General features: G+C 37.1%; 45 protein-coding genes (1 of these 45 running past the window's edge). 23 read left to right on the top strand and 22 right to left on the bottom strand.

Annotated features, from left to right (window positions below; all coding sequences use genetic code 11):
• The 9 genes from ACFO3O_RS04265 to ACFO3O_RS04225 form a co-directional block, all read left to right on the top strand.
• Positions 1-573 carry the 3' portion of an OmpA/MotB family protein gene (locus tag ACFO3O_RS04265; RefSeq protein ID WP_379977295.1) on the top strand. The gene continues 297 nt to the left of window position 1, outside the view, so the window shows 573 of its 870 coding nt (coding positions 298-870); the start codon falls outside the window, past its left edge; it ends in the stop codon at positions 571-573.
• Positions 574-917: 344 nt separating this feature from the next.
• The gene (locus tag ACFO3O_RS04260) at positions 918-5,948 is read left to right on the top strand and encodes a M14 family zinc carboxypeptidase (protein ID WP_379977293.1); all 5,031 of its coding nucleotides are present in this window, start codon (positions 918-920) and stop codon (positions 5,946-5,948) included.
• A gap of 8 nt (positions 5,949-5,956) precedes the next feature.
• Complete coding sequence (locus tag ACFO3O_RS04255; protein WP_379977291.1) at positions 5,957-6,163, top strand: PID-CTERM protein-sorting domain-containing protein; 207 nt, start codon at positions 5,957-5,959, stop codon at positions 6,161-6,163.
• Between the two features lie 268 nt (positions 6,164-6,431).
• Positions 6,432-13,619 carry a choice-of-anchor D domain-containing protein gene (locus ACFO3O_RS04250; RefSeq protein WP_379977289.1) on the top strand — a complete coding sequence of 2,396 codons (7,188 nt, stop codon included), beginning with the start codon at positions 6,432-6,434 and terminating at the stop codon, positions 13,617-13,619.
• 458 nt (positions 13,620-14,077) lie between these two features.
• Positions 14,078-15,952, top strand: coding sequence for a tetratricopeptide repeat-containing sensor histidine kinase (locus tag ACFO3O_RS04245; RefSeq protein WP_379977288.1), 1,875 nt, complete (start codon positions 14,078-14,080; stop codon positions 15,950-15,952).
• Positions 15,945-16,685, top strand: coding sequence for a LytR/AlgR family response regulator transcription factor (locus tag ACFO3O_RS04240; RefSeq protein ID WP_379977287.1), 741 nt, complete (start codon positions 15,945-15,947; stop codon positions 16,683-16,685). The genes ACFO3O_RS04245 and ACFO3O_RS04240 overlap by 8 nt, the downstream gene beginning before the upstream one ends.
• Before the next feature lie 118 nt (positions 16,686-16,803).
• Complete coding sequence (locus ACFO3O_RS04235; RefSeq protein ID WP_379977286.1) at positions 16,804-17,682, top strand: hypothetical protein; 879 nt, start codon at positions 16,804-16,806, stop codon at positions 17,680-17,682.
• A gap of 237 nt (positions 17,683-17,919) precedes the next feature.
• Positions 17,920-18,123, top strand: a complete 204-nt coding sequence (locus tag ACFO3O_RS04230) for a hypothetical protein (RefSeq protein ID WP_379977285.1) — start codon at positions 17,920-17,922, stop codon at positions 18,121-18,123.
• Between the two features lie 389 nt (positions 18,124-18,512).
• Positions 18,513-18,725 carry a hypothetical protein gene (locus tag ACFO3O_RS04225; protein ID WP_379977284.1) on the top strand — a complete coding sequence of 71 codons (213 nt, stop codon included), beginning with the start codon at positions 18,513-18,515 and terminating at the stop codon, positions 18,723-18,725.
• Between the two features lie 54 nt (positions 18,726-18,779).
• On the opposite strand, the gene ACFO3O_RS04220 is transcribed toward ACFO3O_RS04225, so the two are convergent.
• On the bottom strand, positions 18,780-20,939 hold the full coding sequence (locus ACFO3O_RS04220; protein ID WP_379977283.1) for a TonB-dependent receptor: 2,160 nt from the start codon (positions 20,937-20,939) through the stop codon (positions 18,780-18,782).
• Positions 20,940-20,977: 38 nt separating this feature from the next.
• Positions 20,978-21,553 carry a DUF7010 family protein gene (locus ACFO3O_RS04215; protein ID WP_379977282.1) on the bottom strand — a complete coding sequence of 192 codons (576 nt, stop codon included), beginning with the start codon at positions 21,551-21,553 and terminating at the stop codon, positions 20,978-20,980.
• A gap of 198 nt (positions 21,554-21,751) precedes the next feature.
• On the opposite strand from ACFO3O_RS04215, the gene ACFO3O_RS04210 reads away from it, so the two are divergent.
• The 9 genes from ACFO3O_RS04210 to ACFO3O_RS04170 all read left to right on the top strand — a co-directional run bounded on the left by ACFO3O_RS04210 (position 21,752) and on the right by ACFO3O_RS04170 (position 27,997).
• Positions 21,752-22,765 carry a DUF1028 domain-containing protein gene (locus ACFO3O_RS04210; protein WP_379977281.1) on the top strand — a complete coding sequence of 338 codons (1,014 nt, stop codon included), beginning with the start codon at positions 21,752-21,754 and terminating at the stop codon, positions 22,763-22,765.
• Between the two features lie 27 nt (positions 22,766-22,792).
• On the top strand, positions 22,793-23,392 hold the full coding sequence (locus ACFO3O_RS04205) for a YdeI/OmpD-associated family protein (RefSeq protein ID WP_379977280.1): 600 nt from the start codon (positions 22,793-22,795) through the stop codon (positions 23,390-23,392).
• 74 nt (positions 23,393-23,466) lie between these two features.
• On the top strand, positions 23,467-23,886 hold the full coding sequence (locus ACFO3O_RS04200) for a DUF1801 domain-containing protein (protein ID WP_379977279.1): 420 nt from the start codon (positions 23,467-23,469) through the stop codon (positions 23,884-23,886).
• Between the two features lie 89 nt (positions 23,887-23,975).
• Positions 23,976-24,473 (top strand): RNA polymerase sigma factor, encoded by a 498-nt coding sequence (locus ACFO3O_RS04195; RefSeq protein WP_379977278.1) that lies wholly within the window; start codon positions 23,976-23,978, stop codon positions 24,471-24,473.
• Between the two features lie 2 nt (positions 24,474-24,475).
• The gene (locus ACFO3O_RS04190; RefSeq protein WP_379977277.1) at positions 24,476-25,087 is read left to right on the top strand and encodes a hypothetical protein; all 612 of its coding nucleotides are present in this window, start codon (positions 24,476-24,478) and stop codon (positions 25,085-25,087) included.
• A 330-nt stretch (positions 25,088-25,417) separates the two neighbouring features.
• On the top strand, positions 25,418-25,714 hold the full coding sequence (locus ACFO3O_RS04185) for a hypothetical protein (protein WP_379977276.1): 297 nt from the start codon (positions 25,418-25,420) through the stop codon (positions 25,712-25,714).
• Complete coding sequence (locus ACFO3O_RS04180; RefSeq protein WP_379977275.1) at positions 25,707-26,420, top strand: TauD/TfdA family dioxygenase; 714 nt, start codon at positions 25,707-25,709, stop codon at positions 26,418-26,420. Before ACFO3O_RS04185 ends, ACFO3O_RS04180 begins: the two co-directional genes overlap by 8 nt.
• 83 nt (positions 26,421-26,503) lie before the next feature.
• Entirely contained in the window at positions 26,504-27,106 is a 603-nt protein-coding gene (locus ACFO3O_RS04175; RefSeq protein ID WP_379977274.1) for an aspartyl/asparaginyl beta-hydroxylase domain-containing protein, read from the top strand.
• A gap of 123 nt (positions 27,107-27,229) precedes the next feature.
• Positions 27,230-27,997, top strand: a complete 768-nt coding sequence (locus ACFO3O_RS04170) for a dienelactone hydrolase family protein (protein WP_379977273.1) — start codon at positions 27,230-27,232, stop codon at positions 27,995-27,997.
• A 3-nt stretch (positions 27,998-28,000) separates the two neighbouring features.
• On the opposite strand, the gene ACFO3O_RS04165 is transcribed toward ACFO3O_RS04170, so the two are convergent.
• Entirely contained in the window at positions 28,001-28,492 is a 492-nt protein-coding gene (locus ACFO3O_RS04165) for a YkgJ family cysteine cluster protein (protein ID WP_379977272.1), read from the bottom strand.
• A 21-nt stretch (positions 28,493-28,513) separates the two neighbouring features.
• On the opposite strand from ACFO3O_RS04165, the gene ACFO3O_RS04160 reads away from it, so the two are divergent.
• Positions 28,514-29,218, top strand: coding sequence for a class I SAM-dependent methyltransferase (locus tag ACFO3O_RS04160; protein WP_379977271.1), 705 nt, complete (start codon positions 28,514-28,516; stop codon positions 29,216-29,218).
• Here ACFO3O_RS04160 and ACFO3O_RS04155 read toward each other — a convergent pair.
• Positions 29,205-29,738 carry a DUF2059 domain-containing protein gene (locus tag ACFO3O_RS04155; protein ID WP_379977270.1) on the bottom strand — a complete coding sequence of 178 codons (534 nt, stop codon included), beginning with the start codon at positions 29,736-29,738 and terminating at the stop codon, positions 29,205-29,207. The genes ACFO3O_RS04160 and ACFO3O_RS04155 overlap by 14 nt on opposite strands.
• A gap of 38 nt (positions 29,739-29,776) precedes the next feature.
• On the opposite strand from ACFO3O_RS04155, the gene ACFO3O_RS04150 reads away from it, so the two are divergent.
• The gene (locus ACFO3O_RS04150; RefSeq protein WP_379977269.1) at positions 29,777-30,562 is read left to right on the top strand and encodes a zinc metalloprotease; all 786 of its coding nucleotides are present in this window, start codon (positions 29,777-29,779) and stop codon (positions 30,560-30,562) included.
• 81 nt (positions 30,563-30,643) lie between these two features.
• Here ACFO3O_RS04150 and ACFO3O_RS04145 read toward each other — a convergent pair whose 3' ends face one another.
• On the bottom strand, positions 30,644-32,719 hold the full coding sequence (locus ACFO3O_RS04145) for a LysM peptidoglycan-binding domain-containing protein (protein ID WP_379977267.1): 2,076 nt from the start codon (positions 32,717-32,719) through the stop codon (positions 30,644-30,646).
• Between the two features lie 9 nt (positions 32,720-32,728).
• Complete coding sequence (guaA, locus tag ACFO3O_RS04140; RefSeq protein WP_379977266.1) at positions 32,729-34,261, bottom strand: glutamine-hydrolyzing GMP synthase; 1,533 nt, start codon at positions 34,259-34,261, stop codon at positions 32,729-32,731.
• Positions 34,262-34,415: 154 nt separating this feature from the next.
• Between guaA and ACFO3O_RS04135 the strand changes: the two genes are divergently transcribed.
• Positions 34,416-35,012, top strand: a complete 597-nt coding sequence (locus ACFO3O_RS04135; protein ID WP_379977264.1) for an RDD family protein — start codon at positions 34,416-34,418, stop codon at positions 35,010-35,012.
• Positions 35,013-35,104: 92 nt separating this feature from the next.
• Here ACFO3O_RS04135 and ACFO3O_RS04130 read toward each other — a convergent pair whose 3' ends face one another.
• On the bottom strand, positions 35,105-35,494 hold the full coding sequence (locus ACFO3O_RS04130; protein ID WP_379977262.1) for a carboxypeptidase-like regulatory domain-containing protein: 390 nt from the start codon (positions 35,492-35,494) through the stop codon (positions 35,105-35,107).
• A 110-nt stretch (positions 35,495-35,604) separates the two neighbouring features.
• On the opposite strand from ACFO3O_RS04130, the gene ACFO3O_RS04125 reads away from it, so the two are divergent.
• Positions 35,605-36,060: a hypothetical protein gene (locus ACFO3O_RS04125; RefSeq protein WP_379977261.1), complete on the top strand. Its 456-nt coding sequence runs from the start codon at positions 35,605-35,607 to the stop codon at positions 36,058-36,060.
• A 124-nt stretch (positions 36,061-36,184) separates the two neighbouring features.
• Complete coding sequence (gene pulA / locus ACFO3O_RS04120; protein ID WP_379977260.1) at positions 36,185-38,194, top strand: type I pullulanase; 2,010 nt, start codon at positions 36,185-36,187, stop codon at positions 38,192-38,194.
• Between the two features lie 12 nt (positions 38,195-38,206).
• On the opposite strand, the gene ACFO3O_RS04115 is transcribed toward pulA, so the two are convergent.
• The 15 genes from ACFO3O_RS04115 to ACFO3O_RS04045 all read right to left on the bottom strand — a co-directional run.
• Positions 38,207-41,740, bottom strand: coding sequence for a TraB/GumN family protein (locus ACFO3O_RS04115; protein WP_379977259.1), 3,534 nt, complete (start codon positions 41,738-41,740; stop codon positions 38,207-38,209).
• Between the two features lie 165 nt (positions 41,741-41,905).
• Complete coding sequence (locus ACFO3O_RS04110) at positions 41,906-43,063, bottom strand: flavohemoglobin expression-modulating QEGLA motif protein (protein WP_379977258.1); 1,158 nt, start codon at positions 43,061-43,063, stop codon at positions 41,906-41,908.
• Between the two features lie 39 nt (positions 43,064-43,102).
• The gene (locus ACFO3O_RS04105; RefSeq protein WP_379977257.1) at positions 43,103-43,954 is read right to left on the bottom strand and encodes an N-formylglutamate amidohydrolase; all 852 of its coding nucleotides are present in this window, start codon (positions 43,952-43,954) and stop codon (positions 43,103-43,105) included.
• Complete coding sequence (gene gshB, locus ACFO3O_RS04100) at positions 43,947-44,978, bottom strand: glutathione synthase (protein ID WP_379977256.1); 1,032 nt, start codon at positions 44,976-44,978, stop codon at positions 43,947-43,949. The genes ACFO3O_RS04105 and gshB overlap by 8 nt, the downstream gene beginning before the upstream one ends.
• A gap of 86 nt (positions 44,979-45,064) precedes the next feature.
• Positions 45,065-45,862, bottom strand: a complete 798-nt coding sequence (locus ACFO3O_RS04095; RefSeq protein ID WP_379977255.1) for a hypothetical protein — start codon at positions 45,860-45,862, stop codon at positions 45,065-45,067.
• A gap of 277 nt (positions 45,863-46,139) precedes the next feature.
• Positions 46,140-47,585 carry a dicarboxylate/amino acid:cation symporter gene (locus ACFO3O_RS04090; protein ID WP_379977254.1) on the bottom strand — a complete coding sequence of 482 codons (1,446 nt, stop codon included), beginning with the start codon at positions 47,583-47,585 and terminating at the stop codon, positions 46,140-46,142.
• Between the two features lie 163 nt (positions 47,586-47,748).
• Positions 47,749-48,246, bottom strand: coding sequence for a hypothetical protein (locus ACFO3O_RS04085; RefSeq protein ID WP_379977253.1), 498 nt, complete (start codon positions 48,244-48,246; stop codon positions 47,749-47,751).
• A 1-nt stretch (position 48,247) separates the two neighbouring features.
• On the bottom strand, positions 48,248-49,312 hold the full coding sequence (aroC, locus tag ACFO3O_RS04080; RefSeq protein ID WP_379977252.1) for a chorismate synthase: 1,065 nt from the start codon (positions 49,310-49,312) through the stop codon (positions 48,248-48,250).
• A gap of 113 nt (positions 49,313-49,425) precedes the next feature.
• A complete protein-coding gene (locus ACFO3O_RS04075) occupies positions 49,426-49,878 on the bottom strand; it encodes a phage tail protein (protein ID WP_379977251.1) in 453 nt (150 codons plus the stop codon).
• Complete coding sequence (locus ACFO3O_RS04070) at positions 49,878-50,339, bottom strand: phage tail protein (RefSeq protein WP_379977250.1); 462 nt, start codon at positions 50,337-50,339, stop codon at positions 49,878-49,880. The genes ACFO3O_RS04075 and ACFO3O_RS04070 overlap by 1 nt, the downstream gene beginning before the upstream one ends.
• Positions 50,340-50,386: 47 nt before the next feature.
• Positions 50,387-51,967, bottom strand: a complete 1,581-nt coding sequence (locus tag ACFO3O_RS04065; RefSeq protein WP_379977249.1) for a phage tail sheath family protein — start codon at positions 51,965-51,967, stop codon at positions 50,387-50,389.
• Between the two features lie 30 nt (positions 51,968-51,997).
• Positions 51,998-52,144: a hypothetical protein gene (locus ACFO3O_RS04060; RefSeq protein WP_379977248.1), complete on the bottom strand. Its 147-nt coding sequence runs from the start codon at positions 52,142-52,144 to the stop codon at positions 51,998-52,000.
• A 27-nt stretch (positions 52,145-52,171) separates the two neighbouring features.
• The gene (locus ACFO3O_RS04055; protein ID WP_379977247.1) at positions 52,172-52,705 is read right to left on the bottom strand and encodes a contractile injection system tape measure protein; all 534 of its coding nucleotides are present in this window, start codon (positions 52,703-52,705) and stop codon (positions 52,172-52,174) included.
• A 166-nt stretch (positions 52,706-52,871) separates the two neighbouring features.
• Positions 52,872-57,143, bottom strand: coding sequence for a T9SS type A sorting domain-containing protein (locus ACFO3O_RS04050; protein WP_379977246.1), 4,272 nt, complete (start codon positions 57,141-57,143; stop codon positions 52,872-52,874).
• A 157-nt stretch (positions 57,144-57,300) separates the two neighbouring features.
• Positions 57,301-57,671 (bottom strand): transposase (locus ACFO3O_RS04045; protein ID WP_379977245.1); only part of this gene is annotated, 371 nt, incomplete at its 5' end.

Here is a 57,671-nt window from a genome sequence, read left to right as displayed (position 1 = left end):
AGCCTTAAAGAAAAAGATTTAAAAATAAACCGCTTACAAGATGCGCTTACAAAAAAAGATAGTGTAACTCTTGCGCTTGTCACTAGCCTTAAGAAAGAAGTAGGCCTTGATGACCAGGACATTGAAATCAATGTGGAGAAAGGAGTGGTCTTTATCTCACTTTCTGATAAAGTACTTTTCAAGAGTGGAAGCTATAATATTACAGATAGAGCTAGAGAAATCTTAGGAAAAGTAGCTACTGTTATCAATGGTAAACCTGACTTTGAAGCTCTTGTTGAAGGGCATACTGATAATGTACCTTATCAAAAAGGCGTTTTATTAGACAATTGGGATCTTAGTGCGAAGCGTGCAACCGCTATTGTTCGTGCCCTTGTAGAACTTGGAGCGAATCCTGCACAACTTATTGCAGCTGGTAGAAGTGAATATGTACCATTGGTACCTAATGATTCTCCAGAAAACAAATCGACAAACAGACGTACTAAAATATATGTACTTCCAAAAATCGATCAGTTTTATACGATGATCGAAGAAGAAATGAAAAATCTAGAAACTGGAGAAGACGAAGGAAACTAAGAAATTTCTTCATAAACTATAAAGAAAACGGCTACCCTTGAGTAGCCGTTTTTTCGTTTATACATAGTATGAATATACACACATACTGCGGATTATGGCGACAATTAGCTTCCTCTTAAATGTTAATTTAGCATCCTGCTTATTGAGCGAATACGTTAAAAACATCGATAAAATGCATAAAAAATAAGCTGAAATACGCAATTTTAACATTCCAATCCTTTTTTATTTGTAATTTTTATCTAGTTTAGCACAAAATATAATTTAGTATACCCAAATCATATTACCTATATATTAATACAGTAACCCCAAATTACGTTGACTTACAATAATTACCTACTTAAACTATGAAGAAAACTACTTTAAGACGCACAGCGCTTGCTTGTGCGTTATCGTTATGTGCTTTTACAGGGCTTTTTGCACAAGATGTAAATACCTCTGAAATAGGAACTGCAAAGCGAATCTTACTTACGGCTCCTAGTATGGATCAATTACATACGATCCAAGACGCAGGACTAGATTTACATTGTGGTGCCAAATTTGAAGGCGATGATTTACGTCTTGATTTACAATTCCCTGAAGTACAAATATTAGATGAGCTTGGTGTATCATACCAAGTAATTGAAGATAATCTAACGCAATTTTATGTGGATCGCTATGAGTCTACACGTGAAGAAGGTGAGGCATTTTTGCGTGAAATAAAAGAGCGCTCTCTTGCAGAAAGAGCACATCGTGCTTCTTTAAGTACAGGAGATACAACCATAGAAAGTTTTATACAGCGTGAAGAATGTCAAGAGATTGATTGGGTTTCACAGAACTTCAGACTTGGTGGGTTTCTAGATCCTTCCGGAACTCCTTTTGGAGGATGTCTTACGGTAGATGAAATGATTATTGAATTAGATAGAATGCGTACGCTATATCCTAATCTAATCTCTATGCGTCAAGATGCTTCTCCAACGGGGCAACAGACCAATGGAAATACCACGGGACCAACTTCTGCCGATTTTGATCCTCAAACAATATGGTATGTGCGTATTTCAGACAATCCAGATATGGATGAATTAAATGAACCTGAAACACTCATTACAGGAATGACACACGCACGTGAGGTTAATAGTATGATGAATGTGATTTATTATATGTGGTGGGTGTTAGAAAATTATGAACTAGATCCTACTATCAAAAATATGGTTGATAACCAAGAGTTGTACTTTATTCCAGTTGTAAATCCAGATGGTGTAAAATGGAATGAAGTAATTGCTCCTCAAGGAGGTGGTTTACAACGTAAAAATTTACGCCCTGGTGTAAATGATACTGGATCAACCACATGTACAAATCCAAATAACCAATCCGCTTGTAACGCATTAAGAGGGGTAGACTTAAATAGAAATTCTAGCTACTACTGGGGTTTTGATAATTCAGGTTCAAGTCCAACACAATCAAGTGATGTGTACAGAGGACCTTTCCCTGCATCTGAGCCAGAAACTCAAATTCTTGCAGACTTTATTGAAACTAGAGAATTTAAATATGCCATTAATCATCATTCAGGAATTAACTCTATTGTTACTTCTTCTTACAATGGAAATCCAAATGCAGCCCCATCTAATAGAGAAGACGAATATCAAAAATTGATGCATGATGCTACACGATTTAATAGATACATCCATGGATCTGCACCGAATACATTAACAGCTGCCAATGGGGATACTAACGATTATATGTTAGGAGGACCTGATGTCACATACACTACATTTATAGATGCAGATGGAGATAATCAAGGAAGTGCAGGTAGTAATCAATCATATACCTCTAGTGGCTCTGGGAAAAATATCATTACATTTTCGCCTGAAAATGGAGATGATTTCTGGCCTACAACAACAGATATTATTAAAATATCAAAGAGAGCTGTTAGAATGAACTTATTAACCTGTCTTTATGCAGGAAAATATGCGAGACTCCATGATTTTACAACTACAAATGTAACATCTACAACCCCTCAAATAGATTTTGAAGTAGAATACCTTGGACAAACCGCTAGTGACTTAACCCTAACAGTTACACCCATATCAAGTAACATTACAGGAGTTACACAACCGACAGTAGGAGCTCTGAACGGAATGAATATTCTTGAACAACGCGCCACAAGTGCTACACTAACGTTAGATGCTGGTATCGCAGCAAATGATCCTATAGAATACCAAGTTACTTTAAGCAATGACACGTATATTATTTACCAAGTAAATTACATAAAATATTACACCCCATCTATCGCTGTAAACGCAGACGGCTTTAGTAATTGGACCGCTAGTGGTACCGCTAATACCTGGGCAGGAACGACCGATGGGTATAATGGGAGTACCAATGCCATTACCTCTACCCCTTCTCCTCCTTATGGAAATAATGTCCTGAGTTTTGTGACATTAGACACACCTGTAGATTTATCTACGGCTAATAGTGCCGTAGTTCATTTTAATGCAAAATGGGATATTGAACGTAATTTTGACTTAGCACAATTTGAAGCGAGTATTGATGGCGGGAGTACTTGGATAGCATTATGCGGTAAGTACACAAAGGTACCTTCTGGAGAACAAGGAAATTTTCACCTTAATAAAAGTAGCGCTAATCAAATACATCAAGAAACAAACGGAACACTCATCTATGATGGAGATCTTGTCTTAGATCCAAATGTAGTAAATACAGCAACCGCTGCAGATGATGTTGACAAATGGGTACTTGAAGAATTTTTATTAGACGCAACTAATAATGATGGAATTGTAGGAAATAGTAATGTCCTATTTCGCTTTAGATTTGATACGGATTCCACCAACCGAGCAGATGGATATGATACTAATTTTGAAGGATTTACTTTTGACAACTTTCAAATATCAACACTAGATCAAACGGATAGATGTGTAGGTGAGGTAGTAAATGTATTTCCTAATACACAAGATTTTGAAGGAGTATTAGGTTACTTTATGCAATCTAATGCAGATGACGGTGATTGGCTTCTAGACACAGGTGGAACTCCTACAGGCGGAACGGGTCCTACTGCTGGAACCAATGGAGATACCTATTTATATATCGAGGCATCTGCACCAGGAACCACGGCTGGAGGAATTAACCAAGGTAACACCGCTATATTAAATTCATCTTGTATTGATTTGTCTGCAAGTTCTAGTGCATCATTAGACTTTGATTACCATATGCAAATTACGGGAGGGTTTACAACGGTTCCTACATTAAATGTTCAAGTAAGTCAAGACAATGGTAATTCATGGGTTAATGCAACAGCAGAAATCTCTGGAACTGCATCGTCAGCCTGGATGTCTAGATCTGTTGATCTATCTACGTATACAGGTGGTATTATTAGAATTCGTTTTGTTGGAATGACAGGAGTAGGAAGTTTCCAAGGAGACATTGCTATTGATAATGTTGTCCTTAATGCATCAACAACAGATTATATTTTTGATGCAGGTTCATGGACTCCTGCTGATCCTAGTGGTATTGCTAAAAATGTTGACAATATACAAGTGCTATCTGGAGCTCCAATTTTGACTGCAGATACAGATATTAACAATATATCAATAGATGCTGGCGCCACGTTAGGGCTAGGTACTACAAGCATAGAGCTCTCTGGAGATATTACAAATTTAGGAACTCTCGATGCAGATCAAGCAGAAATCATTGCTTTCAAGAAAGATGGAACAGATCAATCTCTATCTGGTAATACTTTTGAAGTTGCAAGACTTACAATTAATAACAGTGCCGCTATTTCGGTAGACACTGGAGTACGTATTAATGAACTTTTAACGCTTACTGATGGAGAACTTATCACCAATAATAATCTCACATTGGCTAGTAATGCAACTCAATCAGCTATGATTGATCAAGTAGTTGCTGGCTCGATCACTGGTAATGTAACTATAGAGCGTTTTGTTCCTGCACGAAGAGCCTTCCGTTTTGTAACAAGTCCAGTAACAACGACAACAACGATACGTGAGAACTGGCAAGAAAATGGAGCAACTACTGCTGGATTTGGTACCCATATTACAGGATCTACCACAGGAGCTAACGGTTTTGACACCACGCCTTCTGGAAATCCTTCTTTATTTACCTATGATAATAGCGCAGCAACTCCTGCCCTTACACCTATAGATAATACAGACGTAAATACACTCACAGCTGGGGATGCTTACCTCCTATTTGTTCGTGGAGATCGTACGATTGATGTGACATCAAATAGTGCTACACCTACAGATACTAGACTAAGAGCTACCGGAACCATCGTGACAGGTACCACAACTATTACAGGTGCAGATATCAATCACAATGCAGGTAATTTTAACCTTATAGGAAACCCATATCAAGCCACGGTAGAAATGAATACGATCCTTGGAGATGCAACAAACCTAAATACAAACCAGTATTACGTTTGGGATGCCACATTAGGAGCCAGAGGTGCCTATGTCACTGTTCTTCTAGACGGAACAGGATCTACCAATGGAGCGGGATCTGATGCCAACCACTTTTTACAACCATGGCAGTCTGCTTTTGTAACGACAGCATCAACTGTAGGGGATAACTCTACATCAGTAAGCTTTCGCGAAAGCGATAAAACAGTAGGAGAAGATACGATGATCTTCCTCACTGAAAATGATCCTATCGCAAACAATGCACATATTGTAGGACAGCTTTTCAGAACTGAAGCTTTCAATGCAGGTGAAAAGCTACAAGATAATTTTGTGCTCTTATTCTCCCCTACGTTTAGTAATCAAATCACATTAGAAGATGCGCAAAAATTCTTTAACATAGATGAGAATATGGCCATCTCAAATGGAGATAACACACTTAGTGTAGAACGTAGAGCAATGCCTACTACTACTGATGAAATTTCTTTATTTAACAACACCTACAGAACAGATGCCTATACGTTACGTATAGAACAATCGGGACTTGAAGAAGTAACGGCTTACCTAGAAGATACATTTACAGGAGAGTTTCACGAACTAGAAGATGGTGAAAACTTTATAGCTTTTACAGTAGATACTGCTAATGAAGCTAGTAGTGCAAGTAATCGATTTAAGATTGTATTTGAAGAGAGTGCTTTAAACGTTGACGAAGCATTTATAGATGATGTAACTATGTTTCCTAACCCAGTTGAAGGAGATCAACTCTTGATCACCTCAAGCGTATTAAGAGGACAAGATGTTACTTTAAAAATCAATAATTTATTAGGCCAAAGCATCTATAACCAAGAGCGTAGTTTTAATGGAGATACACTAGAAGTATCATCATTATCAACTCTTTCAAACGGTATCTACTTTGTGACTATTACTACAACATCTGGTAGTATAACCAAACGCCTAATCAAAAAATAAAAGCACTCATGAAAAATAAATATAGTATCAAATATCTTTGCTTTCTTGTATTTCTTATAAGTACGTTTAGCATTACGACCGCAAATGCTCAAATTACCTTCCCTGACGATGTAGATGATGAGACACCAGCCGCTCCGATCGATGGATTTGTTGGTTTAGGAATCGCAGCAGGTATTTATTTTGGTGTCCGAAAAAGAGCCAAGCACAAAGACTAGAGATTATACATTTCTATACATAGTTAAAAGGGGATTCAAAAATGGATTCCCTTTTTTTATGCTTTCGCGAAAGCGAATACTGAATTTTTAGAAATTTTACATTAACTTTTTTCTTACAAAACTCAAAAAACATCGACGAAATACACAAATCATAGGTAAAAAACACGATTTTAACACTTTTTCTATGGTGGAATTAAGAAATTTAGTAATTTAGTGGTCCCAATTCACTATAAAGACTCCAAATCTTTGTAGCAACAAAACCTACAGAATGAAAAAAATTACTTTTAATAGTACTTTGTGTGCTTTTTTTGTTTTAGTTACATTATTTTCTATTCAACCTATTTTTGCTGTAAATAACCCTACTCCTATCATTACTGAAGGAGAAGAAGAGGTATTTGCTTGTACAGGTACAACCGTAACACTTCCCTATTTAGAAAGTTTTGAAAGTGGCCTAGGTAACTGGACTCAGCCTGGTGGAGATGACGGTAACTGGACCTTGGATTCTTTTAACACACCTTCTGGCTCAACAGGACCTATTCAAGCAAGTAATGGTACCTTTTTCTATTATACAGAAGCATCAACTGGAGGGGGACGTCTAGGCCCCAATGCAACAGCAATTTTAAGAAGCCCTTGTATAGACCTTACCGCAGAATCTAGTGCGTATTTTTCTTTTGATTACCATATGTATGGTCTTGACATGGGAACATTAACTCTAGAAGTTAGTGATGATGCTGGTACCACTTGGACACCCGTATTTACGAGAACAGGAATACAACAAACCGACGACCAAGCACCTTGGCGTAAAGAGATTATTGATCTCTCTACGTATACAGGAAATACGATCAATCTCCGATTTGTAGGGGATACTGGACCAAACTTTAGAAGTGATATGGCGGTAGATAATATTGTTGTCACTGCAGAACCTCAATATTGTGGATCTATGTCATTTGTTGGCTTTGCATCGGGTATTACAAGAGTTAATGTAAACACCATAGACAATACAACAGGAACTGCGACGAGTGGCTATGCTGATTTCACATCGTTATCTACAGATTTAACAGCGGGTGATACGTATACGATAACAACAGAAGTAAGTACCGCAGGGAATAATGAATTTACTACTAATGTATGGATAGATTGGAATCAAAATCAAGATTTTAATGATCCAGGAGAATCCTATAATTTAGGAAACGCTACCAATGTAACAGGGGCTCCTACATCAAACTCTCCTCTTAGTTTTACAGTACCAGTTGCGGCAACTGTAGGAACCACTAGAATGCGTGTGTCTCACCGATTAGGAAATACATCACCAGGTTCTTGTGATGAAGACAATAACTTTTTTGGAGAAGTAGAGGATTATTCTATTAATGTACTTGCGGGTACGCCTCAACCAGAAATGGATGTTACAGGCTTAGGAAATTCTATTCCTGATGGAGATGTTACCCCTGACATCGCTGATGATACAGATTTTGGAAGTGTTCTTGTTGGAAATACCAATGAAAATGCCTTTACGATACTTAACCTAGGAACGTTAGATCTTAACTTAACAGGACCATCTCCCTATTTTACGATTACAGGTGCAGATGCTGGTGAGTTTTCTATAACAGGAATCCCTTCTAACTCCATAGCTCCTTTGACGGGTAGTACTACCTTTGCCATTACCTATACCCCTTCGACTATTGGAATACATAATGCTACGGTTACGATTGCAAACGATGATCCTAATGAAGATCCATATACGTTTACTATAAGAGGTACAGGAACAGGTCCAGAACCCGAAATGACTATTACTGGAATGGGTAATATTATCGCTGATGGGGATACAACACCCACATTTGTAGATGGAACAGATTTTGGATTTTTACTAACTGGTGGCTCATCTTTTAGGGATTTTATAATTAGCAACTCGGGAAGTGCTGATTTACTGTTAACAGGACCTTCTCCGTATGTAACTATTACAGGCCTTGGAGCTGCACAATACACACTAACAACGATTCCTTCTATATCTACCATACCAAGTAGTGGAGGGTCTACCACATTTAGAATTACCTATAATCCTGGATTGCTTGGAACACACAATGCTACGGTAACGATCGCAAACAATGATAGTGATGAAAACCCATATTCATTTGATATCACAGGGCAGGCATCTGTTATATTATCTCCCGAAATAGATATCACAGGGTTATCAAACCCTATCACAGATGGAGATACTACACCAGATGTTGCAGATGGAACTGATTTTGGAACCATAGATGTAGGACTTACAAATATTAATGATTTCACGATTACAAATAATGGGTCAGGCCTTCTTACATTAACAGGAGCTTCTCCCTATGTGACGATCACAGGAGCAGATGCTGCACAGTTTTCAGTAAATACAATCCCTGATAATACGATTGACCCCTCAGAAAATACCGTTTTTCAAATAAGCTACTCCCCAAATGCTGCGGGTACTCACAATGCTGCCGTGACGATTGCAAATGATGATAGTAATGAAGGAACATATACTTTTAATATTCAAGGAACTGCTGTTGTCAATACAGATCCAGGGTATACCATTTATTATGAAAATTTTGACACTAATGATGGTGGATGGGTCGCTACAAATCCAGGAGGTAATACTGTGTGGACATATGGTACAAACCCTGTAGAAACAGGGACAGAAGGGGGTTATTGGTATACGAGTAATTATAATGACTATGCAGACAACTCTCTGACTCGTGTAACAAGCCCTATCATTGATTTTACTAATTATACAAACCTCAGTGTTCAAATAGATATCCGTCACGACACCTCTAATGATACACAAGATGGATTTAACATGGAGTATTCAGCCGATGGAGGTGCTACCTGGAACATACTTGGAGCTTATTCAGCTACACCAACAAACTTCTGGTATAACGTAGATGATGTAACAGCATTGGGATCAGGTGTCGATGGTTGGGCAGGACGTAATAGTGATACTGGCTCATCCCCTACACAATCTTCTTTTGTGATTGCTGTTACTGACTTACCCAGTGCCTTAAATAATAATCCACAAGCGAGATTTAGACTAACATTTGCATCAGATGGTGATGGCGTTAGAGATGACGGTGTTAACTTTGATAATGTCTTTATTTTAGGAGATCCTATTACTTCATTTCCAAATCCTGCATTAGGACCAGGAGATGTGACTACGAACTTAAAACTATGGCTTAAATCTAATGTTGGGATAGGAGAAACCGATGGAAATGCAGTAACTAACTGGAGTGATGAAGCATTTGATAATGATGCAAGAGTTGCAAATAGTAACGCACCAACGTATTACGATAATAGCACAGAAAATATTAACCATAATCCTGTACTTAATTTTAGTACAACAAACGATACTCAACTTAAAGGAAAAGGAGGTTTTTATACAGATGAATATTGGCTTGTTGTTCAGCCTGATGGTGTTGTAAGTAGTGCGCCTTCTCAAGAGAATATTGTATCAGGAAGAATTACTCCTGAAGATTTTGCTGAGGATGGAACAGGATTTTGGATTCGCCCTGGTTCTATACGTTTTATAGCCGTAGATAATATCATAAGTCATATGGTAGGATCTACCCCGTCAAACCTAGCCAACTTTAGTGGTCAAAGCTATGGTAGAGCGTATGAGAGTAGCACAGATAGCTATGACAATGAAGTGATGATATTTAATGTAAAGTATGATCCTGTAGCAGATCAGTCTGAAATCTATAAAAATGGAATCAGAATAGATAATTATGCGGGACGCACCTATAATCAAAGCACAGGTTTTTCTGACGGAGATCTCCCCTATAGCACAGTTGATAACTCTATGTATACGTTAGGCGTGGGTCGTGTTACCGTCATGGGTACTCCTTTTGACTCTCATTATAATGGAAAAATAACAGAGATGATTAGTTATGCTTCTCCTAATTCTACTACAGATCAATTAAGAATACAATCCTATCTAGCCATTAAAAATGGAATTACCCTACATGATATTAATAGTACCACAGCCACAGCGCTCGGGGATGAAAACTATGTAGATTCTAGTAACAATGTGATTTGGAATACGGTTTCCAACTCAGGATTTAATTATGATATTGCAGGTATTGGTAGAGATGACAACTCTGGTCTTAACCAAAAGCAATCTACCTCCGTAAATCCAGGAGCCATTGTGACGATGGGACTTACTGATATCTATGCTACAAACAATGAAAATATAGCAACTAACCCAGATGTAATTCCAGATAGAAACTTCTTAATGTGGGGTAATGATGATGCACCTCTCGCAGCGGCAACTCCCATTGTTGTTGATATGAGTGCTGGTATTGCAGGACTAAATACCATTGTAGACTTTAGTTCTATAGAACGTACATGGAAAGTGGTAGAGACTGGATCTGTAGGTACTGTAAAAGTATCAATTCCAGAAGTTTCTTTATCGGCTACTCTTACACCTCCGGGAGACTACTTGATGTTTGTATCTGACACACCTACCTTTAGTCCTACTTCAGAATATCGTATCATGAGTCTTAATGGGACAAACCTAGAGGCTTCTTATGATTTTGATGGCGTGAAGTATATTACTTTTGGTTATGCTCCAGAATATGTGTATCCTCGTTCTATTACGTTTGATGGTGTTCAAGATTATATGGATGCTGAGAATTCTTTGGATCTGACTGGACCTTTTACCATTTCAGCCTGGATTAACCATAGTGACAGAAATTATACGGTAGTATCAAAGAGAGATGCTGCTTTTACAGAAGGATACGATATAGATGTTATAAATACTAGACAAGTTCGAGTACGATGGAGAAATGCAGGAGGAATTATACAATCAATACAAACGACTGTTCCTATTCCTAATGATGAATGGCATCAATTTGCGATCTCTTATGACGGAACAACCGCTAGCATCTATATAGATGGGGTTTTAGACAATACTGCTCCATTGGATCCTCCTGTAGCAAATGATCGTCATTTCTTAATTGGAGCAGCAGATGAAAGAGCGCCTACTGATTTCTACGAAGGAACGATTGATGAGTTACGTGTATGGGATATTGCGCTGAGTCAAGATCAGATTCGTTTTATTATGAATCAAGAAATAGAAGAAAATGGAGATCTTACCGTAAGAGGACGAATCGTCCCTCCTACGATTTCTAAAAATGAATTTGCAACCACAGATTGGAATGATGTAGCCGCCTACTTCCCTATGAATATCTATACGTTTACAAACGTAAAGGATGAGTCTAACAACAATCTGATCGCTGCGATTAAAAACTTAGATACCGTAGATTTCCAAACAGCACCCCTTCCCTATGTTTCACAAGCAGCTGGTGATTGGGCAAACCCTTCTACTTGGGAAAACGGTACTGGTTTTGACCCGCCTAATTCAGTGTCTATATCTGATGGAACTGTAAATGTAGCGTGGAATATCGTTCAGATTGTGCATGATATAGATACCTTTGCCAATAATACAGTACTAGCATTGGATGTGCAGTCTAATGAACTCTCTATAGAAAATGATAGTAAGATAGAAGTATCTCACTACCTTAAATTAGACGGGGTGTTAGACCTAGTAGGCGAGTCACAACTTGTACAAACAGAAAACAGTGACCTAGACCTTACAAGTAGTGGCTTCCTAGAAAAAGATCAGCAAGGAACGGCAGATACCTATTCTTACAATATATGGTCGTCTCCCGTGAGTGTCATTAATGGTTCTCAAATTAACCTACCTTTTGGTGTAGGAAACGTGATGAATGATGGTACAGATCCTAATAACCCATCTATTATGAACTTTAGTGGAGGGCTTAATGGAGCACCATCCTCCCCTATTACCATTAGTTCTTACTGGATGTTTAAATATGGAAACGGAATTGAGCAATTCCAATTCATAGGACCTTTTGGAAGCGTAAATGTAGGAGAAGGATATACTATGAAAGGACCTGGATCTGGAGCAATCACAGACCCACAAAACTATGTGTTTATAGGAAAGCCAAATAACAGTACAGATGCACAAACTGTAGTTGTTCCTGCCATTGCAAACTCAAACTACATGGTAGGAAATCCATTTCCATCTGCCTTAGATGCAAATGATTTTATAAATGACAATCCACATCTTGATGGTACCCTATACCTTTGGGAGCATTACGGTGGAGGAAACCATATACAAGCAGATTATCAAGCTGGGTATGCCCTATACACCCTCGCTGGAGGAACTCCAGCAGTGAGTCATCCTGATGTTGCGCAAATTGGAGGGGGTACAAAAACTCCAGATCGCTATGTTGCTGTAGGACAAGGATTTTTTGTGGTAGCAGATAGCGATGGTGATATTGTATTTAGTAATAGTCAGCGTAATTTTGTGAGAGAAACAGGAGCCTCTATCTTCTTATTTGGAGATGGACAAGAAGGAGAAAGCGACCAACAAAATGCACCTGGAGATCCGTCTGCAGCACAACTAGACGATTCTGATCTAGATGCACCAGATATGAGACCAAAATTTAGAATTGGTTTTGACTCTCCAAGTTTATATCACAGACAACTTCTTATTACAGTAGATCCAAATACGACGTTTGGACATGACAGAACGTATGATGGACAGATAGAATTTGGCCCGTCTGAAGATATGACATGGGATATGGAAGACAAGAAGTTTGTGATCCAAGGAGTTCCTAATATTACAGACGTAACAGAGTTTCCTCTTGTGGTTACATTACCACAAGCTGGTCAAATTACTATTGGCATCGATGCTCTTGAAAACGTAGATACACAAACAACGACGGTGTATTTAAAGGATCGTGTCCAAAATACAGTAACCAATCTTTATGAAGAGGACTATGAAATCACACTTGACGCCGGAGAACATTACAACCGTTATCTGATTGTATTCAGAACAGATGCAAACGAAGACCAAACTGAAGAGGAGGAAGAAGAAACTGAAGAAGAACAAACAGATTGGGAAGAAGATGATGCTGAATGGGAAGAGGAGACAGATTGGGAAGAAGAAATAGAAGATGAAGATGAAACATCTGGTACAGGGGACACAGTAGGTACCAATGGTGAGACTGAGCAAGAAGAGACAAATGAAGATACTTCTAGCGAAGAACAAGAACAAGGTGAAGGTACTTCTGGAACGACTAATGAAGATACAAACAATGATGAGCAGGAAGAAAACGCTGATATGGTCATACAAGAAGAGAATGTTTCTCTAGAAGAAGAAACCACCATCGAAAATGTGACGGTTAGTTTTAACAATCAAGAAAAGTATATTCTCGTAACTAAGAATGAGCGTAATAATATCAAAAACGCTACCCTATTCTCTATGCTTGGTCAAGTGATCCAAGAGTGGAAACCAGAAACAGGAACAACAGCCGTACAATTACCGGTATCAAACATAAGTAAAGGTCCCTATATACTCCGCCTAGAAACGGACAAAGGGCTTATTACTGAAAAATTAATTATTCACTAGCGCATTTTATGCATACATTGACAAAAGAAGCCTCTTCATAGAGGCTTTTTTGTTTTTATGGTTAAACCCGCATTTATGCATTAGAAAATCTATTACAACTTAAATAAGCTTCAAAATATACCGTTACACTACCTTTTTAAGTTTAACTATAGCCCTTCGGCTGAGCTCAGGATAAACTTAGCTATGCTAAAACTCAGAAAACGCCATATTTTATTGCTTCTTTAAACCTCATTACGAAGTTCTAATGCATAATGCGGGTTAAATGGGTATTATACGCTTTCGCGAAAGCGTACCCAGAATGAATCACCTATACCAAAAAACCTATACCCTACTCCATCTATCCGGATAAGAAATCTGGAAAAAAACCATCCGTAATTCCCCTAATAGCTTTTCACCTCTTGTAAGTAATACTTTATAAAGAATTACTTATAATATAACATTTTGTGTAAGTTTGATACATGACAAAAAATACGCCCCTATTCTGTATTTTAATAGTTTTCCTTGTGCTTTCTTGCACTACTGATCAAACATTGGATCGTAAAAACACAAAAAATCGTATTGTAGAGTTACAGGAAAAATCACGTCAAACCACAGCAGACTCTACATTATTCTATCTAAAAAAAGCAGCAACACTTATACAATCAACACTTCCTGTTTCTGATTCTCTCAACCTTGAAAACAATTACTTAATTGGGCTCTATTATTCTAAATTAGGCAACATAGATAGTGCGTCTGCCTATCACTACAAAGCCATAGACCGCATTAAGGATTCTATAAAAACGAAGAGGGAATATACATACATATACAATGCATGGATTACCCACAAACAACTTCAAGAATATGGAGAATGTATTGCTATCGCCAAAAGATTTGAATCACTCATTACAGAGAAAGACTATACAAACAAGCTTCGTCTTTACTATCTGTATTTACAAACATATATAGCTACTCAACAATATGAAGAAGCTTTGAAGTATGCTGATTTAAGGATCAAGATGTACACCGACAATAAGGATGCTGAGAACGTAACCACAGCAACAATCACCAGAACAGAAATACAATACCTATATCAAAATGATAAAAAAGGAGCGTATCAAACACTTGATGAATTGCTTTCAAAAAAAGATAGCTTAGATAACGACCAGAAAAGACATCTCTATATTCAGTATGGGTACTACTTGCATTTAGACCAGAAATTTAATGAAGCAAGAGATTATTATCACAAAGGTTTATATGCGATTAAGCAACTAGATAAAACCCCCTTCTACACAAAAGAATATGCGCGAATTTATGCTAACTTAGGCGAGGTATATCTAGATTTAAAAAAATATGATTCGGCAAAAATATATTTAGATAAAGCACTACAAGAAGATATCTTAAATACTTCTGAAATAACAAGAAGCGATATTTTAAGTTATAAATTACGATACGCGCAAGAAATAAATGCAAGCTACAAGGAAACACAAAAATACCTAGACACCATTACCAAATATCAAAATGCAAGGTACGAAGAAAGGTATACAAAAGATTTAAAGTCCTTAGAATCCTCTTACAAGGAAAGAGAAAAATTACAATCCCAAAAACAACAAGCAGAAATAGAAAAATTAAAAGTACGCGCCCAACTCCTACTTGTGGCTATTATTTCGTTAATCCTAATTGGCCTTGGTGGGTACTTCTATAAAAAACGCCAACGTACATTTGACACGATGAGTTTACAAATGCAACAACGCTTATTGCGTTCACAAATGAATCCCCACTTTACCTTTAATACCTTATATGCTATTCAGAATACCATAAAAAAAGATCCACAAGGTGCCGTTGACTATTTGTTGAAATTTTCAAGACTGCTAAGACTCATTCTAGAAAACTCCACAAACAACTACGTACTTCTAGAAAAAGAACTAGAATCCTTACGTAAATACATGGATTTACAACTGCTACGGTTTCCAGATACATTTGAATATGAAATTAAATTGCATACCTTAGAAGAAGATGAATTGATATTTATTCCCCCTATGCTCATCCAACCCTTTATTGAAAATTGTATAGAACACGCTTTTAAAGGAATTGATTATAAAGGAAAAATCACCCTTACCCTATCCCTATCTGAGAAAAAAAGGTTTTTAGAATGTAGGATAGAAGATAATGGAGTGGGTATACAAAAAAATAAAAACAACCACAAAGCCTCGGTATCTACAGATTTGATAAAAGAATTTATTGAGAAAGCAACTAAACAGAAAATTACCGACGTAAATAAAAAGGATCTTGATGCTTCTACAAGTGGAGTTATTACTACCTTTTTAATACCCTATAAACTAACAGAGCATGATTAAAGCCGTAATTATTGATGATGAATCTTCTGTAAGAGCAGACATCAGAGACAAAGTAGACGTACACTTTAAATATGAAATTTCTATTATTGGCGAGGCCGATAGTGTCTCATCAGGAGTAAAAATCATTGAGCAGCTTAAACCTCAACTCTTATTATTAGATATACACTTAGGAGATGGGACTAGCTTTGACATCTTACAGCAAACTACCTATAAAGATTTTGACATCATTTTTATCACGGGCTACGATACACATGCCATTAAAGCAATCAAAGTTGGTGCATTGGATTATATCCTCAAACCTGTAGAAACAGATGAATTCAAAGATGCTTTACAAAAAGTAACTACAAAAGAAAAGAGAGAAAACCATCTAGAAAAACTAATTGAAATTTCTAGTGAGTATTTTAACGGTGTAAAAAATAAAAGAGTCATTCTTAAAACCAGTGACAATGTATATGCAATTTATGAAGACGACATCATTTATTGTAGATCAGAAGGGAATTACACAACATTTTACACCCAACAACTAGAGAAGATTATGGTATCTAAATCTATTAAAAAAGTAGAAGAAATTCTTTCTGAAGATACCTTTATACGATGTCATCAATCCTATATTGTCAATAAAAAGCACGTGCTTAAATACAACAAACAAGGAGTCCTTGTGGTACACCTTGATATTAAAGTACCTGTATCTAGTAGGCGAAAAGAGTATGTATTAAAAAGAATTTTTGATTAAAATCAAAAATGAAAAAAACGCTTGCAAATTTGAAAAAAAGACAAGCATATATATAATGACACCTACATTTTGTTTCAAAATACTGTACTATTATACTGTAATTTAAAAAAACAGCAATATGAAAAAACAAATTCCCTATGTAGTTGCATTCTTTTTAACCCTTTTTATAGGTTGCCAGACAGATGATGCTATACTTGAAAGTGATGCTTTACATCTAAGCATCCAGCAAGATCAAAAAGAAATACGATTAGAAGATACTTTACAGAATAGAGGTTTTAGCTCTGCTCCTTTTTTGACACCAGAAGCCATAGAATTGGAACGTATAATGCAATGGGTTAGCTATATTACTGCAGATGTACTATTTAATGATGAAGTCGCTAGAAATGCATTCATAAACGAATTATATAGCGCCAGTAGCTCTATGAAACCTTTTATACTTCTTAATGACGTATTAGGAAACGAGGTTCATGACCAAGACCCTTTTAAAGCTGCTTTTAGAAATAGCTATAAAAACATCTTACTAGAAATATACCAAATTACTAATATAGAGTGCCCAGGAGGCGCTACCGAAAGACCCCCCACTGGAAGTAATGGAGGAAACGGAAGTCCCGTTTTTATTGATACTTTCAACCAAAGATCAATATCTATTCAAGATATAAATGCGCTCGTAGAAGAATTTATGAACTATATTATTACTGAAGAATGTTTAGAAATTTATTTCCCTAAGGGAATTACGAATAGTTCTGAATATGCAAGTATTACATCTACAGCCCACCCCCTTATAGCTAGAGCCACTGAAAGCCTTGGATACAAAAGGTATATAACTCAAATTATATGTGGAGATGTCAATGAAATAGTATATCAAGATGTAAATCGAGCATATATTAATAGTACGGATGGTCCAGTTGTACTAGTAAGACCCACACGATTTTCACCAAATCAGACTTCCTGTGAATACACAGCATATAATTTTGACTTTACAACCTTCATGAACTAACTTTTTTAGTCATATACATAATCCTTAGACCCACGTCTAAGGATTTTTTTTATACTACATTCAATCTTTGATCATAGACTACGTATTTGAAATAACTACGGGCACTTATGAAATACCTATTGCCTTCCTGAAATAAAAAAACCACTTTTAGATCTTATTATTTTTTCGCGAAAAGCAGACACAAAAAGTGAGTGTCTTTAAATGATCACATGTATTTACTATTTAAAATTTAAAGTCATGCTAAAAAACATTTCAAGTTTAGGAAATTCATTATCAAAAAAACAACAACAAAACATCCAAGGAGGCGATGCCTTTTGTAAGGGTGGTTGTGTAGGAAAAAATGGAGGTGATTCCTGTTATACAAATTCAGGAAGTTGCCGTTTAGCAAAACCAGGGATTTGTGGAAACTCTGGTGGGTCATTAACATGTATCCCTCTTTAGTATACAAGCTAACTATCCATTGTCAAATTCCTCGATATATATCGAGGAATTTGTGTTTATAGAGCACCCTATTGATTGCTATTCTTATCGTCACTAATGGTCCAAAAGAACCCTACAAAAAAGAATTGATCTATCACGGGGATAATGATCTTCTAATAAAAGCACCCCTTCTAGATACCCCCTATTGTATTGGAAAACAATTGTTCATGTAAACTACAATCAGTACCAGCTTACGAATTTGAAATAAGTACTCACACTTATGAAACGCCTATTGCCTCCTCGAACTAAAAAAACCAACTTTAGACAGTATTATTTATTTCAAAAAGTAGACACAAAGAGTGAGTGTCTTTAAATTATCACATTTTTTTACTATTTAAAATTTCAAAAATATGTTAAAAAACATTTCAAATTTAGGCGACGCATTATCAAAAAAACAACAACAAAACATTCAAGGTGGAGGTGCTTATTGTTTTGGAGGATGTGCAGGAAAAAATGAAGGGGATTTCTGTTACACAGCATCTGGAGGTTGTAATAGTCATAATGTATTACCAGGAATTTGCACAGATTTTAGTGCGGGGGTTTTAGGTTGCAAACCTTCTTAAACGTAGTTACCTGTGTGTATTCAAATTCCTCGACATACATCGAGGAATTTGTGTTTATAGATTATCCAATTGATTACTATTATTATCATCACTAATTGTCCAGAAAAAACCAACAAAAAAGAACTGATCTGCTGCTGGGGTTAAGGCTCTTCTATCAAAAGTCCCGTTGGCATTTGGCGTATCACTGTATTGGAACCCGTTTACATTTTTAAATGCTAGCACATTATTTACAGATAGATATAAAATCTTTTGCTGTGAGATCAAATAGGCCCAGTTAAGACTCATACTATTAAATGATTTGGTTTCCTCTTGTAAAAAACCAGGGGTATTAGGATTGGTATACGTACGCCCAGAACCATATTGATAACTAAATCCAACTTGTGATTTCCAATCAGTAATAAAGTATTTTACAACGGCTGAAAAATTATGCGTATTGGCAAAAGAAGGTCGTGCCTGCTCGGGAAAATTAAGATACTGTCGCTCAGTATCTAAAAAAGAATAACTTACCCAATAGTCCATATTTTTAATACTCGTATTATCTCTCCAAAAGACATCTAGTCCTTGTGCATACCCATCGCCTGTATTGGCAAACGTACTCTGTGTGGTTGCAAATGCTGTATCAAACGTCACTAGACGATCATATGACTTTCTATACGCTTCTGCTCTGAAAATACGGCCGTTGTTATTATACTGATAATTCAATATGTAATGCTGTGTTTTTTGAGCTTCTAAAGCTTGGCTGAACTTCAAAAAATCATTGGTAGGGTTTTGATAAAAATCCCCATACGCAAGAGACAACTGACTTTTAGCACCTGTTTTATAGGCCAAGGATATACGTGGTGAAACCGTCATCTGACTCGCAAGATCACTATATGAGCCTCTCAAACCCGCTTTTAAAGCTAATTTCTTAGAAAAAATAACATCTGCTTCTGTAAAAAGTGCACTGATAGCACTGTCATAGCCATACGTATCTTCAAAAGTTTCTGTATCAAAAACACCCGTAAAATCTTCATTAAAATCAGTAATGAATTGCTCTGCTCCCATCGATAGCTTCAAACGATTTGAAAAACGTTTCTTCAACTTGACCTTAAAATGGGCTGAGTTTTCTGTGCTTTTTATATCATTTGTAATGACTCCTACATTGGTATTTGCAAACGTATAGCTTCCCCCAGTTTGGATGCTCCACGTATCAGACAATACTCCTGTATATGATGTATTCACGTATAAATTACTATTCTTTAAAGCAAAATCAACCCCTTCACCTAGGTTAATATCCTCTTGATTTAATTCAAAGTTGGAGGTATCAAATGCGGTATATAATTTAAACAATCCATCTCTGGTTCGGTATCGATACACTGCCTCTCCAGAAAGCGCCTCAAAAGGTTTTGACCAATCATTACGATCAGGATACGCAGCAATGTAGGGAGCTAAATTAATATAAGATGTGCTTACACTTAGAGAAGACTTCTCCCATTTTCGCGTCAGCCCTACCCCACCGCCAACAGACATCACAGAAATATCTGTTTTATTCTGATCAGGTTCATCTATTGTATTTAATAACAATACACTGGAAAGTGCTTCTCCATACTCTGCGGAATATCCTCCTGTAGAAAATGTAATCCCATCAAATAAAAACGGACTGTATCGCCCGCGAGTAGGAATATTGTTGGTGGTAGGTGTATACGGTGTAAATACGCGAATTCCATCAATGAATATTTGTGTTTCCCCAGCATCTCCCCCACGTACAAAAAGACGTCCGTCTTCTGCCACCGTGGTTGTTCCTGGAAGCGTTTGTAAAGCCCCAACAAAATCGCCTAAAGCACTTGCCGTAGTAACTACATCCAATGGTTTTAACACCGAAATCTTACTATTATCACTCGCCTCAAAACTCCCCGCAGAAATCACCACCGTATTCAAAGAATTCACATCCTCTTTCATTTTTATAGGCAAATCCTTCATACTCGAAACAGGTCCAAAATAAGAATACGATTCGTACGAAAGAAAAGTAACAATTAATACCTGATCTCCTGTTTCACTGGTCGTAAAACTAAACGTTCCATCTACTCCACTAGAAGCACCATCATAAGTGCCGTCTAGATACACATTAGCCCCTTCAATAGGAATTCCTTTACTGTCTGTGACCGTTCCCGTTACCGTGGTTTGTCCATAACTACTGATGCAAAAAAGTAAAAGTAAGGCATATATATAGTTCATACTAATTGATTTTGATTGATGATTGATGATTTGTTGCTTTAGGCTACGCTATGGATAGCGGTCGACGATAGTCGTTTGTTAGATAGGTACAAGAACACAGTAAATACACCTAGCACAATGACCATGGAAAGTGGCGCTAGTAAAGGTGATGAAGTTTGTACAGTTAAACTTAAAATGAGTGCTCCTACAGAGATGACTCCCGCCATGATAGCAAACATAGGTTGCTTGTAAAACCATGCATATGGAAAAAAATGAGCGCCCGTAATAATCATATATACAGTAACAAAATAATCAGGTATGAATTTAATCACCAGTACAAGAATAGGAAAATAGAAGAGTTGTGCAATGTTCAACAACAACCCTAACGGATGTAACGCATTATCCTTAATCTTCCATTGTGACTTGTAGATTTTTGAAAATAATAACGCCAGTGGCATCATGACACCACTAACTGCAAGTGTCATGGTATTTTTAGTTCCAACTACCATATCTGTACTCCAAATAATGGTAATAAACAGCCAAATAATCGTTGCTGAAGTAATAAAATCAATCCCTTGTTTAGCTCTTTGTGCCAAATCTAATCGGGATTTGTCTAATTGTATTTTAGATATCATAATGAGTGGTTTAAAATATTGATGAAACAAAAATGTGGATTCGTACGCTTTCGCGAAAGCATAACCTACCCAACCGTCATTTTTTAATCCTCAATTGTAGCGTACCACCAAAAATGCTTACCCAATCATGGCTAAATCTGTTTGTGAAAGCCTAAATACATTCCTCAGAATTTAGTAACTTTAGCTTTAAAAAGTACCATGAAAAAAAACTACACATTTCTTATCGCCTTACTCTTAAGTTTTCATCTGTATGCGCAAGACACCTTTTCCATCATTGCGGTAGATCCTGCCACTGGTGAAGTCGGCTCTGCAGGAGCTTCCTGTGTAGACGGAATTGGCGCTTTTGGTGGTCTTATCGATATTATTACCGATATTATCCCCGGACGTGGAGGCGTTAACTCTCAAGCCTATGTGTGTATTCCTAACTCAAACCTAGCAAGTGCTATTGAGCAAATGGAAGCAGGCCTTTCTCCCGATGAGATTATTGATTTTTTAGTAAATAATGATAATTGTAATTCTCAGAATTTTAATCCAGCCTTTAGACAATATGGGATCGCCGATCTAGATCCACAAGGAAACCCAAGAACCGCAGGTTTTACAGGCAACCTCGCAGACGATTTTAAAGATGATATTCAGGGAGCCACCTATAGTGTACAAGGAAATATCTTGCTAAACGAAACCGTGCTTACCAATATGGAAAACAACTTCAATAATACGGATGGAAATCTTGCAGACAAATTAATGGCAGCAATGCAAGGCGCAAATTTTGCAGGAGCTGATGCAAGATGCCTAGATCGAGGTACCTCTTCTACAGCCGCATACCTTGTGGTCTATCAAGCGACAGATGCGCCCGGAGATCCTACATTACGATTAAATATAGAAGAAATGCCTTTTGGTGAAGAACCCATAGATTCACTCCAGATATTATATGATGATTTTGTGCTTTCGCTACCAGACAACTCCCTTGAAAATAACGTACGTATTTTCCCTAACCCTGTGTCAGATCAGTTTCAAGTACTCCTCCCCCCTGCTACATTTATCTCTAAAATAGAAGTATTTGATATGAGTGGAAAACAAGTATACCTACAAACTCAATTTACGGGTCTTGATACTGGAGAAGTCATTGATAGCCGTTCCTTTACCAAAGGCGTCTATTTTGTACGTATTACGAGTCCTCAAAAAACACATACATTAAAAATTATTAAGAACTAATAGCAGTTGTGAAATCAATGATAGAACATGCAGAAGTCAGAGAAACTAGAACACTACTTTACAAAACCTTCTCCTTGGCGAAAAGGCATTCAGCAACTGCGTGCTATTATTAAAGACACCCCACTAGAAGAAGATTGGAAATGGAACATCCCTTGTTATACAATTAACGGACGGAATGTTGTGGGTATTGCACAGTTTAAAAACCATTTTGGCCTTTGGTTTTTTCAGGGGGTATTCTTAAAGGATAAAAAAAATCTTTTACGCAATGCACAAGACGGAAAAACCAAGGCCATGCGTTCCTTGCACTATGAATCACTAGAAGCTATTGATGCGAGTATTCTCGGCCAATATCTTATAGAAGCGATTCAAAACGCAAAAGACGGGAAAGAGGTCAAACCTGACCGTAGTAAGAAAAAGATTACTATTCCTACTGAATTGGAGTCCGCTTTCGCGAAAGCGCAACCCTTAAAAACCGCTTTTGAAGCCTTATCCTCTGGCAAACAACGAGAATACACAGAACATATAGGAGGTGCTAAACAAGAAGCTACCCGAGTACGGAGACTTGAAAAATGCATCCCTATGATCCTAAAAGGGATTGGGCTCAATGATAAATACAAGAACGGTTAACATATACATTTTCAAATACTTAAACAATAGACACCTCAACTCTCAACCATATAAATTTCTAAACGTAAATTTCCATGAGTGATGTAAAAACCAAAGCAACTAATGCCTCTGTCGAAGACTTTTTAAATGCTGTTGAGCATCCTGTAAAACGAGCAGATAGTTTTGTTCTCTTAGAAATAATGACTGAGATCACAGGCATGGCTCCAAAAATGTGGGGCGAAAGTATCGTCGGGTTTGATACTTACCATTATGTATATGCCAGTGGTCATGAAGGAGACTGGCCTATCGTAGGCTTTTCACCCCGTAAACAAAATATAAGTGTTTATATCATGCCGGGATTTACCAATTTTGAATCCCTTCTTGAGAAATTGGGAAAGCATAAAACCAGTAAATCCTGTTTATACATCAACAAACTCGCTGATGTAAACCTAACTATCCTTAAAAAAATCATTGCACAATCGGTAGCGTATATGAAGAAGAAATATCCTCGTTAAGCTAAAACATTTTTTTTTGCAATAAAAGCATATTTGTTTTGTAACATTACATCAACATACGCTACCAATAGGTAACTAACGATCAATCCTTGGACAAACACTTACAAGAACAATTTGTGACACTTCTGGAAGAAAACCAGAATATTGTGCATAAAGTCTGCCGATTATACACCAATAATCGAGACCAGCATAATGACCTTTTTCAAGAAGTCACAATACAATTATGGCGCGCATTTCCAAAATTTAGAGGAGATGCAAAATTTAGTACTTGGATGTATCGTGTGGCGCTGAACACAGCGATTACACTTTACAGAAAGTCAAAACGTACTGTACAAACACAAGACTTTGACAATGTGATGTTCCGTATCTCATCAGAAGACTATGACGATACTATTGAACAACAATTGAAGGTGATGTACACTGCCATCAAAGACTTAAATGACATAGAAAAAGCTCTGGTTTTTCTGTATCTAGAAGATAAAAATTATAAAGAGATTTCTGAAACGATGGGAATTACTGAGGTAAATGCCCGAGTAAAAATGAATCGTGTCAAAGGAAAACTCAAGAAACTAGTAAACCCATCGTAGTTATGGTAGATGAATTAGAATTATTAAAAAAAGAGTGGCAAAAGCAGGAAGGAACTCTTCCTAAGCTTAGCAAGCAAGAGATTTACCCCATGCTCTTGAAAAAATCCTCCTCTATTGTCAAGTGGATTTTTATTATCAGTATGCTGGAATTTTTATTTTGGGTGGTGCTCACCTTTTCCTTTGGCGGAGAAGATACCAAGCAATTTGAAAAAGAACACGGCCTCCAAACATTTGATACGATCTTACCCATACTACATATTGCAGCCTTGGTCTTCTTTGTATTTTGGTTTTATAGAAATTACAAACGCATAGAAACCACCGATTCTTCTAAAGTATTATTAGAAAATATCATTAAAACACGTAAAACAGTCAAATACTACATCTGGTTCAGTATGGCATTTCTTGCGGTGAGCGCCATGATAGCTTTTGTTATCTCGATGCAAAATGACCCAGGAGATTTTGCAGATCGCAGTATGACCGTGCTTGTTTTACAATTTGCGGCCGTCATTAGTGTTATTATGCTTATCATGTGGGGCTTTTATAAAATGATCTATGGTATTTTGATGAGACGTTTAGATCGCAATTATAGAGAACTAAAAAAAATAGAATCATAGTCATTGATTCGTTACGATAAAAACCTGAATAGCTTTAGCGTTATTCAGGTTTTTTTGTTTTTATATACTTCGCTTCTGTCTGTCAGTAATGTATTTATCCCGAATTATGCATTAGAAAATCTATTACAACTTAAATAAGCTTCAAAATATACCGTTACACTACCTTTTTAAGTTTAACCATAGCGATGCTATGCTAAAACTCAGAAAACGCCATATTTTATTGCTTCTTTAAACCTCATTACGAAGTTCTAATACATAATGCGGGTTTATTTAATACCTTTATTGAAACTAAGCGTATTAAATCCACAAAAAAAACAAATAACCCAACCCATGAACATCCAAATCGAATATACAGGCACCATAGGCTCGGGGGCAGTAAACTTAGAAATCAGTCCCGAAGCGACGGTAAAAGAAATGCTGGCAGCTTTTCATGAAGCCATTCAGAAAGACGACTTCTATACCATACAAGGAGGAGCACCCCCCAATAGACGTGCTTTGAAAGTGCCCTATGAGTATTTCATCAATTCCAAAAGGTTAAAAACACTTGATACGCAGATGACTGACCTAGGAATTTCACTATCAGACACCATCACATTACACATAGATAAAGGGATGCGCGTTGATTAAGGATGACTATCATACCATAAAAGATACCGAGTTTGTAATACAGTGTAAAGCAACTCCTAATCAAATAATTCTCATTGAGAACTTCCCAAATAACGATCAGCTATTAGACACATTTCTTGCTCCCTTAGGAACGCCCATACAAGAATCACGCAATCAAGACGAGGGAAGTATTTTTCAGGTGACAGTACAAAACATAAAAGGTTGTTTTACATCCTATGCCACCTCTAATTTATTTTTTCCCGTTCATACCGATGGTTCTGATTTTAAGATCCCGCCTGCCTATGTTGCTATGTATTGTGTGAAACCCAGTCAAGAAGGAGGCGAAAGCTTATTTATCTCCCTTCCTGATTTAATAACACATCTTCCTGAAGAGTTAATAGACATATTAAGCACAAAAATGTGGACGTTTAACACCGTAAAACGAACGATTCTCTCGCAGACAGCAACAGGTTTCAGTATTTGCTACAATCGATTAATAATGGAGTCCTATAGCGAGTTAACAAAGCAAGAACTCGACCTATTAGATCAATTAGATCGGGTTTGTGAAGCGCACACCTTTTGCGTCAAGCTAAAAGAAAATGACTTGATCATATTTAGAAACGACCTATTCCTTCACGGACGTACCGGTTTTCCTTTAAATTCTAATCGTTTATTAAAAAGAATCCGCTTTCGCGAAAACACCCTTCTATCAGAAAGAAACTCCTAAAATCAAGTAGAATTACGTGGTTTTAATTTCATATAAAATCAGTATTTTGAAGCTTTAAAACAAACCTATTTTCATTATTACTCATGGATACCACAACAACAAAAACGCAATCTAAAGATCGAATCAAACTTCCTTTTTCATTTGATGCAGCAAAAATGCTGGAAGAATTTGAATCTCTAAAACTAGGGCATTTTGAATATTACAATGTGATTCCATTACGAGCGCCAGCCCACGAGGTCGATAGATCTTTACCCTTCCCACCTCCTGCTTTAGATTATGCCGATGGATCATGGACAGATTGGATGGACACCCCACAACTCAATGCCTCTCCGTATTTAAAAAGTGTGATCGATACTTTTTCAGCTATTACAGATGTGACATTAGTGCGTGTATTACGCCTCGCACCAGACTCTGTCGTACAAGAGCATACAGATCCTACCCTCGGATTAGAAATCGAACGCTCCGTCATTAGACTTACTGTCCCGATTCTAAACAATGATCAAGTAGCCTTTTTCCTTAACGGAACGGAAGTCCCGATGCGCCCAGGAGAATGTTGGTACCTCAGACTTACAGATCCGCATCGCGTAGTGAATGGAGGGTCAGAAGAACGGATCAACCTTACTATTGATATGATTCCTAACGACAACATCCGAAAAATAATCGCAGACAGCCAAGATGCCTCATAACTAACTTTTTACTTCATACAGACGCACTCATTATAAAATATGTGTTTATCCATTTGATTTGTAGTATATTTAGGTAGCGATAATACTAAATATTGCTACTTTTTTACCAAATATCCTATCACCATGCCTACAATTACACAAATTGATGCGTACCAAAAAGAAGCCTTTACAAGTACATTACGTAATGGCAAAACGGTGACTCATGAGGTGTATACTCAAGGCAACGGATCTAAAGTACTCATCCTTATACAAGAATTACCAGGAATAGGTCAAGAAACACTAGCGCTAGCAGATCGGTTTGTGAATGAAGGCTATACTGTTGTATTACCTCATTTATTTGGAAAAATAGGGAAAACAGCGGTAGTAGTAAATACCTTCAAAGTGTTTTGTATGCGTAGACAGTTTCGGTTGTTTGCAAAAAATGAATCCAGCCCAATAGTTGATTTTTTATCAGACCTTTGTACGGCGACCAAAAATAAATACCAAGTAGACGGGGTTGCTGTGATAGGTATGTGTCTCACAGGTAATTTTGCCATCTCTCTCATGGCAAATAAGGCTGTACTGGCTGGCTTTGCAAGTCAGCCATCACTTCCGCTTGCAAGACAAAAACACATCCATATGAGTCCTGAAGAGATCATGGCTGTAAAAAATAGATTAGATCAAGTGGGACCTATGCATTGCGCACGCATACAAGGAGACAAAATCTGTACTGCCAAGCGCTTTGATGCTTATCAGAAAGCGTTTAATTCAGATAAAGAACGTATCATCTTACACGAGCTTCCCGGAAAAGGACACTCTATACTAACCCTAGATTTTGTAGACAAAGACGGCCATCCTACCAAAGAGGCATTTGAAAATGTACTTACCTATTTTAATGGTCAGCTAGGGTAATTACTACGGAATCCTACGTTTCATTTCTTCAACAATAGTAAAAGCAGCAGGACAAATCGCTACATTTTTAAGGGTAAGATTCGAAATCTGCTGAAACTTTTTTCGATCCGTATGTGGGAATTCTCTACACGCTTTCGGACGTACTTCATAGATAGAACAGTAGTTATCAGCGCCTAAAAAGGTACAAGGCACACTTTGTAAGACATAATCATTGTCCTCATCAATACGCAAATACGTATCAATAAACGCTTGCTCTTTCATTTTGAAATGCTTGGAAATACGCGTCACATCTTTATCTGTAAAAAGGGGACCTGTTGTTTTACAACAATTAGCACATTCTAAACAGTCGGTACGCTCAAACTCGGCTTCATGCAATTCCTGCATGATATAATCTAACTTTTTAGGTGGTTTTTTACGCAGCTTTGCAAAGAACTTTTTGTTCTCGTTATGTTTATCTTTGGCAAGCTGTGGTAATGATTTAAGTAGGTCGTCCATAGTACAAATGTAAGCAGTATTATGGATATAGACATCTTTGGACAGGCAGTTAATGATTATTTTGAAGATCAATACACAGAGGATATTATCGTACATTCTTCGATTGCTGAAGATGATATCATTCCCATCCCTTATTTATTTCGCACCTTTCCCGAAATGCCTTTGATAGAGCAAAAAGCATTACAGCTTTCCCAAGGAAAAACACTCGATATAGGCAGTGGTGCCGGGAGTCATAGCCTGTGGTTACAAGAAAACGGAATAGATGTTACCGCACTCGATCATTCGGTGGGGTGTGGTGCGCTTTCGCGAAAGCGTACCCTGAAAAAGACCATAACGTCTCATATATTAGATCACAAAGAGCAGTATGATACCTTACTGATCCTTATGAATGGTACGGGAATTTTTGAAGAAATATCAAAAGTAGACACCTACTTACAACATCTCAAATCGATGCTGAAACTAGGCGGGCAAATCTTGATAGATGGTTCTGACATCAAGTACATGTATGAAACCGATGATGGAGGGTATTGGATAGATATCCATAGCAATTATTACGGTGAAGTGGTCATGGGTATGAGTTATAAGGGGCAGCGTTCTGAGGATTTTAAATGGTTATATCTAGATTTTGAAACCCTTGCGTGGCATGCAAAAAAAAATGAGCTCGATTGCGAACTCATTGTAGAAGGGGGACATTATGATTATTTAGCCAGACTTACTGTGGCATAATGAAGCCTTTGTCGGCAAGTTTATCAATGATACTTCTATATAAATCACGACTCCAGATTTCTGAAATTTCGCCTACACTACGCGCAATTTGCTGCTCCGAGGTAAGAATCTTTTGACCTGTTGGTGAATTATAAAACGCCGAAGCGGTCTTTTGCTGTTCATAGTCTAGTGCGGTCTTATCTGCTAGCAATTGTTTGCCTGTAGGGGTTTCATAAAAAGCAATCATCTGTTGTATATCCTCTTGAGAATACGTGCCACGATAAGCAGAGACAAGCATATTTAAAATTTTATTTAACTCAGGCGTGGTTTCTTTTTTGAGTTCGACCCATACGGTGTCTGGTACATTTTGAGAGGTATATTGTCTCCCTAATAATTCAAATAATTGGTCGATAGCTGCACTGTATTGATTTGCAGTACCGTTCATCGTAAGATACCTCAAAACATCCTGATGATAGGTAGATTCCTGAGCAGTAAATTGTAACGAACTTAAAAAAAATAGCGCCAAAAGTAATTTTTTCATCTTTTTTACGATTAAATTAGAGGTTTAAATATATAAAAATGATATTGAAAAGATTACGATTCCCTATGCTTATGCTTTTATGCGCCGCTTTTACCGTTGTAGGGTGCGGAAATGACGATGAAGCGACACCTCCTGAGACAAATACGAATACAACTGCAAACCAACAACCCTTAGGTACATCGGCAAATGATTTGCTCGCGGCTACAGCATTTAGAAGTTTACGACTAGAACTTGCCTATGCTGATGGTTTCAGACCTACACAAACAACGATAGACTTGATACAAAGTTTTTTGGAAGAACGCTTAGATAAACCAGATGGTATTACCATTGTAGAACGTCTCATCACACCTACTGAAACAGCTCCTTATGATATTAATGAAATTGTAGCCATCGAAGATGCGAATCGTACGGTGTTTAATAATGGAGATGAAATTGGTGTTTGGATGTTCTTTTCTGATGGCATATCAGCGTCCAACTCAGGAAATTCTTTTGTATTAGGGACTGCATATCGCAACACCTCTATGGTGATTTACGAAAAAACATTTATAGACCTGGCAAACACCTCCCCCACACCTATTAACAGGACACTACTAGAAACTTCAACCCTTCGCCATGAGTTTGGACATATTTTTGGACTGGTCAACGTAGGAACGCCACTCACATCTGATCATGAAGATGAAGATAACCCTAGGCATTGTAACGTAGAGGGATGCTTGATGTTTTTCCAAACGGTTACGAGTATTTTTAATACAAGTGATGTTGCTACCATTCCAGATTTTGATCCGCTTTGCATTGCAGATTTACAAGCGAACGGAGGGTTATAATTAGTATAAAAATAACCTCACAAAAAAACGGCAATTACTAGAAAGTATTTGCCGTTTTTTTATGAGTAGTAAGGAATGTTCTTAATCTTCTTCCATTACCTCACTTATTTTTGAAATTGTAATTTCTTCTAGCATCAGTCCTTCAGAATACTTCATAAGATAGATGGCATTATTATAAAATCCTCCAGAAGACTTTTGGTCGTACCGAAATTTGTTTTCTATATAACTTGTCTCAATTCCTGTACTTGCAGCATCATAAAGATTCTTTGCAAAAGCAAGACGCAATAAGGTATCATACGTAATGTCATATCCTCTTATTGCCTCTTCACTTGGCGTTATTTTATAAAGATCCTGATACGTATCTACAAATTCTTTTGTAGATGTGTAATCATATTCTTTATTCATAGAGGGAAAGTGAAAGTTGAGATGCATTAAATCCATATGCTGTATCGCATCACTGTCATACGCTGTTCCTTTATATGTTGTAAACAATGTCACTTTACGTGAAGTGAGTAAGGTCGCAAGTTTTGTTGTTGCCGAGCTTATTATTGGAACATCATTGGTTTCTAAAATAACCCAGTTTTCCTGAAATTCTGATATCTTATCTGAAATATCGTATTGTCCCAAATAAGGACCGTTATCGCCTTCTCTAAAGGTGACCATTTTTGCGTTTGGAAAAAGAGATTGCAGCTTTGATTTTATTTTGCTGTTTTTCTTATCTGCTATGACAACTATATTTTTACCGTCTGCTCTTTCTTTTATGTAGTCAAGCATCACCGCTCTCAATTGTGCTTCACTAGGCCGTGATTGAAAAACATTAGATCTAAAATCTACTTCTCGTTGTGTAAGCGGTGAGATTAAAGGGATATTTTGGGTTGCTAATAAACTAGATGCTCTATTAAAGTTACTTGATAACAAGGGCCCGATGACGACATCTACATCAGAAAAATCATTTTCAGTAATAATACGTTCTACTTTTCTGGCATTGGTAGCAGTTTCTCCTCTTACATACTCCGTATCATATACTTTTAAATCTGTAGAGATACCTTGTTGTTTTGCTTTTTCTAATGCGAGTAAAACGCCACTATGAAAATCTAAAGAAATGCGTAAAGCTCTATCATTTTTAATTACATCTTCTGCATTAGATAAGGAATCTGCTGTTGTACGTGTCAGTCCAAAAGGCAGCATGAGTACGATTTTCTTTGTCGAAAAATCAGATAAGCTATCCAGCAGACTTGTTTTTGTCGTTTCTGATACAATAGCTACGGTATTTCCTTCATTTCCTGTACTCCCCGTAATAGTTCCAGAAACACCCTTAGGTACTTTTAAAATCATCCCTTCTTTGAGACCATCAGCAATTGCTGGATTTAACGTCACTAGTGTATCGGCTGTGATGTCAAACTGTTTTAATAAACTGTAAATCGTATTTCCTTTTTTAACTTCGTAGAAGGCATATAGATTTTCATTAATAGCTGCTGTGTCCGTCTTCTCAAGCTGAGTATTAGGAACTCGTATGGTTTGTCCTAATTGTAACCCATCTTTCATTTCTGGGTTCATTGCTTCCAACTCGGCGATGGTAATGCCATACAGACGTGCGATACCGTATTTGGTCTCTTTGGGTTGCACTACATACGAAGTATATGTAGGTCCGCCATCTTTGGGAGCATCATCTTGTGAAATTCCACCTCCTGTATTGGTGATGGTTACTTTTTCTTCTACAACGCCTACATAGTTAAGAGGAATTCTAATTTTATCACCTTTACGGAGTGTCTCACTATATAAACGTTTGTTGTATTTTTTTATCACATCCTGAGTAACATCATACTTCTTTGAAATACTATATAAGGTCTCTTTACGTCTCACCTTATGCGTTTTAAAACGTATATCCTCTTGAGCAGTAGCGGTCGTTTCGGTTGATGTACTTGCCGATGCAGGCAGTATAAGTACAAGACCTTCATACACTCTGTCTTTTGCATCAGGATTCAGTTTTACAATCTCTTTTTCTTTGAGATTATATTTTTTGGCGATACTATATAAAGTTTCCCCTTTGGTGACTTGATGTGAAATAAATTCCTGAAAAAATGTGGCTGTGAAAGGTTCCGCTTTCGCGAAAGCGAACGACAACACACACATGCATATCAAAAAAAGATGTTTCATAGTATTATTTTATTCCCACTCTATAGTGGCTGGTGGTTTGGAGCTAATATCGTATACTACTCTATTAACGCCTTTTACTTTGTTTATTATATCATTGGATACTTTTTGCATGAATTCATACGGTAAGTGTACCCAATCTGCAGTCATTCCATCGGTACTTTCGACAGCCCTCAAAGCGACACATTTTTCATACGTACGTTCATCGCCCATGACTCCTACGGAGTTAACTGGTAGTAGCATTGCTCCCGCTTGCCATACTTTATCATAGAGTCCCCAATCTCTGAGGCCTTTTATAAAAATATGATCAACCTCTTGTAATATACGTACTTTTTCTCTGGTGATATCTCCGAGGATACGTATGGCAAGACCTGGACCAGGAAAAGGATGCCTCCCTAATAACTCTTGTGAGAGTCCTAGCGTTGCTCCTACGCGACGCACTTCGTCTTTAAATATCATACGTAAAGGTTCTACCACGTTTAATTTCATATAATCTGGTAATCCCCCAACATTATGATGTGATTTTATCGTAGCACTAGGTCCTCCTGTTGCACTTACCGATTCAATAACATCGGGATAAATGGTTCCTTGGGCTAACCAAGTAGCATTTTCAACCAATTTACTTTCGTCATCAAATACTTCTACAAATACACGTCCAATGGCTTTACGTTTGGTCTCTGGATCACTTTCTCCTTCCAGCGCGTCCAAGAAGCGTGCCGAAGCGTCTACCCCTTTTACATTAAGACCTAATCCTTCGTATTGTTTCAGGACATCGGTGTATTCATTTTTACGTAACAACCCATTATTTACAAAAATACAGTGTAAGTTTTTTCCAATAGCTTTATGTAATAAAGTTGCTGCCACTGTACTATCTACGCCACCAGAGAGTCCAAGGATCACGCGATCATTCCCTATTTTTGATTTTAGGTCGGCGACCGTAGTCTCCACAAACGCGTCAGGCGTCCAGGTCTGGGCAACACCAGCGATTTTGACTAAGAAATTTTCTAGTATTTTTTTTCCGTCGGTAGAGTGATATACCTCTGGATGAAACTGAATGGCATAGGTATCTTCGCCTTCAATGCGGTATCCTGCATTCTCTACATCATGCGTAGAAGCAATACGAACTGCACCTTCAGGTAATTTTTTTATAGTATCACTATGACTCATCCAAACTTGAGAGTTTGCAGATACCCCTTCTAAAAAAGGCTCTCCTTCTTTGATCATAGAGAGATTGGCTCTACCATACTCGCGCGTATTAGATTGTCCTACTTCACCTCCATGAAAATGAGCTAAGTACTGTGCGCCATAACAAACACCCAACAACGGTTTTTTTCCTTTGATTTCAGAGAGATCCGGGTGTGGTGGATTTCCTTCTCTAACAGAATGTGGCGATCCCGAAAGAATCACTGCTTTGTAGATGGATAAATCTTTAGGAGGGTTATTATAAGGTTTAATTTCTGAGTAGATGTTAAGTTCACGAACACGGCGTGCAATTAACTGTGTGTACTGAGACCCGAAGTCTAAAATAAGGACGTTGTTTTGCATAGGCAAAAATACCAATTTTAACATCAGGAATTCAAAATTCTAAACGACAAAATAAATGAGTTTTTAACAGGGCTATTGACACTATTTTTTTTAAAAAAAACATTTTGTGTCCTAAGTAGATGCATTATATTGTAACGTATTAAAAGAAAGCTATATGACTAGAGAAGAACAATTAGAATTTTGTAACATCTGTAAACACCAAAAATTTGACTACACAGAAGGTATTATTTGCAGATATACTAATGAAAAGGCCACCTTTCAAAATGAATGTGAATTATTTGAGGTCGATCACATTTTAACAAAAGCAACGCAAAAAAACAATAAAGATCAGGTTCTCACCCACCAAACAGTAAGTGCAGGAACTCGTTTTGCAAACTATATTTTAGATCTTCTTTTTCTATTAGCTTTCAATTTTCTTTTTGGAATTGTTTTAGGAGTTATCATAGCTTTGATAAGCCCAGATAGTTTATCCATATTTGAACAGGAGAATTTACTTATAGAGTATGGGCTTGGCTTTCTGTGCGGAATGATCTATTTTACAACACTTGAGACACTGACTGGAAGAACCGTGGCGAAGTTCATTACACAAACCAAAGTCGTTGCTGAAAATGGAGAGAAAGCTAATTTTGATGCTATTCTTTTGCGATCACTTTGTAGATATATTCCATTTGAAGCTTTTTCATTTCTAGGAGATGGTGCCAGAGGTTGGCATGATACCCTCTCAAAAACAAGAGTCATTAGTGTTAAGTGATATTCTATATGTGTAGATATTTAATATCAGAGCTTGAGAGGATGTTCTATATTTTGACTACAAAAAATTTACACTGCGTTATGAATATTTTTTTATAATTCTTCAAGCGCAAAAGACAACTCTTGTGTATCTAAGGTGTCACATCCATCATTAAGTCGCACAACAGGAATTGCTTCTGTGATTACCGTTTGAAAACCATCGATCTCAACAACTAAGGTGTATGAGCCTTCTCTTTCAATAACTCCCTGATAGGTTCCTGGAGAAGTAGATACTTCCATAAGAATCTCCTCAAACGTATTACTCTCTCTAGCCGTTATAGTGACACCAGGTAATGGCAAGTCTGTACTTGCATTGGTTACTTGAATGCGAAAGGCAGGAAGAGCGATATCTACGCACTCTATAGTTGGATTGGCATCACCTCCATCATCACTTCCACAAGACATTAAAAAAGTACAACAAATAAGGGCAAATAAGATTCTCATAGTTTTATTTTTTGCTAATATAATCGTTTAGTTATATACATAGTAAAATAATTAACTTAAAAAAAGTAACTTTAGTATCTATTGCTAGGATACAAATAGCACCACACATCATGAAATTAATAGCATATATATGTAGTATTTTTTTATTCATTTCTTGTGAAAAGAAAATAACGCCACAATTACCCAAAGGAGATTTTGACTATTTGATCGGACATTGGGAGCGTACCAATGAACAAGAAGGAAAAAAAACATTTGAAATATGGGAGCGACCAGACTCCCTTACCTACAAAGGAATAGGGTATACACTGAAGGATACCGACACGATCTGGAAAGAACAAATGCAATTGATAAAGCGGGATACAACTTGGCAACTAGACATACAAAGTGGCAAAGAGCCTGTCGTTTCTTTTAAAATACTTAAAAAAACAGTGTCTACATTTTTAGCCCATAATCCCACGCACGATTTCCCTACGCATATACAATATCGCTACTTTGATGATACCATTACGGCGATCGTATCTTCAGAAGAGATGGAGATTCCTTTTATTTTTTGGAGAGTAGAATGACACTACTTATATATACAAATTCTTATACTCCTATCCATCCTATAAAAAGATATCTCACTATATTGAGAGAGGCTTAAACATCTATTATTTCTGAGAGACTTTAAAAATACAAACAATCCTTATAATGCGCTATATTATTCTATTTTCATGTATCCTTATGTTTATAACATCCTGCAAAGAATCTGCTACCTATTCTCCAAAAGCACACAGTTCGTATACTGATTACAAAGGACCTGAAGACAAAAATTTATGGTTGGAGTATAGCAAAGAGGCCACCACCTTTAAAATTTGGTCTCCAACGGCTACAAAAGTTCAATTGAATTTATACAAAACAGGAAATGGCGGAGACGCGTATGAAACCCATCAACTAAAACCCTCTACCAATGGAAAATGGACCAAAACACTGAAAGGCGATTATGATGGCGTTTACTATACATATCAAATACACATAGATGGCGAATGGCTTAAGGAAACACCTGGTATCTATGCGAAAGCAGTCGGCGTTAATGGCAATAGAGCCATGGTGTTAGATGTAGAACGCACCAACCCTAGCGGGTGGGCAACAGACAAAAGACCTTCTTTACAAAGTCCTAATGATGCGGTAATTTATGAATTGCATATACGAGATATGACCATCCATCCACAATCAGGATCCTCGATGCCTGGTAAATACAAAGGACTCGTAGAATCAGGGACAAAAGGACCTAATGATGTAGCCACTGGTTTTGATCACATGCGCGATATGGGAATTACGCATGTACATCTTTTACCTACCTATGACCACTACTCCATCGATGAAACTAAACTAGACAGTCTGCAATACAATTGGGGATATGATCCGCAGAACTATAATGTTCCCGAAGGCTCTTTCTCGTCAGACCCGTACAATGCCGAAGTGCGTATTAAAGAGTTTAAAGAAATGGTGGTACGTTTTCACGAAAGTGGCATAGGCGTCATTCTCGATGTAGTCTACAATCATACAGGAATGCCGAATGGTAAAGGCGATACCAATGGTTCAAATTTTAGCTTAGAATTTCCTGGCTATTATTACCGTCAAAATGAAGATGGCTCCTATGCGGATGCCTCTGCTTGCGGAAATGAAACCGCTTCAGACCGAGAGATGATGCGAGAATTTATAGTGCAATCTGTGAAGTATTGGGCAGAAGAGTATCATTTGGATGGGTTTCGTTTTGATCTGATGGGCATTCATGATATCGAAACTATGAATACGGTAACCGAAACCTTAAAAGAAGTAGATCCTGAAATCTTCGTGTATGGTGAAGGTTGGACCGCTGGCGACTCACCTCTCCCTATCGAAGACAGAGCCCTCAAAGCACATATACAGCGTATGCCAGATGTAACTGCTTTTAGTGATGATATCCGTGATGGGTTAAAAGGATCTGTGTTTGATGACCAAAGTACAGGATTTGTGAGTGGCGCAAAAGGAACCGAAGAGTCCATAAAATTTGGTGTGGTTGGGGCTATTCAGCATCCACAAATTGATTACAAAGGGGTCAACTATTCAGATGCGCCATGGACCAATGAACCTTGGCAAGCTATTTCGTATGTGTCCTGTCATGATAACCATACGCTTTATGACAAATTACACGTCTCTCGAAGAGATGCTACAGAAGAAGCGATTATTAAAATGGACAAACTAGCCAATGCCGTAGTGCTTACATCACAAGGAATCCCTTTTATCCATGCAGGAGCAGAACTGTTGCGTACCAAAAATGAAGAACATAACTCGTATAACTTACCAGATGCTATTAATCAAATAGATTGGAATCGTAAAACTACGTATGCTCCTGTCGTAGACTACTATAAAAATCTTATTGCCTTACGTAAAGCACATCCTGCGTTTAGAATGCCAACTGCAGAAGCGGTTCGTCAGAATCTTGAATTTAAAACCGTCATAGATGGATTGGTGAGTTATCAAATAGATAATAACGCAAACGGAGATACTTGGAAAACCATATACGTGATCTATAATGCACAAACACAACCATACAACTATCACATAGAAGGCCGTTGGAAAACAGCTGTTTTTGGAGATCAATTTAATTCTGGAGCGCTGATTACTGGAAGTATAACTGTTCCCGAACGCTCTATGGTTATTTTATATCAAGAGTAATAGATTAAAATATCACTCTTCTTTTGAAGACTTCAATATTGATAATGCCTGATCTTTAATCGGTTTATCTGTCATAACATCGTATGAATAATATGAATCTAGAAGTTTAAAATTATCCAAATCTGCAGCATCTTTTTTGACGACTCCCACATATTTTGTTATGAGTGCGTCTTCTTCCTCTGATATTTCTGTTACTGAGGCTATATACACATCATAAGGTTCTTCTTCAAAAATGATGGTCTCTTGATACTCCATGTCATCTGGGTAGCCATGATATTCTCCTATGTTATAATAAAGGGATAGCTTGCTAAAAGGAATGGCTTCTAAATAAGATGTTGGAATGAGATCACTTTTACCAGCACTTATGAGCAATTCCATGGCCTCAAATCTATAATACAAATCATCTAGTAAAATAGCTACCGTAGCGGTATCTGGTGTTTTGGTGTGGTTGATATAATAATCATATATTCTGTAGGTGTACCAACTCCTTTTTTCTGCAACAGCCAGCAGTTGTTCTATGGCTGTTTTTGTTTTCTTTGTATCCAAATCAAGTGCGGACATCAAACTAATATAATCAGCAATAATCCCTTCATTAGTAAGATATAAAGGTTTTACTGCAATTGTCGTATCGATGAGAGTACGTACATCACTTTCAAAATATTCAAATACCATTTCCTTTTTACTTTTTAGATAGTCAATAGCTGTTGAATCTTGACGTATTACTTCTCGCCAATAATTGATCACATGATCTCTAAAAAGAGGATTATGATTAAGGTCAAAAATGGCATCGCCGTACACTTTATAGTTAAAAACAGAATCTGAAACCGTTTCTAAAACAGGATATGGATCCTCAGTAGTACGTATAGGAGGGTTTGTATTCAATAGTTTAAAATAGGCCTCATGTGCAGTTTCTGTTTTAATTAAAGGTAACGCAGAAAGTGTCATAAGCCTGTTCTTATTTGTAGCCTTTGATGAGTTATAATACGACACTAACTTAGAAACAGAAGCATCATCTCCTACAAGTCCTAGATTGTAAATAATCATATTTTTTATGCCATAATAAGCCGTGTCTTGTTCATATGTTTTAAAAAGACCCTTTTCAAGTACTTTCTTTTCTGACAGCTCAAACGTATAATAGTCTAAAGCTCCTTTTGCCTGAAATCTTGTAAGTGTATCTTTTGACTCTAAATCTTTTAAGATACGTTTTGCTTTGGAGGAATAAACATCAAAAGATTGTAAGCCATCGATTTTTATTCCATTAAAAAAAGAATTGGCTATCTCTGAATCCACTTCTTTTTCTCCTAGATAGGCACCCAAAATAACCATTTGATTTTCAATCAAAAAGAATTTATATTTTTTAATAATAGGTGTTTTCTTAGAGGACAGGTAGTATGTCTTTGTTGGATATTTTTTATAAAACCCTTTTTCAGTATTATAAATCGTGTCACTGTACTCTTTATATTGATATGCAAATTCATCAAACAAAGCTTCGACGTTATTTTCTTTTACTCTAAAATATTTTTTAAGATCACTCAAGTACACACTATAACTCCCGCCTGTGTCTTCATTTAGCCCAAAATAATCTATAGCGTCACCATAGTAACTGTTATAAATAACTTCTAGATTTTCTTCTTCCCTTTTCTTTTTAGGAAGCAAAAACGAAAGTTGATGGTGTTTATTCTGTATCGTATCAAAATTGGTTTGGGTATAGGGGTCAAACGTAAATGAATTAAAAAGAGGATTGTCCGAAGTGACTGTTTCATTTTCTACTAAAGACTGTGCTAGTATCACATACGTACGATTACCTCTAGAAATATATCTAAAAATAGCTTGATATTTCCCCTGAATCATGACATCAAAATCATAAGCGACATGTCCATCAAATTCAAATTTTTTCTCATCAAGAATTGTAGCTCCTGTTGTTTTAAATTGATTTAACAATCCATTGTAGATATCTGAAATATCCTTTAAATAATAACCGATAGGAAAATTATTATATCGAATGAGGTAATTGTGATTTTTTTCGGCATCCTTAATTGCCAAAAGAGTCATCTCATAAGGGTCCCCATCTGGATCTTCAGGATTGGGAATCACTCTAGACATATCATTTATTTCACCTGGTACTTGAACTGTAAAGGCTCCTTTTGTATTTGTATACGAATTCCAAGAAGTTTCCTTCACTTTGGGTTGATTAATAACGATACTATTAAAAAAGCTTTCTGCGGTTGCTTTAGCTATACTAGGGCTGTATTCTACCCCAAAAATATAAAAATACCCATGCTTACTTAATAGCTCAAAGTGCGCTACCCTCTTTCCTGAACTCTTTATAATTACTTGAGAAAATTGTTCTTCGTTTCGTTGTACTTTACCCGAAGAGACAAAGGCAGTAGAATCTCTTTTTCGTATATTTTCCACAAAACTATCTGCCATTTGAGCTCGAAAAGCTTCGACTCTATCTGTCATGTCTATTGAGAAATGAAAAAAGTTAGCTCCAGATTTAAAATCGATATATGCATTTTCACCTGAAAACCCTGAAAAATTGAGCACATCAAATTTTTGAGCAGAAATAGGTTGTTTTAAGCTATAGCCATTGATACTATCCTTGAATACCTCCCACTTTTCAAGATTAGGTATAAATGTATAATTGTTTGATTTCCCTGTAAAAGAATTTTCTACTTTCCTCACAGTATATCCTTCCTTTTTCAAAAGTTCAATCACCCCTTCCTCACCAGGTAAATGCGCAGCACCAATGGCTGCAAAAACACTTTTAGTTTTCATTATTTCTTTCATGCTCTTCACCATCTTTTCATTACGGCGCTGCATGGTCGTTTTATAAAAACCTATTGACTCAGAGGTATACGCCTGTATCTTAGCTAAATCTCCAGAAATATACATCTCTATGAGATCTTCTACTTGTGATACATACTCATCTTCTGAATGGTTAATTAATTCTTTTATAGTTCTTGTTATTTCCTTATTAGAAGCTTTGTCATAGTTGATCATTTGATCTTCTAATTCTTCTAAACCCTGAATCTCCTTGTCTAGAGAAGCTGCTATTTGATACAAATAGAGATCTAAAAAAACATCTTTGTCGTCGTCTTTATTTAAATCTGGTCGTAATACACTTTTTATATAATCAGGATTATTTGCTGATAATTCTTCTAAACTTTTACCTGTAGCGTTTTTTATTTTTTCTTGTAATACTATATAATCCTCTTCTGCTAAGATATCTTTATAGGTATCTAAAAAATCTTTTTTGGATAAACTCTCTATATACTTTGTGGCGATATTTTCTGGATCCACTTCTAAAGCAAAAACCTCACTTTGCTTAATAGACGGCAACATTGCATCTGTAAAATTAAATACGCGCTTATCCCTTAAGTGCATGGTTCCAAATAGGTACGATTTCTTGTCACTATTTTTATGTTCAATTTCCCAAAGGAGCGCATAATTAGAGCGATCTTGGGCAGATATAAAAGAAAAAACGAAGAATGAAAATAAGAATGTAAGACCTATCTTCTTAAGATGTAAGCGTACAAAAGACATAGCAAAATTTATAAAACTGAAATATAAGCAAGCATATCAAGATTAGGCAATGAATTCAAAAGAATTTTAGCCTTTCATGTAAAAACGTAATAAACTTATAGTAAACCTTATAGAAAAAGTCGTAACATAATCTAAGTCGACTCAAACTATTAATTACTACTCGTTTTATTTTAAGTTTTTGAGAATGAAATCCAGTTTTGTGTTCGTATTGAGATTTTGGGCGTAAGAGTCTGTAATATGCTTGCTAGGGACAGCAAGACCTAATTTCATCATCTTTTTAATAACTGGTAAATTTTCAAGGGTCACTTTTCCTGTGAGTAATAAGGATAAATCTTCGCCTTTTTGGTAATACTCATATACTTTTTTAAGTCCTGTCAAATACAAAAAGTCTTTTGTAAAACCTCCACCCCTATGAACACGCAACGTGATTTGCCATGCTTTATCTTTAGGGACTTTATATTGATTAAAAAGTAAATCAAAAGTATCTACAAAAGTATAGCCTTTAATAAGACTATCTGCTGCAATCACACGGTGTGCAAGTTCTTTAAGGCGACTCAACGTAAGATTATTACTCATGTATTCACTCAACACCGCTAACCCTTCTTGCGTTTCTGTATTTTTCACAAACCCATTCGAAAAAATCTTTAATGGTTGTGATTTTCCGTTGTGTGTTGTTACAAGATGAACACCCACTTCATGGTTGGCAAGCACTTCTATTTGGTTTTTACAAAAACGATGGTTCTTTTTTAACAACAACGTATCAGAGGCATTAAGCACCATCGCTGCGGCAGAGATATGACTACTTTGTTTGATATTAAAATCAAAATCATAGCGTTTTCCAAACTCTTCAAAGTAGGCTTGCGCTTCTTTTGCATCGTATTTAGGAATCATTTTTTCTCCTTCATCCTCATCTGCAAAATGAAGAATAAAACGGGCATTTTCGACATCACGCTCTTTGGGAGTTCCAAATACTTTAAGATTATTATAAAAAAACTTCTTACCCTTTCCTATCTTTTCTATACACGCAATAAGTCCAGAGTATTCATAGATAATATCTCGATATAAACGTCGTATATCATCATCTTCTATGCGTTCTAAACGTTGATTAAAAAATAATCGTTGAAGTTTAAAAGGACTGAATTTAATTTTCCGATAGTTAAATTGAGGCTCTACCGTGTATTTACTAGCAAAAAAACGCTTTTTTTCTATCTCTATATTCAAAGGATTGAGATAGTTAAGCAACTCTATATCTTTTACTAGTCGATCAAGGTTTTGATCGATTTCAAAAATGGCGGCGTTTGTGTCAACTACTGGAGAATGCATAGGTTTTTTTGGATCGTCAAAAGTATAAAATCTTACTGACTAGTCAGGCAACAAATCATTTTTTAAAATAAAATCATTATAAAATGTAGTAGCATGATTCCGTAGGATAAGCTTCAGTTGCTGTTCTATAGCATTTACAACTTCAGGGTACAAAATATAGTCATACTCATCACAGTAAATTTTTGAAAATTCTGTAGCGAGAACCAATGTGTTTTTAGTATTCTCTGTGATGTATTTCAAAAAATATCCATTGCCATGAAACGTATCGTTAATACCGGCTGTGGTTTCGATATCATGTGGTAATTTAATGGTTTTTAAGGAGTCGCACCACGCTTTCGCGAAAGCGAAAAAACGATCATTATCAATATTTTTAGTCCCTAGATTAATCACAGGAACAGGCCTGTCCCAGCGTTTCCAATTATAAGAATGCATATCATACACAATCCCAGAACCAAATTTCTCCTCCATTTTGGAGATAAGCGCATGAACTACTTGATAGAAACGTGTATGCTTGTCCAAGCTTTTTTGTACCTGATCTTCTGATAATGGCGTGCGCCATAACTTTTTCCCCCAGGCATCTTCATAAATAGCCATTTCTGGAGCTCTATTTAAATCATATTCAAACCGACTATCCATCCCAGCAATCACCATTGGGTTACTCTGTATCATTTGTTTGGTACAGGGGTCTTCTTCATACCAGCGATCATACGCCGTGTGCAAACAATTTTTCCAAAGTTCTTTTCTAAATTGATGACCGTCGTGCACTGCTCCACACAAGAAATAGGTGTATTCTTCTATTTTGAGAGTAAAGGAATAGTCCTCAGAAACCGCATGAAAAGGTTCTTCATTCCCTATTTTGGCGATCATCTCTTGGGTAGAAAGTCTAAGCATCTTCAACGGTTTTTCTAAGTTTTGCTCTACGTTCTATACGGCTTACTCTCTCAAGAACTTTATCTTCTACAAAATTGATTATTTTCTCCTGAAGCCTCACCTTATAGACTTTATTAATATACGTCACCCCACCTGGGCTCATGACATTTACCTCAACGAGCATCCCGTTAATCACATCTATTCCTACAAAGTAAAGACCGTCTTTCACAAGTTTGGGCCCTATACGGCGGCAGAGTTCTTTTTCTTGTGCAGTTAGTGTGTGTTTTTGGACACTTCCACCCGCAGATACATTAGATCGATGATCATCATCTCCAGGTACACGTTTCATGGCACCTATGGGTTTTCCGTTAAGGATTAAGATGCGAACATCCCCTTGGTCTGCTCCAGGAATGTAATCTTGAAGAATAACATAATTGGTTGTACCATCTTTGTTGTCTATATAAAAATCAAGTAACGATCGGATACTAGACATGGCACGTTTTTCTATCAAAATAACACCAGATCCTCCAAAGCCATTTAATGGTTTTAAGATCATTTTGTCTTGATCTGACTCTTTTATCATCTTAATTAAGTAGTCTTTGTTTTTTGTGACATGAGTACGCGGTATGAATTCTCGCGTATTGTCTTCAAAAGCAGCAGTATATAGCTTATTATTGGCACGACGTATCCCGTCTACATCATTCATGATAAACACGTCATCTTTTACAGAGTCTAGGAAGTTTAGCATAATCATATCCAATGGCGGATTACTACGTAAAATAATCACATCAAATCCCGCTAGTGGAAGCATTTCTTCTCGTAATGTTGCTTTTTTATGAAACGATTTCAGCGTATTTGGCACCTTATCCATTCGGTTGATTGCCTTACAAAACACAAAGGTCTCACTGTCCCTAATCGTAAGATTAGCGGGTGTGGTAATAGCAACACCGTGGTCACGCTTTACACATTCATGGATTAAAGAAAGGGTTGTATCATTTTCAGGATCTATTTCTTCCCATGGATACATAATATAGCAAACATTCATAGTGTTGGTTTTTTTAAAAATACAAAATACTAAAATTGATTGAAAACGAATGAAAAATAAAGTGCTATATTTTAATACTTTTCCATTTATTCAAAAACCCTAAAGTTATCAAATCCAGCCTTGTCTTCATTGCCATTTTGATTAATAATTACTGTGATGCGAACATTCACGACGGTGTTAGGAATATGAATAGTTACCGTTCCGCGTAAAGAAGCATCACTATTTCCTGCTAAAACCGTAAATACGCCTTGACTCACGTCATCATAAAATAACTCATAAGAAACGCTATCGCCTGTATCAAATTCAAAAATATCGTAATCAAAACTTACTTTAGCCGCAGTTGCTGCAGATATATCTACATTGTCAAAAGCAATACGATGATCTATATTAGATCCAGAAATAGGGTTATCTAAATCACTACACCCTAAAAAGTTACCTGTAAAATCTGTAATATTATCTAATTCGTTGACTACAGCCCATATGTCTTCTAAAGCTGTCTCATTGTATGTTATTGGTGATAAGGTATAATTCCACGTGGAGTTTGCATCAAAATCCTGCGCTGCAAATACGGTATATCCTGGAAAAAAAGGATCATCGGTACATACCCAGGTTGTACCTGTAAAAAATTGCAAACACTGTATACCCTCAACAGAATCGTTAATAAAAACGAGCAATCCTGCGTCTGTTGTAGAAGTATTTATCAGGTTTCGTTGCGCTATGGTCATTACCGGAGGCATAAACCCTCTAAAAGAAGCACCGCCATCAGAGGTAGGACTGACTTCGAGCATAGAGGCTGGTGAAGGTGTGGTTGTCCCTATGCCTACTTGCGCATAAGAAATAGAAATAAATAATAAGAAAATAAGGTGTGCTATATTTTTTTGCATGGCTATATACGGTTAAGTAACGTCCACGCATATAGACATCTACATTATTGAAAGCACAAAATACAAATAATTTTGATTTTTATTTAAACACTATGCAACTTTCTGCTTCATTGTTTTATAAAAGGTATATTAACTACCTGTAAAAGAGCATTCTAATTCAGAACCAAGTCAAAAAAGGTTTATTATCGTACAACTGTATGCTATTCTGAATAGCATCAGAAATCCACATTGTTAAAAATAATGGGCCACTAAAAAATCTAAAGTAATATCCTACTGGTTACTTCTCAGGATCGAACGCATCATCAGGATCTTTTGTTGGATCATAATGGAGCATGCCTTCGCCTTTTGCAATAATAGAAGAAACCGTAGCATCTCCTGTGACATTCACTACCGTACGACACATATCTAGGATACGATCTACTGGGAAAATGATAGCAATCCAAGCGGGATTCAATCCTACAGAGCCTAATACCACAATAAGCATCACTAATCCTGCACTCGGCACCGCTGCCGATCCGATAGAAGCGAGTGTCGCTGTCAATACAATGGTAAGTTGTTGCCCTATGGTCAAGTCGATCATGTGGAATTGTGCCAGAAACACCACTACAATCGCCTGATACAATACCGTACCATCCATGTTTACGGTTGCACCAATAGGTAATACAAAGCTCGTAATCTTTTTGTCTACCCCAAGGTTATCCTCCACACATTCCATCGTTACAGGCAGTGTTGCCGCGCTACTTGACGTAGAAAAAGCCGTGGTTTGTGCGAGTCCCATCGCTTTAAAGAAACCTGTATAGGGCACGACACGAACGATTAATTTCATCAGTAAAGGATATATGACGAAAATCATTAGTGCAAGTCCTATGACTACCGTAAGGGAATACCAAGACAAGCCTTTAAAAATCTCGATCACTTTCCCTACATCATCTCCTGCCATTTTACTAATCACACCTGCTAATAAAGCAAACACAAAAAATGGCGCTGCCTGCATCACAAAATCAATCATTTTCAGGAAGGTCTCCATCAAACTATCCACGATCTTAATGACTGGATCTGCTTTTTCTTTCGGGATAAATAATAAACTCACCCCAAAAAAGAGCGCAAAAAAGATGACTTGAAGCATCAATCCGTTATCTGTTAATGACTTAAAAATATTTTGAGGTACTAAATCTACCAGAGGTTTTAGAGGACCTTCTTTCTTATTTTTTTCAACCGTTTCAAGACGTGAGGCAACCGCTTCATCTATCGTTTTATTTTTTTCAAGTTCAGTAACAGCTGCTACTCGATCTTTAAATTCAGGATCTTGCAGGAAGTTCATTCCGTCCTTCACGTCAACCCCTGCATCTTGTGCCCATAATTCATAACTAATCCTGTTATCGATACGACTTGCTTCATCTACCATTTTACCAGGTTGCATGACATTGACAAGTACCAAACCTAAAGCGACCGCAAGTAAAGTAGTGGCTAAATACGCCAAAAGGGTCTTCCCTCCCATTCTACCTAAACTAGAAGGATCACCTATACCTGTTACCCCATTGATAATAGAAAATAAGACAAGGGGTACTGCTATCAATTTCAGAAGATTGATAAAAATGGTTCCAAAAGGAGCTATCCAATTATTCGTAAATGTACTCCAACCTAACGAACTAGAGACCAAAGCCCATATAATTCCTAATACCAAACCAATAATAATCTTCCAATGTAGTGCTAGTTTTTTCATATATTTTTCATTTCCACGTAGGTGGAAATCTCATCCAACCTACTAAAATTTATATTTACAATATACCTATTCGTGAGATACTTTGCGGCAGTAATCTCATCCGCCTTAAACGTATTATTTCTATGTATTATCAAGTTTCTCGTCTTCACAGGAACTATTTTACTTAAAACAATTTTGAAATATACTTACGTGTTGCAATCAGTACCAGTCCAAGTATGACACTAACACTTGCATATTGCAAACTTTCAATATTATATGTATTTTCAAAAACACTAGTGATATCACGATATGCTACCTTACTCTTAAAAAAGTATAGCCCCTGTAAAATAAGTGTTTGCAGATTATTAATGATTAGGTAAAGAGACATAAGGACAATCCCTATTTCAAATAAACTCTCTTTCGAAATCGCACCAAAATCAATAGTAGTGCTTTCTAGCCCTTTTTCGGGTATTACAAATTTCAAAATAACATCGCTATATTTAAATAATATAAAAACAATAAATACCACTCCAAGTAGTGCTGCTAATGTATATAATAGTGTACTATAACCATCATCTAGTGCCATCAAAGGGATATAAGATAATATGGATTGCAGATTCACAACGATGATATAAATCCCTAGTAATTTCAAAAAAATGATAAATAAATCTTGAACTTTCATACTACAACTTAACCGTTTTATCTCTTAACATAAAATCAGCAATTACCAATGCTGCCATGGCATCTACAATGGGAACTGCTCTTGGCACCACGCAAGGATCATGTCTTCCTTTTCCTTGCATTTCAACTACATTGCCATCAGCATCGATGGTATCTTGCTTTTGCATGATGGTTGCGACGGGCTTGAACGCTACTTTAAAATAAATATCCATCCCGTTACTGATACCGCCTTGCACCCCACCGCTTAGATTCGTTTTGGTGCTTCCGTCTGCATTAAAAATATCATTATGATCGCTTCCTTTCATTTTGGCACCTTCAAAACCACTACCATATTCAAACCCTTTTACGGCATTAATGGACAGCATCGCCTTTCCGAGTTCGGCATGAAGCTTATCAAATACAGGTTCGCCGAGCCCGACTGGGACATTTTGGATCACGCAGGTAATTACTCCTCCTATGGTATCTCCTTCTTTACGGATTTCTTTGATTCTATCTATAAACGCTTTCGCGAAAGCGGTATCAGGACATCTCACATCATTACTATCAATCTTACTGAAATCAAGGTCTTGATACGGAATATCCATCTCCAGTTCTCCCACCGAAGAGGTGTAGGAATGAATTTTAATATCTTTTAAAAGCTGTTTGGCTATAGCGCCTGCTACCACGCGACTCGCTGTCTCACGCGCCGAAGAACGCCCACCACCACGGTAATCACGGGTACCATATTTTTGATCGTAGGTATAATCGGCATGACTAGGACGGTAGGTGTCTTTGATATGAGAATAATCTTTGGACTTCTGATTGGTATTGACAATCTCAAAACCAATAGGTGTTCCCGTGGTTTTTCCTTCAAAAATACCTGAAAGGAAATCTACCGTATCAGGTTCTTTACGTTGAGTGACGATTTTGGACTGCCCAGGCTTACGACGCTCTAGCTCTTTCTGTATCGCATCAAAGTCAAGTTCTAACCCAGCAGGGCATCCATCAATAATGCCTCCAATTGCCTTGCCATGTGATTCTCCAAAAGTCGTGAGTTTAAAAAGAGTTCCGTAAGTATTTCCAGCCATAAAGTATGAATCGTCGTTTTAACACTCAAGATATATGAGGGTTTCAAAACAAATGTAGACTTTCAAAAGCAATATTAAAAATAGATTTTTGGTAAACTAAGGGATTCTTAATTTTAAATAGTATCCACTTGAAAATAGGTATATGCTAATTCTAAGGTTTCTATAGCTATATTATTTTCTTGTGATTTCAGATCAGCCACCGAATACCTTACTGGATATGCATTATAGAAAATCCATGTCATCTTTACCACTCCATCACTATCTAATAAATGAACCGTTATATTTTTTGTCTGAATCGCTGTGGCTAACCCATCGTCAATGCTATCTACACACCACTTGAATAGGGAAGAATTTTTGGAAATAAACCCTCTTTTTAGGATCAAATTCTGACTTGATGTTGATGGGGGTATTTTATGGTTAAAACGATTTTCACCTCCTTCATTGACATCTTCTACATGCATTTCTTTTGAAATACCAGCAACCTCTTGAAAATCGGCTTGGTGAGATCCATCAAACGAAACAGAAAAATAAAACCTTACAGGATATGGATTATGAGTTTCTTTCATTAGTTATTTTTTATCGTAAGACTCTCATGAGCAATCTCCAGCGTATCTATCGCGATTTCATTTCCATCGGATTTTAGGTCGGTACTCGTTATCTTGGTGGGCCAGGCATTATTGAGTTGCCACTGCATCGTCACAGCACCAGACTCATCTAAAAGTTTAATTAGAACCGTTCTTCGCTTAATGGTATTCATTTGTATCTGGGCATGCCAGTTCCAAAATGTAGCATCATTTACAAAAACACCCCGTTTCATCGTGACATTTCCGTATTTAGCAATGCCGGGCATTTTCTCTGTTGAAAAAAGCGGACTATTACTTTTACGATACTCAATGAGTTGATTTTCGACATCCATTCCAGACACTTCCTGAAAAGCGACTCCTTTTAATTCGGTGCCTAAGTCTACTTCAAATCGAAATTTTGGCATAGGCCATGTTGAACTTTCTGCACTTCCATCATCTGCCATATATGTGATTTTTTATAATTAATTACACGTTTAAAATTAAATAGTGACTAACTAGAGGTAGCCATTTGTTGTTGAAATGAGATCACTATAAATTCTGCAGGATGCGTAACAGCCACCTTGATGGTTACGTTCATAAACCCATTAAGAATATCTTCACTTGTCATAGTAGAGCCAAGGCCACACTCCACAGAAAAGGCATCGGCTGCACTCGCGCCTTGAAGTCCTCCTTCTTTCCAAACATTCGTTAAAAAACTTCCTATCATTGCTTTTACAGCTTCCCATGTATTTTTATCGTTAGGTGCAAATACATATGCTTGTGCTGCAAGTTTACAGGATTGCTCTAAGAATATTAAGGTGCGCCGTACGGAAAGGTATCGCCAATCCTGACTATTCCCATCTAAGGTTCTAGCGCCCCAAACTAAAATTCCTTGCCCATTAAAAAATCGAATTGCATTAATCGATTTTCCAGAAACAGCATCTACGTTCAAATCTTCTTGTTGCGAACTTGATAACCGAATAGGCAAACTTGACACCCCAACGATAGAGGTATTTGCAGGCGCTTTCCATACACCTTCATTGTTATCTGTATTTGTAATCACACCTGCCATCCCGCCGCTAGGTGGGAGTATATTAGCATCTGCGAGCACATGATTTATGATCATTGCATAGGTTGAACTAGCGTTTAGTAATGCCGCATTGTATTGGCTTACTGTAAGCGGATTTCCTGTTGGATTTTCTATATTCGACAGTATTTTTTCCGCATTTTGATTCGGGTTTGAAGGTGGATTTAAAAGGGGGACTAATTGCTTCACATCTCCTCCAAAAAGGTTGGTGTAATCTATATCAGTGTTCTGCATGATGGTGGTGCCTACAAAAGGATAATAAGCGGTTCCATAATCGAGTCTGTTGTTTCCTGTACTATTTCTAAATGTAGTAATATCATCTGTATACAGAATCGGATCTGGATCACGTCCGCCAATAATATCAAAAATACTAATGGCTGTTTGCATTTCAGCGCATTGCAACAGCATTGCTTCCATTAACGTACCGTTATCAGCGATCGATAACAAGGTTGCTTCTGGACAGATATACATGGTGGGCTCTTGTTCATTTTTCAGTAATGCGAGCCCATTAGTAAGATCGTTTAACTGCACATTAGGATTCACTATCTGATCTCCTGGTTTCATTGGATTTCCCGAAGGAGTACCATAGGTTCCTACAGAGACAATATACGCATCTCCGCCTCCATTTTCATAAAACAAACGAATACTATTATATAAGTAATACACTGTATTGGGATCAGGAACGATCGAATAATAATCTCCCTCTATCAGCATATAATCCCCTTCTTCTGGCTGACTCTTTTGTTGTACTAAATAGTATTGAGGGTTATATTGTTTTGCTGGATCTGCTGGTACTGGAGGATTTGGATTGCAAAATATCGCTTGGAATTCTGCAAAAGATGTAATCTTGGTGGGTACGTTTGTATATGACTTGCCCTCATACGCAGCTTGAGGTGTATAGCCGACAAATGCAGGTACTGCAGTAGCAACTGGAACGACTGAATTTGGGAACGAATTGACTTCATTTATATACACGCCTGGCGTTTTGATATTAGATGGATTCATAGTGGACATTTATTAGATATATGATTTTTACTATTTATAATGAGGAGATTCAGCCAATGCGATAGCGCCCATTATGTGTTCTAGTTTCAAATGAAACATTGTAGATGGTGTTTTTTCCGCTTTCGCGAAAGCGTATAAAAGATGATTATCAATCGCTACAATCCCCACCTCTTTCATGTATGATTTTAGACATAAATAATTTATTTAAAAAGGCCAAGTCACATGCAATGGCTTTGGCATCCATGGAAACTTAATGATTGAAAATCCAAATGGGGATTTGTTTAACAATATATCATACGCTCTTTTTTCTACAGTAAGCGTCCAATGGTCTTCTTCTTCTCTCAAGATTCCATCTCGTACTAACCAATTCCCTCTAAACCCATCTATGGAAGTTTCTCCTATCGCTGACCAATATCCTATAGCAGCTTTTATCAACCCTTTAATTAATGTTTTGTGATCCTCAGAAATAGCGATCCCATCTTTAATAGGTGTTTCTATAGAAACCCCACATAGTACCTTATTCAGCACCAATAATGCCTCTTCGGTTTGGGAAGCACCCGTAGCTAAATACTGTAAATAATGTATAGCGTCTGTCTGCGCTTCATCAGAAACAAAAGTATTGGCATGAACAAGACTTAGCCTTTGAAAAAGCGTTATAAAGTATGCATTTAAAATGACTAGACCTGCGTTAGAGATCGCAATTCCTTGCTCTAATGTTTCAGATGATTGTTGCTCCATAAGGTATTTATAAGATCGTAATGCTTCTCAATGTACCAAAAATATAAGATATCTAATGCTTACATACCCGTAAAAACCCCCAATCTCCATGCATAGAAGAACCGCACTAAAATTAAAAAAGCCCCAAGAAGGGGCTTTTTAGTTTATCGTGTTAAATCTATCTTGATTATTTCACAATCAATTTCTTAACTACCATTTGCTCATCACTTATGATTTGCATAAAATACACACCTTTAGAAAGGGCGCTTATGTCAATTTGTTGAGATTGCTGGAACGTTGTTAGATTTTGTTGTTGTACTCGTTGTCCATTTACATTCACAATGATCAATTCTTGTAATTGACTATTTCCAGTATAGCTAAGCGTTATTTCACTAGAAGCTGGATTAGGATATACAGAAAAATCATTTGAAACGATAACTTCTTCTGTACTCAGCACTTCTCTCTCTTCAAAGACCACAATAAAACGATCTGGTTGAATTCCTCTAGTCGCGGTAAATACGTAAGGAGCTTCTTTAAGATTTGTAATAGTATTCAGAAGGGTATCTATAATGTATATAGGCGCATCCTCAAGACCCGTTCCTTCAAAACGATCTATACTGATCGTATAAGTTTCTTGAGTCTCTACGGTGGTAGAGAATCCTACGCTAAGTTCAATTTGTGTATTAAATGCCTCTCTTCCTTGGATAGAAAGGTATTCTCCATCTAGGTTTGTGAATAATGATAAGAAGGTTCCTAGTCTCTTGGTATCATACCCATTGTCAAATTCAGGAGTAGCAAGATCTGTAAATCCAATTCCTGCTTGTGAGATTGCATTATCATACGCAGACGTTGTTAAGTTTAACCAAAGTTTATCTGTATTAGAAACAATTTCAGCACTTCTAAAACCATCATTATTCCCTGTCACTCGCATAGCGTTTGTAAATACAACAGGTGTGTTACTCGCAGCTTCAGATTGTTGCGCTTTAATACCAAATCCTTGTGCAGAGGACATAAATTGAGTAGGTTCTGTACCACCATTTACGGCAGCAGTTCCCATCATCGCATTACGTACGGAGATATCATTCATAGAGAAATTACTCGTTCCTGCTCCCGGTAATGTAGAAACGGGATTTGTAATATGATCCCAATAATACACCTCGTTAACAGCGTCATTGGCATTAATAAATGCAGTGACATCGATTGCAGAGGCATACGGATTTCCTAAAATATTGTAGTTATTGATTGTCGCAGGACCATTATAATTAAGAGGAACTGTAATGGTTCCTGAATTAAGTGTTCCTTGTGTATAAGTCAATGTATATGATCCATCACCCACATTTGGCATTGGCTGAGGAAATACTAATTGTCCTATACCCGCTGCTGGTAAAGCCGTGCTTCCTGTGACAGGTAATAAGTAATCATTATCATCATCAAGGAAGTTTTCTGCACCAGCAAATTCTGGAAACATCATCAAATCAATAGGGAACGGTATAAAATTAGCTGGAATAATACTAAAAACAGCTCTAGAGTTTCCATAAACTCCGTCGCGAGTTTCAGCTGTCATTGGACTACTCATCGCCACATAATTACGATCATCGATTGTGGGGGTAATTTTTTCTACACTGATGTTTCCATTATTAAATGTTTCGGCAGCTTCAAATACTTGTACGACACTCCCTGTATTAGAGACATCTAGTGTACCATTTACAGTAATATCATTTTGAACACTTACAAAAGTACCATCAGCTACCGTAAGTGTAGCACCTGAGGCAATTGTGAGTTCACAAGCAGTAATGCTTCCTAAGCCCATATCTGATGTATCATAGCTTTCAGCAATGATAGCTCTCACAGAAGCTGTAGGCGCTCCATTATCCCATCCCCCTGCAATAGTATATGTAGTCGTATCTGGACAAGAATCTAAGTTTACTTGATACATTCCATTACCATGTGTTCCTATCAACATAATACCATCACTAGGACGATATACCAAGCTACTTACAATAGCAAGTCCTATTTGATCAGGTGCTTCAAGTGTCCAGTCAGTTGTGATTGGGTTGGTACTGGAGTATAGTCCCCTTGCGGTACCTACAAAATAAGTGGTCGTTCCATCTACTTCTGCAATTGCTGCAGATCGTATAGAGTGAGATGATAAATTACGTTCAGCAAGCGTCCATGTTGGGCTTGCATCTGTTAGATTTGAAGTAACATATATATTATTAATCCCGTAATTAGAATAAACAACCATCCCAATATCATTATTTGTAGGATGTATCGCGACACCACTCACTACGGAGTTTGCCACTGTAGATGCTCCTGCAGGTGTAATATTATCTGCTGTGCTTAGATTTGTATTACGTGGATTATCATGTCTAAAAACACCTCCATTTTGGCCTCCTATCAATGTAAAACTACTGGTCGTATACGTTCCTCTCGTAGCTGCGATACTACGTATATTTTGACTTGTGGATAAGCTTCCTATATCTGTCCAACCACTAGCAGATCTAACCGTCTGTGCGTTATTTGCTCTGAAGATTCTATTACCATCTGCATAATACAACGTATTTGAATCTGGATCTAAGTAAAAATACGTAACAAAAATACTACTATTGGCTCCCGCAGGAGTGATATCGTGTAAAAACACTAGTGTGCCTGATGGGTCTAATGGACTTAAAAATACATTAACTCCTCCGGTTGAACCAGCTCTAAAGGGGCCATTAGCGAATATAGGTCCGTTTTGTACCCCAAAATATAAATCTAAATTTTCTATGGTATTGGCAGATGCGCGTCTTCCAATAGTAGCCGCTACACCATCTCCTCCAAAAATTTCAAACGCATCTGTAGTATTACTAACATCAGGAACCGCGATAGTAGTCCCTCCTAAAGTAGTTCCATTATCTTGTGCGCCCCCTAATACAATATCAGATCCTCCTTGAGGGTCTAATCCAACATGATAATATTGATAGGTTTGATAATTGTTATTAAGTGACGTCCAACGTACCGTTCCAGAAGTAACATCTGTTGTATGCACCCCTCCATCACTTCCTGATAGTAAGGTGTTTGCATTAAATGGGCTAAATACCAAATCATGAATATCTGGGTGATGTGTATCTCCATCGTTGGCAGCAGCATCTCCAGAACCATAAGAAGCAAAACTCATATTACTGATATACCCTCCAATACGCTCAAATGTAGGATCTGTTACGATATCTGCTATTCGATACGCATTGGTACCGCCTATAACAACAAAATCTACATCATCAGGCTTTACAGATACTTCAAGATCATATCCTCCTTGTATAGCAAAAGGGTCATTCCCTCCTAAATCTCCTCCTGGCTCATCAGGAAGTTTTGCTGAAAAATCTGTCCACAATCCAGTTCCTAAATCGTAACGCCATAAATCGGCTTCTATAGCTCCACTATTACCATTAGCATACAGTGCATACACTACATCTGTATCTGAAGGTGCTATTCCTAATACGATTCTTCCTACAGCTGCCCATCCAGTAGGCGAGCTATTTTGTGCAATACGTGTATAACTTCCTATACCTGTGGGAGAGGTGTATACTCCATTTGATCCACTTGCGCCATTAATAGAGGCAAACACACGTCCTGTAGCTGTTATTTTAACATCTGTGTTTCCTGCATTAAATGTAGATAACTCTGTGCTTAAATTTGTCCCATCATATCTAACAATACCATCAAAAGTAGCTATGTAAAGATCTCCAGTTATAGGATGTACTGCTAGAGAATTTATAAAATCAAATCCAGAATCAAAAGATTCAAATGTAGAATTGGTTCCTGGAATTTGTGTCCAAGTCTCTCCACTATCTGTAGATTGCCAAACGCCCTGTCCAAAATAATTTGCAGCACCTAATGACGCACTATTACCTAAAACTTCACCTGTCGCATAATACCAGTTGTTTTGAAATCCAACTCTAGGATCTTGTGCAATGGCCGTTACATTATGTATTTCATCATTTGCAGATACTTTCTCCCAAGAAACACCTCCGTCTATAGTTTTAAAAACTCCACTACTTACACCTCCAGCTATCATTGTATTTCCCGAGGTATCACTAAGGTCTACAACAATCGCTCTTGTACGTCCTCCCAAATTTGTAGGTCCCCTAGACTCAAAAGGCACTGTAAAAGCCCTAGAGTTTGCATCTAAGCTTAAGCTATTTGCTTTTTCACGTCTAGCTATTTCAAGCTCTGCCTCTTTTTCTTCTCTGGGGATCAATCCCGTGACAGGATTTTTTTGCATCTCAAAATCAAAGGCAGCACGCTCCTCAACAGTACGTTTCTTTTCTTCTATTGATTTTTTTTCTTTCTTCTCCGTTCTCAAAGACGTTAACCCCTGTGGTTCAACATCAATGGTTTCCTCCTTATCAAAATTGTAAAAAAATAGAAAACAAAATGTTCCTAACAGAACAGTGGAAAATAGTAATGATTTTTTATTCATGGCTAGTAGCTTTAGAGTTACAAGAACTTTGTTAAAACAGGTGACTTTTATTACATCACATTAAAACATCGCCAAAATACAAATAAAATAGACAAACTACACAGCAAATTATATTTGATTACTTTGGATCAAGTCCAAAACTTGTGGGATTTTAGGATTATGCAAAAATAGTAGATAATCTAAAAAGGAAGAATTCTACATTTCTAACACCTCTGAATTGTGCTCTAAACGCTTTTATCTTGGCATTAAAAGATTCTGCAGACGCATTTGTACTTCGATTGTCAAAGTAATTTAGGATATTCTTGTAGTGTATTGACATTGTTCTAGCAATTGTATTGAAGCTTTTGAATTGCGCTTGCCTGACTTTTTCATCCCACTTCGCGAGTCTTACTAAAGCTGATGTTTTGTCTTTTGTGTTATTAAATATCCAAGAGAGATTTTGACATAGTTTATATGCTTTTTCTATATCTGGGTATTTCTCGAATAGTATCACAGCTCTTTCTGATTGATTTTGTGTCCATTTAAGAT

The sequence above is a fragment of the Dokdonia ponticola genome (genome assembly GCF_042653865.1).
Taxonomy (GTDB): domain Bacteria; phylum Bacteroidota; class Bacteroidia; order Flavobacteriales; family Flavobacteriaceae; genus Dokdonia; species Dokdonia ponticola.
The sequence above is the reverse complement of the archived record's forward strand: the minus strand, read 5'-3'. Positions and strand labels throughout refer to the sequence as shown.

What these genes read in the sequence shown, in the direction of transcription:
- ACFO3O_RS04260 (WP_379977293.1), top strand. Translation starts at nt 918, where the DNA reads ATGAAGAAAACTACTTTAAGACGCACAGCGCTTGCTTGTGCGTTATCG.
- ACFO3O_RS04255 (WP_379977291.1), top strand. Translation starts at nt 5,957, where the DNA reads ATGAAAAATAAATATAGTATCAAATATCTTTGCTTTCTTGTATTTCTT.
- ACFO3O_RS04250 (WP_379977289.1), top strand. Translation starts at nt 6,432, where the DNA reads ATGAAAAAAATTACTTTTAATAGTACTTTGTGTGCTTTTTTTGTTTTA.
- ACFO3O_RS04245 (WP_379977288.1), top strand. Translation starts at nt 14,078, where the DNA reads ATGACAAAAAATACGCCCCTATTCTGTATTTTAATAGTTTTCCTTGTG.
- ACFO3O_RS04240 (WP_379977287.1), top strand. Translation starts at nt 15,945, where the DNA reads ATGATTAAAGCCGTAATTATTGATGATGAATCTTCTGTAAGAGCAGAC.
- ACFO3O_RS04235 (WP_379977286.1), top strand. Translation starts at nt 16,804, where the DNA reads ATGAAAAAACAAATTCCCTATGTAGTTGCATTCTTTTTAACCCTTTTT.
- ACFO3O_RS04230 (WP_379977285.1), top strand. Translation starts at nt 17,920, where the DNA reads ATGCTAAAAAACATTTCAAGTTTAGGAAATTCATTATCAAAAAAACAA.
- ACFO3O_RS04225 (WP_379977284.1), top strand. Translation starts at nt 18,513, where the DNA reads ATGTTAAAAAACATTTCAAATTTAGGCGACGCATTATCAAAAAAACAA.
- ACFO3O_RS04220 (WP_379977283.1), bottom strand. Translation starts at nt 20,939, where the DNA reads ATGAACTATATATATGCCTTACTTTTACTTTTTTGCATCAGTAGTTAT.
- ACFO3O_RS04215 (WP_379977282.1), bottom strand. Translation starts at nt 21,553, where the DNA reads ATGATATCTAAAATACAATTAGACAAATCCCGATTAGATTTGGCACAA.
- ACFO3O_RS04210 (WP_379977281.1), top strand. Translation starts at nt 21,752, where the DNA reads ATGAAAAAAAACTACACATTTCTTATCGCCTTACTCTTAAGTTTTCAT.
- ACFO3O_RS04205 (WP_379977280.1), top strand. Translation starts at nt 22,793, where the DNA reads ATGCAGAAGTCAGAGAAACTAGAACACTACTTTACAAAACCTTCTCCT.
- ACFO3O_RS04200 (WP_379977279.1), top strand. Translation starts at nt 23,467, where the DNA reads ATGAGTGATGTAAAAACCAAAGCAACTAATGCCTCTGTCGAAGACTTT.
- ACFO3O_RS04190 (WP_379977277.1), top strand. Translation starts at nt 24,476, where the DNA reads ATGGTAGATGAATTAGAATTATTAAAAAAAGAGTGGCAAAAGCAGGAA.
- ACFO3O_RS04185 (WP_379977276.1), top strand. Translation starts at nt 25,418, where the DNA reads ATGAACATCCAAATCGAATATACAGGCACCATAGGCTCGGGGGCAGTA.
- ACFO3O_RS04175 (WP_379977274.1), top strand. Translation starts at nt 26,504, where the DNA reads ATGGATACCACAACAACAAAAACGCAATCTAAAGATCGAATCAAACTT.
- ACFO3O_RS04170 (WP_379977273.1), top strand. Translation starts at nt 27,230, where the DNA reads ATGCCTACAATTACACAAATTGATGCGTACCAAAAAGAAGCCTTTACA.
- ACFO3O_RS04165 (WP_379977272.1), bottom strand. Translation starts at nt 28,492, where the DNA reads ATGGACGACCTACTTAAATCATTACCACAGCTTGCCAAAGATAAACAT.
- ACFO3O_RS04160 (WP_379977271.1), top strand. Translation starts at nt 28,514, where the DNA reads ATGGATATAGACATCTTTGGACAGGCAGTTAATGATTATTTTGAAGAT.
- ACFO3O_RS04155 (WP_379977270.1), bottom strand. Translation starts at nt 29,738, where the DNA reads ATGAAAAAATTACTTTTGGCGCTATTTTTTTTAAGTTCGTTACAATTT.
- ACFO3O_RS04150 (WP_379977269.1), top strand. Translation starts at nt 29,777, where the DNA reads ATGATATTGAAAAGATTACGATTCCCTATGCTTATGCTTTTATGCGCC.
- ACFO3O_RS04145 (WP_379977267.1), bottom strand. Translation starts at nt 32,719, where the DNA reads ATGAAACATCTTTTTTTGATATGCATGTGTGTGTTGTCGTTCGCTTTC.
- guaA (WP_379977266.1), bottom strand. Translation starts at nt 34,261, where the DNA reads ATGCAAAACAACGTCCTTATTTTAGACTTCGGGTCTCAGTACACACAG.
- ACFO3O_RS04135 (WP_379977264.1), top strand. Translation starts at nt 34,416, where the DNA reads ATGACTAGAGAAGAACAATTAGAATTTTGTAACATCTGTAAACACCAA.
- ACFO3O_RS04130 (WP_379977262.1), bottom strand. Translation starts at nt 35,494, where the DNA reads ATGAGAATCTTATTTGCCCTTATTTGTTGTACTTTTTTAATGTCTTGT.
- ACFO3O_RS04125 (WP_379977261.1), top strand. Translation starts at nt 35,605, where the DNA reads ATGAAATTAATAGCATATATATGTAGTATTTTTTTATTCATTTCTTGT.
- pulA (WP_379977260.1), top strand. Translation starts at nt 36,185, where the DNA reads ATGCGCTATATTATTCTATTTTCATGTATCCTTATGTTTATAACATCC.
- ACFO3O_RS04115 (WP_379977259.1), bottom strand. Translation starts at nt 41,740, where the DNA reads ATGTCTTTTGTACGCTTACATCTTAAGAAGATAGGTCTTACATTCTTA.
- ACFO3O_RS04110 (WP_379977258.1), bottom strand. Translation starts at nt 43,063, where the DNA reads ATGCATTCTCCAGTAGTTGACACAAACGCCGCCATTTTTGAAATCGAT.
- ACFO3O_RS04105 (WP_379977257.1), bottom strand. Translation starts at nt 43,954, where the DNA reads ATGCTTAGACTTTCTACCCAAGAGATGATCGCCAAAATAGGGAATGAA.
- gshB (WP_379977256.1), bottom strand. Translation starts at nt 44,978, where the DNA reads ATGAATGTTTGCTATATTATGTATCCATGGGAAGAAATAGATCCTGAA.
- ACFO3O_RS04095 (WP_379977255.1), bottom strand. Translation starts at nt 45,862, where the DNA reads ATGCAAAAAAATATAGCACACCTTATTTTCTTATTATTTATTTCTATT.
- ACFO3O_RS04090 (WP_379977254.1), bottom strand. Translation starts at nt 47,585, where the DNA reads ATGAAAAAACTAGCACTACATTGGAAGATTATTATTGGTTTGGTATTA.
- ACFO3O_RS04085 (WP_379977253.1), bottom strand. Translation starts at nt 48,246, where the DNA reads ATGAAAGTTCAAGATTTATTTATCATTTTTTTGAAATTACTAGGGATT.
- aroC (WP_379977252.1), bottom strand. Translation starts at nt 49,312, where the DNA reads ATGGCTGGAAATACTTACGGAACTCTTTTTAAACTCACGACTTTTGGA.
- ACFO3O_RS04075 (WP_379977251.1), bottom strand. Translation starts at nt 49,878, where the DNA reads ATGAAAGAAACTCATAATCCATATCCTGTAAGGTTTTATTTTTCTGTT.
- ACFO3O_RS04070 (WP_379977250.1), bottom strand. Translation starts at nt 50,339, where the DNA reads ATGGCAGATGATGGAAGTGCAGAAAGTTCAACATGGCCTATGCCAAAA.
- ACFO3O_RS04065 (WP_379977249.1), bottom strand. Translation starts at nt 51,967, where the DNA reads ATGAATCCATCTAATATCAAAACGCCAGGCGTGTATATAAATGAAGTC.
- ACFO3O_RS04060 (WP_379977248.1), bottom strand. Translation starts at nt 52,144, where the DNA reads ATGAAAGAGGTGGGGATTGTAGCGATTGATAATCATCTTTTATACGCT.
- ACFO3O_RS04055 (WP_379977247.1), bottom strand. Translation starts at nt 52,705, where the DNA reads ATGGAGCAACAATCATCTGAAACATTAGAGCAAGGAATTGCGATCTCT.
- ACFO3O_RS04050 (WP_379977246.1), bottom strand. Translation starts at nt 57,143, where the DNA reads ATGAATAAAAAATCATTACTATTTTCCACTGTTCTGTTAGGAACATTT.